A 54,810-nucleotide genomic window follows, 5' to 3' on the forward strand; every position below is an offset into this window, starting at 1 on the left:
GCATATCTCTTCAGATATCTGCGATGTCAAAGAGCGTGAGAGACAAAACCAGACCAGTGCGCCCTAACTTTCGGCGCACCCGCCTGCCCGTCTCTCGAATTTCCTGTCCGCCTCGTCTGCGCCGGCCCCGCGTTTCCGCTCGCCGCCGCCCCGTCTGGCGTCCCGTCGTGCGCCTCAGCGCCGCCGGTGAGGGGCTATTTACGTATTCCGCACGTGACCCGCAACCCCTTTTTTCATTTTTTGTCGCAAAAAGTACATGGAGGCCTAGAACCGCGTAAAATCCAAGCTCGCAACCGCGCCCGTCCGGCAACCCGTAAGGCCTGCCTCTCAGGGAGACACTCCGAGCGGCAGCGTCCCGCCACATCCCTGAAGGGACTCGATCCGGAGCCCGCACGGGCACGCCGGACCGGGTCTCACCCCAGAAGGCGACCGCGGCCTTGAGCCGGCACGACACCGAAAGCGTCGCCGGCCCGTCCGGGGGTGATTTTCATTCATGTATATGCGGGGCGGTGCTGCGCTGCAAAAGGCCAAGCCCGCAACCGGGTCAGGAGCGCCGAGCGGGGGCGCATAAGATCCGCCGCCAGCGCCACCCCAAGCAGACGCGCGGGCTGGACGCCGCACCCCTTGGCGCTGGAGTTTCAGACACGCACCGCGGGCCTTACCGGCGAGCGCCCGCGACAGCCTTCACAGAGGGGAGCCGCGATGCGACGAGGGCCAGAAAACCAAAACCCCCGCGAAATCCGGAGATTTCGCGGGGGTTTAATGGTGCCCAGGAGAGGACTCGAACCTCCACGACCGTTAAGTCACTGGTACCTGAAACCAGCGCGTCTACCAATTCCGCCACCTGGGCACAGGTGGTGAGGGGGCGTTTAAATATCTCCGCAGGGAGTGTCAACGCAGATTTTTCATTTTGTGCAACTTACCCGAAGGAGCCGCCTTGCCGGGTGCCGGACGGGCCGGTATTCAAGGCCTAGAACCTCGGAGCAGGAGTAGCCAGATGAGCAAGCTCGTCACCATTTACGGCGGATCCGGATTTGTCGGACGCTATATCGCCCGCCGCATGGCGAAGCTCGGCTGGCGCGTCCGTGTCGCCGTCCGCCACCCCAACGAAGCGCTGTTCGTGAAACCCTATGGCTCGGTCGGCCAGGTCGAGCCGGTGTTCTGCAACATCCGCGACGACGCTTCGGTGCGCGCCGTGATGCAGGGCGCCGACGCGGTGGTGAACTGTGTCGGCACGTTCGACGCGCGCGGCAAGAACAGTTTCGATGCCGTGCAGGTCGAGGGGGCGGAGCGCATCGCGCGCATCGCCGCCGAACAAGGCGCCGAGGCGCTGGTGCATATCTCGGCGATCGGCGCGGATACGGAGAGCAGGAGCGGCTACGCCCGGAGCAAGGCGCTTGGCGAAGAGGCGGTACTGGCCGCCTTCCCGGGCGCAATGATCCTGCGCCCCTCGGTGATCTTCGGGATGGAGGACCAGTTCTTCAACCGGTTCGCCTCGATGTCCCGGATGGGTCCGGTGCTGGCGCTGGTCGGCGCGGACCGCAACTTCCAGCCGGTCTACGTGGACAACGTGGCCGAGGCCGCGGAGAAGGGAATCACCGGTGCAGCCGCGCCGGGCGTCTACGAGCTGGGCGGCCCCGAGGTGAAGAGCTTCCGGGCCTTCATCGAGGAGATGCTGACGGTCATCCGCCGCCGCAAGATGCTGGTGAACCTGCCCTACGGGCTCGCCTCGGTGATCGGAGGCGTGTCGGAATTCGTGCAGCGGATCACCGGTGGGCTCTTCACCGCACCGATCACCCGCGATCAGGTCGTGATGCTGCGCAAGGACAATGTGGTGTCGGAAGGCGCCAAGGGGCTGAGCGATCTCGGAATCTCCCCGGTCGCCCCCGAGGCGGTCATGCCCGACTACCTGTGGCGCTTCCGCCCCGGCGGGCAATATGACGCCATCAAGGAATCGGCCGCCAGCCTGCGGGCCGAGTGACACCAGAAAGCCGGCCCCGGGGCCGGCTTTTTCTTTGCCCCTCACCGGGCGCGAAAGGAGACCGAGATGACCGAGCTTCCCCAGATCGGCAGCTGCCGCTGCGGCGCACTGCAGCTCGAGGTGAGCAAGCCTCCGATGATGACCGCCGCCTGCCATTGCCGCGGCTGTCAGAAAATGAGCGCCAGCGCCTTTTCCCTCACCATGATGGTGCCCTCGGACGGGATCAGGGTGATCGCCGGGGAGCCGGTGACGGGCGGGATCAAGGGGCCGCAGCTCGACCACTACATGTGCCGCGAGTGCGGGACCTGGATGTTCACCCGGATCACCGGGATCGAGGCCTTCGTGAACGTGCGCCCCGTCATGTTCGACGTGCCGGAGTGGTCGCTCCCCTTCATCGAGACTATGACCACGGAGAAGCTGGACTGGGCGCAGACCCCGGCGCGACACAGCTACGAAGGCTTCCCGCCCGAGCAGGACTTCCCGATGCTGCTGGAAGACTTCGCCCGGCGGTAAGCGGGCGCCCGGGCCCGGAAACGCAAAGCGGCGCGCAGGGGACTGCGCGCCGCTTACGCATAAAGCCTTCCGACAGGGTCAGAAGTCGAGGTTTTCCACGTTCAGCGCGTTCTGCTGGATGAACTCGCGGCGCGGCTCCACCACGTCGCCCATCAACTTGGTGAACAGATCGTCGGCCTCGGACATGTCGTCGACCTTGACCTGCAGCAGGGTGCGGGCATCCGGATCCAGCGTGGTTTCCCAGAGCTGACCGGGGTTCATCTCGCCCAGGCCCTTGTACCGCTGCAGCGACAGACCCTTCTCGCCCTCTTCGAGGATCGCCTTCAGCAGATCGAGCGGCCCGTAGACCGCCTGGCGGCGATCCTTGCGCTCGAGCGTCGCGGGGGTGCTGTAGACCGCCTGCAGCGCCTGGGTGAAGCTGCCGGTGCGGCGCGCCTCGCCCGAGCGGAGCATCGCGCCGTCCAGCGTACGGACTTCCTCGACGCCGCGCAGAATACGCGCGAGACGGATGCCGCGATCCTGGGTGATCCGGCCCTGCCAGCCCTTCTCGTATTCCAGCGCGATCAGGTCGAGCCGCTGCGCCACCTTGTCGGCGACGCCCTGCAGGTCCGATTCCACCGCGCCGGGCACGAAGCCGCCGGCGATCGCCGCCTGCTCGAGAATGTGACGCGGGTAATGCGTCGGGAAGGCGTCGAGCACGCGCTTGAGCTGGCGCGCCTCGTCGATCACCCGCACGAGATCTTGCCCGGCGATCACCTCGCCGTTGCCGAGCTTCAGGCCGGCGCCGTCGATGCCCTGGTTGATCAGGTACTCGTCGAGCGCGTTCTGGTCCTTTACGTAGACCTCGGACTTGCCGCGGCTCACCTTATAGAGGGGCGGCTGCGCGATATAGAGATAGCCGCCTTCGATCAGCTCCGGCATCTGCCGGTAGAAGAAGGTCAGCAGCAGCGTCCGGATGTGCGCGCCGTCGACGTCGGCGTCGGTCATCAGGATGATCTTGTGGTAGCGCAGCTTGGAGATGTTGAACTCGTCGCGGCCGATGCCGGTGCCGAGCGCCATCACCAGGTTGCCGATCTCCTGGCTGCCGAGCATGCGGTCGAAACGCGCGCGCTCGACGTTGAGGATCTTGCCTTTCAGCGGCAGGATCGCCTGGGTGCCGCGGTCGCGCCCGGTCTGCGCCGAACCGCCTGCGGAGTCGCCCTCGACGATGAACAGCTCGGTCTTCGACGGATCCTTTTCCGAGCAGTCCTTGAGCTTTCCGGCAAGGTAGTTCACGTCCATCGCGGTCTTGCGGCGGGTCAGTTCGCGCGCCTTGCGCGCGGCTTCGCGGGCCAGCGCCGCCTCGACGATCTTGCCGACGATCTGCTTGGCCTCGTTGGGGTTCTCTTCGAACCACTCGGCCAGACGCTCGTTCATCAGGCTCTCGACCGCCGGCCGCACCTCGGAGGAAACAAGCTTGTCCTTGGTCTGCGAGCTGAACTTCGGGTCCGGCACCTTCACCGAGAGCACGCAGGTCAGCCCCTCGCGCGCGTCGTCACCGGTGAAGGAGACCTTCTCCTTCTTGGCGATGCCCGAGGCCTGCGCGTAGTTGTTGATGGTGCGGGTCAGCGCGCCACGGAAGCCGGCGACATGGGTGCCGCCGTCGCGCTGCGGAATGTTGTTGGTGAAGGGCAGCACGTTCTCGTGGTAGCTGTCGTTCCACCACATCGCGATCTCGACGCCGATGCCGTCCTTCTCCCCGGTCATGTAGATCGGGTCGGTCATCACCGGTTGCTTGGAGCGGTCGAGGTACTTCACGAACTCCTTCACGCCGCCGTCGTAGTGCAGCTCGGTCTTCAGCGGCTCGGCGGGGCGCTCGTCCTCGAGGATGATGCGCACACCCGAGTTGAGGAAGGCCAGTTCGCGCAGGCGCTTTTCGAGGGTCTCGAAGCTGTAGTCGAGGTTGCTGAAAGTGCCGGTCGAGGCCAGGAAACGCACCTCGGTGCCCTGCTCGCCCTCGGCATCTCCGACGACGCGCAGATGCTCGACCGTCTCGCCGTGCTCGAAGCGCGCGTAATGCTCCTTGCCGTTGCGCCAGATGCGCAGCTCCAGCCAGACCGACAGCGCGTTCACCACCGAGACGCCCACGCCGTGCAGACCGCCCGAGACCTTGTAGGAGTTCTGGTCGAACTTCCCGCCCGCGTGCAGCTGGGTCATGATGACCTCGGCCGCCGAGACGCCCTCTTCCTGGTGAAGGTCGACGGGAATGCCACGGCCGTTGTCGCGCACCGACACCGAATTGTCGGCGTGGATTTTCACCCGGACAAAGTCCGCGTGACCAGCCAGAGCCTCGTCGATGCCATTGTCCACGACCTCGTAGACCATGTGGTGCAGGCCCGATCCGTCGTCCGTGTCCCCAATGTACATGCCGGGGCGTTTGCGGACCGCCTCCAAGCCTTTGAGAACTTTGATGGAATCCGCGCCGTATTCCTGCTGTGCGCTTGCCGGTTCGGCCATGCCGCGATCCTTCATGATTTTTGTTGGTTTTATACGGTGTTCAAGCAGGATTGTCACGCCGCTGACACAAGATTTGGTGTCAAAGGCCGCGGTTTTCAACCAATGATTGCCCATCCCGTTCGGTGACTTCCAGGTGCTGGGCGCGCGCTCCCAGTTCGGCGAAAAGCTCCGGCCCGGTGCCGGTCATCCAGGCCTGCGCGCCGAGCGCGCAGATCTCGTCGTAGAGCGCCGCACGGCGACCCGCATCGAGATGCGCCGCGACTTCGTCGAGCAACAGGATCGGCGCCGCGCCGGTCTCCTGCGCCAGGGCGCGGGCGTTGGCGAGGATGAGCGAGATCAGCAGCGCCTTCTGCTCGCCGGTCGAACACTCCTCGGCGGGCACGCCCTTGGCCGCGAAGGTGCCGCGCAGGTCGGCGCGGTGCGGCCCGACCAGTGTCCGCCCGGCCGCCAAGTCACGTGGGCGGCTCGCCTCGAGCGCGGCGCGCAGCGCGGCGGTCTCTTCGGGCATGGGCGTGCCCGCGTCCAACAACTCGAGCTCGGCGGCGGGGAACGACGTTTCGGCCCCGGCCTGTGCCTCGGCCAGCCGCGCCAGCGCCGCGCGGCGGTTGGCCTGCAGCGCCGCTCCTGCCTCGGCCATCTGCCCTTCGAGAGCGGCGTACCAGAAGCCGTCGCGCACCTGGTCGCGCAGCAGCCGGTTGCGCTCTCGCATGGCCTTCTCGTAACCCAGCGTCAGCTCGGCGTGGTCGGGAAAGAAGCTCAGCGTCATCCTGTCAAGGAAACGCCGCCGCCCTTCCGGCCCCTCGATCCACAGCCGGTCCATCGCGGGGATCAGCCAGAGCACCCGCGCCAGCCGGCCAAGGGCCACCTGAGGCGCGGCCTTGCCGTCGACCTGTACCTGCCGGGCGGCCCCTGCCTCGGAGCGGAAACTGATCTCGTGCAGCGCATCGCCGGTCTGCAGCAGCCCTTCGATCTTCCACCCCAGCGCCTCGGGACGGCGGACCATCTCCTGCGCCGAGGCCCGGCGCATGCCCCGCCCCGGAGAGAACAGCGAGACCGCCTCGATCAGGTTGGTCTTGCCCGCGCCATTGGGTCCGTAGAGCGCCACCGGCCGCGCATCCACCTCGACCGAGGCGTCCCGGTGCGAGCGGAAGTGCGAGAGGGTGAGGCGGGTGAGATGCAGGGACATGGCTCAGGCGGTAGCGCGGGGACGGGCCCCGCGGAAGAGGGTATTTCCGGAATCACGAAAGGCAGAAGCAAAGCCCCTGCCTTTCAGTGAATATCGGATGCTCAGGGCGGGACCGTCAGACCCGCATCGGCATGACGACGTAGACGGCAGACGTGTCGGTGCCTTCGCGCATGAGGGTCGGATCGCCCGAGGAGTTGAACATGAAGACGGCGTTCTCGCGGTCCACCTGGCTGGCGATCTCCAACAGGTATTTCGCGTTGAAGCCGATCTCCAGCGGCTCATCCCCATAGGCCACGGCCAGCTCTTCCTCGGCGGCACCGCTGTCGGGAGCATTGACCGAGAGGATCAACCGGTCCTCGTCGAGCTGCAGCTTCACGGCGCGCGAGCGCTCCGACGAGACAGTTGCCACCCGATCGACGGCCTTGGCGAACTCGCCCGCGTCGACTTCGAGCCGGCGGGTGTTGTTCATCGGGATGACGCGCGAGTAGTCCGGGAAGGTGCCGTCAATGACCTTGGAGGTCAGCGTGATATCGGGCGTGGCGAAGCGCACCTTGGTTTCCGAGACCGACACGGCGATGTCCATGTCGTCCTCTTCGAGCAGTTTGCGCAGCTCTCCCACGGTCTTGCGCGGCACGATCACGCCGGGCATCTCTTCTGCACCAGCAGGCAGCGGCGCGTCGATGCGGGCAAGGCGGTGACCGTCGGTGGCAACGCAGCGCAGCACCCGGCCCTCTTCGCTCTCGGCGACATGCATGTACACGCCGTTGAGGTAGTAACGCGTTTCCTCGGTCGAGATCGCGAACTTCGACTTGTCGAAGAGCCTGCGCAGGACCTCGGCCTTGGCGGTGAAGTTCGACGAGTACTCGGACGACGCCATGACCGGGAAGTCTTCCTTGGGCAGCGTCGCGAGACTGAAGTTCGAGCGGCCTGCGGCCACGGTCAGCCGGCCGGCGGAGGTGTCGGCGGTCAGCTGGACCAGCGCGCCGTCGGGCAGCTTGCGGACGATCTCGTGCAGGGTCACTGCGGAAACTGTGGTGGCCCCAGCCTGCTCGACCACCGCGGGGGCGCGGTCGAGCACTTCAATGTCGAGATCGGTGGCGCGGAAGCTGGCCGAGTTGCCCTCGGCCTCGATCAGCACATTGGCGAGGATCGGAATGGTGTTCCGGCGCTCGACCACAGATTGTGCCTGGCTGACTGCCTTGAGCAGCGTCGCCCGTTCAATGCTGACTTTCATCGCCCTGTCCCTCGGTTGGCCGGTGGGGCAGCTTGGCGCATCTGCGAAGCCGCTCCAAATTCTTTTGCAGATTGATCCGACGGATTGCCTGCAGCGTCAAGGCCGCGGGGCCGCCCTTGGGCAGCCCCGTTCCCAAATGTGGTCGTGCGGTCTCAGGCTTCGAGCGCGCGGCGCAGAAGCTCGATGTCGTCGGCGATCTGGCTGTCCTGCATGCGCAGTTCCTCGATCCGCTTCACCCCGTGCATGACCGTCGTGTGATCGCGCCCGCCGAAGCGGCGGCCGATCTCGGGAAGCGAGCGGGCGGTGAGCTGCTTGCACAGGTACATCGCCACCTGCCGCGGGCGCGCGAAGTTGCGTACGCGCTTGGGGCCAATGAGATCGGAAAGGCGGATGTTGTAGTGATCCGCCACCTTGCGCTGAATCTCCTCGATCGAGATCTTGCGGTCCGAGGCGCGCAGCACGTCGGCGAGGCAATCCTGCGTCAGCTCCATGGTGATGGGCTGGCCGACCAGCGAGGCAAAGGCAAAGAGGCGCGTCAGCGCACCTTCGAGCACACGCACGTTGGTCGAAATGCGATGCGCCAGGAACTCGAGGATGCCATCGTCGAGCTGCAGCGACGGGTATTGCTTGCGGTAGGTGTCGACCTTCGACTGCAGAATGCCGAGACGCAGCTCGTAATCGGTCGGGTGCAGGTCGACCACGAGGCCGGACTGCAGACGCGAACGGATGCGGTTCTCCAGATCCTTGATCTCGTCCGGCGCGCGGTCGGCCGAGATGACGATCTGCTTGTTCTGGTCCACCAGCGCGTTGAACGTGTGGAAGAACTCTTCCTGCGTCGAGTCCTTGCCGGCGATGAACTGCACGTCATCGACCATAAGCACGTCGACCGAGCGGAACAGCTCCTTGAAGTCCATCATGCGGCGCTCGCGCAGGGCCTGCACGAAGCGATACATGAACTGCTCTGCCGACAGGTAGAGCACGTTCAGGTCGGGGCGGCGGTTGCGCAGCTCCCAGGTGATCGCGTGCATCAGGTGCGTCTTGCCGAGGCCCACGCCGCCGTAAAGGAACAGCGGGTTGAAGGTCACGGTCTCGGCCTCGGCAACGCGGCGCGCGGCGGCATGGGCGAGCTCGTTGGGCTTGCCGACGATGAAATTATCGAAAGTGAAGCGCGCATCAAGCGGCGCGCTCGGCAGCAGGTCGCTTCCGCCCTGTGCGGATTGGCCGTTGGCCGCATTGGCCTGGGCCGGCTGCTCGGGCTGCGCCGAAACCGGGCGTGGGCTCGGACGGCCCGCTGCCGGACGCGGCGCGTTGCTGACCCGGAATTGCAGGCGGCGAACCTGCGAATCCAGCGTGGAGATCTGCGACAGCAGCAGGTCCCCGAAATTCTGCGACACGTAGGTGCCAATAAAATTCGTTGGTGCTAGGAAGACCGCCACCCCGTCGGCTTCCAGACCTTTGTATTCGAGGGGCTTGATCCAGGTTCGGTAGTTGTTTTCCCCGATCGTGCTGCTCAGCCTGTCTTGCAGCGCGCCCCATTGTTCCTGCGTCATTTATCCCCGCTCCGTCTTTTCACCGGTTCTTCCTATGTCCCTTTGGGCAACACACACACACGCGCCCAATTGAGCCACCGATGGGGAGCAAATGCAGGCCCCATGCCGAAACGGCATGAGTCAGGAAGAGAAGTCTCTGTCCCAGTGACATAGCACGCATAAAGGCTCCCCGGGACTCCCAGCATCCCGAAGCGACCCAGCAAGGCGCACTACTCACCCATTTTACAATTGGACTGGCAGGATGAAATCATCCCGAAATCGGCATCTGTTGATCAGACGACCGAAGCGACGAAGACCTTTCCACGATTCCCGTGGCGTGATCCGCGATTGCCTGTCCCCCCAGCGACGTGACTCGCTCGATGAAATTACTCCTGTTCCGAGAAGAGCAGCAACCGAACTTCAAACTTGACTCAATGGAATCCGAAAAAAGAATCTCGGCCTTCAAAATATGGTGTGAGTCATGAAAAAAGGCACCACCAATGGCGATGCCTTTTCGATCACACACCTATTAAGTGTGTCATTTCAGCCTGACACTTGACGTGCTCAGGCGAGCGACTTCACCCGCGAGGAGAGACGCGACATTTTGCGCGAAGCAGTGTTCTTGTGGAAGACACCCTTGGTCACGCCGCGCATCAGTTCGGGCTGAGCTGCGGCGAGAGCTGCGGTGGCTGCGTCCTTGTCGCCCGAAGCGATCGCTTCCTCGACTTTGCGCAGGTAGGTACGGATGCGCGAACGGCGTGCCTTGTTGACGGCGTAACGCTTCTCGTTCTGACGTGCGCGCTTCTTGGACTGGGGCGTATTTGCCATGATGATCGGTCCTATGTGTCTGTGGCCGACAAGGCCTGGGTCTGAATTTCGGACGTGCAATATCCACCAGACCCGGATCTGTCGTCGCCGGACCGATTCTTGCCTGAGCGGGCATCACACGCATGTAGGCGGGGCGCATAGCCCATTTTCCGCCGGTTGCAAAGGCCCCAGCGGCACTTCTTGGGGAAATGGGGGAGAATCGGCTAGGATCGCCCTCCCACGGCCCTCGCCGCGGGACACTCCAGACTGAAAGGAGGAGTCAGCCATGAACGCAATGCAGATCAACGAGGCCGCACAGGCGCTCTACCGGGCGCATGGGGCCCGGGCCGAGGCCGAGGCCGCCGCAAAGGTGCGCGAGAACGAACGCCGGGGTGCCGCCGAGGAGGCGCAGACCTGGCGCGCCATCCAGGAAGCGATCCGCCAGACGCGCGGCCCGCTGCAGTCCTGAGTGGCCCGGGCATGAAAAAGGCCTGTCCCCGCGGGGACAGGCCCGGCTTGCGATGCAATCGCTTCAGCGGTCGCGGAACTGCGGCGTCCGCTTCTCGAGGAAGGCAGACATGCCTTCCTTCTGGTCCTCGGTGGCAAAGAGCGAATGGAACAGGCGGCGCTCGAAGAGCAACCCCTCGTCCAGCGTGGTCTCGAAGGCACGGTTCACCGCCTGCTTGGCGGCAATCGAGGCGAGCAACGACTTCTCGGCAATCTTGGCCGCGGCGCTCTGCGCCTCTTCCATCAGTTGCTTGACCGGCACGACGCGGCTTACCAGCCCCGACCGCTCGGCCTCATCAGCATCCATGAAACGCCCGGTCAGGTGCATGTCCATGGCCTTGGCCTTGCCGACGTAGCGCGGCAGGCGCTGCGTCCCGCCGATCCCGGCGATAACGCCAAGGTTGATCTCGGGCTGGCCGAATTTCGCGGTTTCCGACGCGATGATGAAGTCGCACATCATCGCCAGCTCGCAGCCGCCCCCGAGGGCGTAACCGCTCACCGCGGCGATCACCGGTTTGCGCACCTTCGCGACAGCCTCGGTGGCCGGCTCGAAGAAGTCTCCGAGGAACATCTCGACGAAGGTCTTTTCCGACATCTCCTTGATGTCGGCCCCGGCGGCAAAGGCCTTGGCCGAGCCGGTCAGGATGATGCAGCGCACCTTGTCATTGGCATCCGCCTCGGTCAGCGCCTGCGCGAGCTCGCCAAGAAGCTGGCTGTTCAGCGCATTGAGGGCATCCGGGCGGTTCAGGGTGATAGTGGCAACGTCGTCGTCTACTTCGACGATAATCGTCTCATAGGCCATGACTGTCGGGCTCCCGTCCGTTGGCATTGTCGCGCAGCCTTACCAACTTGCCCCCTGCAATCAAGTTATCTTTGGCAGCTCGGACAGTAGAAGGAAGAGCGCCCGGATTGCACGATCCTGTGAATGATGTTGGCGCAACCGTCCCCGCGGCAGGGCTGCCCTTCGCGTCCGTAGACATCGAAGCTGTGCTGAAAATATCCAAGTTCTCCATCGGCTTGCCGGAAATCTTTGAGCGAGGAGCCGCCCGCGGAAATGGCGTCCGTCAGCACGTGCCGGATGATCGGTACGAGCGCCGAGATGCGCTTTTCCGAGATTTGGTTGACGCGGCGTGAAGGACGGATGCCGGCGCGGAACAAGGCTTCGCAAACATAGATATTCCCCAATCCGGCAACAATCTTCTGGTCCAGCAACGCCGTCTTGATCGGCATGCTGCGCCCCTTCAACGCGGCCACCAGATGGGATTCGCTGAATTCATTGCCCAGCGGTTCCGGCCCGATCGCCGCGAGCAGAGGATGCGCCCCGGCGGTCGCCGTCTGCATCAGGTCCATCGCCCCGAAACGCCGCGGGTCGTTGAACGTCACCCGCGCGCCGCTGGCCATTTCAAAGACCACGTGGTCGTGCTTTTCCGGCGCGGGATGGTCATGCACGAAGCGCCCCAGCGGATCGCCCGAGACCAGCATTCGGCCCGACATGCCGAGATGGATCAGAAGGGTCTCGCCGGTGTCCAGATCGGCAAGGATATATTTCGATCGCCGTCGCAGCCGCAGCACCCGCGCGCCGGTCAGACGCTCGGCCATACGCTCGGGGAAGGGCCAGCGCAGATCGGGCCGGTTCACCTTGGCCTCGGCGATCACCTCGTTTTCCATCACCGGGGCAAGCCCGGCACGAACGGTTTCCACCTCGGGAAGTTCGGGCATCACGGATCCTTTCCACTGGGCCGCATTGCAGCGCGGCGCGCGGGCTCTATAAGGAGTGTCGGACACAGGACGGCAAGGCCCATGACCAAAGAGACCGGAAAAACCACCCACTTCGGGTTCACCGACATCCCTGAGGAAGAGAAGGCCGACCGCGTACGCGGCGTCTTCGGCTCGGTCGCGTCGAAATACGACGTGATGAACGACGCCATGTCCTTCGGCATCCACCGCGTCTGGAAAGATGCGATGATGGACTGGCTGGCACCGCGCCCCGGCTCGAGGCTGCTCGACGTGGCGGGGGGCACCGGCGACATCTCCTTCCGCTTTCTCAAGCGCGCGGGCCACGGCCATGCCACGGTCTGCGACCTGACCGAGCCGATGCTGGTCGAGGGACGCAAGCGCGCCGAAGCGGGCGCCATGGCCGAGCAGCTCGACTGGGTGGTCGGCGACGCGATGGCCCTGCCCTTCGCCGACAACACCTTTGACGTCTACACGATCTCCTTCGGCATCCGGAACGTGACCCGCCCGCAAGAGGCCCTGAACGAGGCCTTCCGCGTGCTGAAGCCGGGCGGACGGCTCATGGTGCTGGAATTCAGCCAGATCCCCAACGAGCTGATGCAGAAGGTCTACGACCTCTATTCCTTCAACCTGATCCCGCGCATGGGGCAGGTGATCGCGGGCGACCGCGACAGCTACCAGTATCTGGTGGAATCGATCCGCAAGTTCCCCGATCAGGAAACCTTCCTCGGAATGCTGCGGGCTGCGGGCTTCGCCAACGCCAAGTACCGCAACCTGAGCATGGGGATCGCCTGCCTGCATTCGGGCTGGAAGATCTGACATGAAGGGTCCTCACAACATCTGGCGGCTGGTGCGCACCGGCGCCACCTTCGAGCGCACGGGTGCGATGGGCGTGGTGCTCGACGCAGTAGAGGCCCCGCCGGCCCTGCGCGCTGCCGCCCGCATCCTCGCCTGGCCCTTCAAGTGGTTGGGGTACGAGGGCGACCCGGCGATGCCGCCGGTGACCCGCGCGCTCTCGGCGCTCGGCCCGGCTTACATCAAGTTCGGCCAGGTGCTCTCGACCCGTCCGGACGTCGTCGGCGAAGAGCTCGCCAACCAATTGCGCGTGCTGCAGGACAAGCTGCCCCCCTTCCCGGTCGAGGCTGCCAAGGCGCAGGTCGAGACCGAACTCGGCGTGAAGGTCGACGAGGTCTTCTCCGAGTTCAGCCCCCCCGTCGCCGCCGCGTCGATCGCGCAGGTGCACAAGGCGCGGCTCGCCGAGACCGGCGAGACCGTCGCCGTGAAGGTGCTGCGGCCCGGCATCGAGCGGGCTTTCCGCAAGGATATCGATGCCTTCTGGCTCGCCGCCGATGCGATCAACTTTCTTTCGCCGGCCTCGCGACGGCTGCGCCCGCGCGACGTGATCGCCCATTTCGAGGGCGTGGTGAACGGCGAGCTGGACCTGCGACTGGAAAGCGCCTCGGCCAGCGAATACGCCGCCAACACCGTGGACGATGAGGGGTTCCAGCTTCCCGAGGTGGTCTGGGGGCTCTCGGGCCGCCGGGTGATGACGATGAGCTGGGCCGAGGGCGTGCCGCTCGGCGACAATGCCGCCATCGACGCCGCCGGTCACGACAGGGTGGAGCTCAGCGAACGGGTTCTTCAGCTCTTCCTCAACCACGCGCTGCGCGATGGATTCTTCCACGCCGACATGCACCAGGGCAACCTGAAGGTGGCGCCGAACGGCGACATCATCGCCTATGACTTCGGCATCATGGGCCATATCGACGAATACACCCGCCGGGTCTACGCCGAGATTCTCTACGGCTTCATCCGCCGCGATTACCGCCGCGTCGCCGAGGTACATTTCGAAGCTGGCTACGTTCCCGCCGACCAGGATGTCGACGAATTCGCCCGCGCGCTGCGTGCCGTAGGCGAGCCGATTTTCGGCATGGATTCGACCCGCATTTCCATGGGCCGCTTGCTCAACTACCTCTTCGAAGTGACCGAACGCTTCGGCATGGAGACCCGGACCGAGCTGATCCTGCTGCAGCGCACGATGGTGGTGGTCGAGGGCGTGGCCCGCTCGCTCAACCCCCATATGAACATCTGGAGCGTCGCGCGACCTGTGGTCGAGCAATACATCAAGACCTCCATCGGCCCCCGCGCCGCGCTGCGCGACTTTGCCAAGACCGCGCGGGTCATGGCCCGCTTTGGCCCGCGCCTGCCCGGTCTCGTCGAAGAGGCGCTGATCCGGCAGACGCAGGGGCTCGCCGATGAGCTCGAGTCGAAATGGGCCCGGCGGCTCGGCTGGGGCATCGGTGGGCTGCTCTCCGGCGCCGGGATCACCTTGGTCCTCCTGTCGATCTTCTGATCTGTCGTCCTGCGCCGCCCGTCACTCGGTCGGGCGGCGCAGCGCCACGACCTTGGTCGCCTCGATCTGCCAGCCGCCCTGCAACGTGAGCAAAAAGCCGCCTTCCGCGCGCCGCACCTCGTCGATGCGCATGTAGGATTGCGCCGGACGCGTCTCGGCAAGCACGCCTTCGTGGTAAAGCTCGACCTCGGCATGATAAAGCCCCTCCGGCAGGGGCGCGCCGCCAAGGTCCGTCCCGTCCCAGAGATAGCGGTCGCTCCCCGGCGTGAGCGACAGCCGGTTGCGCTCCGCGCCACTCGAATCGCGCAGCACGAGGATCGCGCTCTGTGCATCTTCCGGGAGATCGACATCGAAGGCGACCGCGGAGCCGTCGAAATAAGTGGTCCCCGCGACCAGCGACTCGAGTCCGATCCAGGAGGCCAACCGCTCGAATCCGCCGTCGCTGGCGAGTCCGGTCAAGCCGGTCAGCAAATCGTTGGTCAGCACCTGCTGCTCCACCGCCGAGAAGCTGGCGAGCTGCGACGCGTATTCGGTGGCGTCGACCGGATTGAAAGGGTCCTGGTTCTGAGCCTGGGTGGTCAGCATTCTCAGGAAAGTGTCGAAGTCGCTGGTCAGCGTTGACCTGCTGCTCCCGATCGCCACGGCGCTCGTCGCGCCCGCCGACGTCTGCGCGGCCGTTGAAATATCCACGTCTGTCTCCTTTGCCTAGAGCCTGAGGTCGAGCCCCGCCGCAGCAACGCGAGCAGGGGCCTTTGCCTGCGGCGCGCCTTGCGCCGCCGCCCCGTCAGGGACGCGGTGGTCCGGCCTGCCCGACCGCCCCTGCGAAGCGCCGCCGCGCCGCTGGCCAGAGAAACTGAGAGTGCTGCCCTGGTATCCCGCCTCCGTGAGCAAGCGCGCCAGCTGGTCCGCGTTCCGGCGCAACAGGTCGAGCGTATCCGGCCGATCCGCGCTCACTTGCAGCGCGACCCCGTGCTCGGATATCTGCATGTGGAACCGCACGCGGCCAAGTTCCTCGGGCTCGAGCTGCACTTCGAGTTTACCGCCGCTGCCGGTGACAATCGCTTCGGCGAGCTGCCGGACCGGCGACGGCAACGGCTGCCCACGGGCCGCCGCCAGCTGCTCCCGCGGCGATATCGCGTCTTTCGCCATGACGGCCTGCGTCGAGTCCCCCGAATGCGAGGCGACAGCTGGCTCGCGTGGATCGCCCTCCCATGCGAGCTGCGTCCGTTTCCCGTCCGAAACCCCGATCTCCCCTGCCGATGCCAGCGTGAAAGTCGGAGACACCGTCGCGGCCGTCACAGGCCGAGAGCCGGACACGGGCGCCTTGTCCAGGCTCACCTGACCCGGCGCGCTGGAGGCCCCCAGCGCACTTTCGGGGCGCTGCGACCTTGCTAAGGTCTCCTCATTCGGGATCGCCGATCTTACCTCTCGTCCTGTGTCTGGCCTTGGCAGGAACCCTGCGAGCACCGCGACATGTGGGCTTGTGGGGCGTCCATCATGCGGAAATGTCTTTCGTTGAAAGCCATCCGGCGCCGGAGCCGCATCCGCAGCGTTGATTCTCAATTTCGACCCGGCGCTGCGTGTTGGGATGGCCCTCGGATCAATTGGAGGGCGGGGCGGCTCGTGCCCATGAGCGACCGGCCCGGCCTGGTGCCGTGGCTGGCGCGAGGACCGGCCGGATTGGTCCGACGTCGCGGGACCCGCGTGTGGCGATAGGCCCGCCGGAGCCCGGGAGTCCGGCAACGTCCCTGTCTCCCGATCTCCGGACACCATGCCTGCGGAGCCAACCGCTGCGCGCTCGGGCGTCCGGGTTCTGACCCGCGGCGCGAGCATTGGCCCTGTCTCCGTCCCGCCTTCACCCTCAGCCAACACGACGTCGCCCGGTCCTTTCGAGCGTCCTTCCGCGCCGCTCTGAGCCCCGATGGGGCGCTCGGCAGGCTCGTCGGAGCGTTGGCACGCCGAGGCGCCCTCTCCGCCGTCTAAGACCGGACCGACCCCGGATCGGGAAACGCCCGAGCTGGCTTGCCCCTCGAGCGGGAGCCTATGGCCTGCACCGACGCCCGCAGAACGAGGTTCAGGGCTCGTCACGTCGTCACGCGTGGCGGGGGCGACCCCCGCAGCGACACCAAGCCACGGTCCGGCTTCCGTTCTGCCAACCTCCGGCGCGGCGCGAGGTGTCCTGATCGCGTGTCTCTCAGAAGACCGGGCGACGCCGGGGCGCGCGTCGAGCAAAATATCCGATGCCTTCTGCCGAGGCGCAGCCAGATGCGCACCTTGGCCACTCCCGGCGGACCGCTCGCGGGTGCGAGGTGCGCCCTCGGGGACCGCCGCCTCCTCTGCCGTCTCCCTCCTCCGGATTGGGGCGATCCCGACCCGGCGCACCTCCTGCGGATTGGCGGTGTCGAAGACCTGCTCCACCTTCTCGACCGGGACACTGACCACCCCGGGCACAGCGTCTGCGTCGGACAGCGTGTCCAGCGCCCGGTCAAGAGGGGACAGTTCTGGCCCCACCCCCCCTTCGTCCCCTGGGCGGGGCGCGGGGTCTTCGCGCTCTGCGGCGCCTTTCTTGACCTCCAGTTCCCCCGCCTCGACCGCCGGCGCATCCGGCCGCCCGGGCATCGCGACGTCGCGAAAGGTCGCCTGAAAATCGGCCTGGGGGTCACCGGAAAGGACGCTCCCCTGCGGCGGCGAGTCACCTTGTTGTCCGGGCATCGCACCAGCGGACCGCAGTTCTTGCAGATTTGGAAGCATCGCCTGCATCGGGAACATGCTGTCGACCCCTGGTCATCCGATCTTCGAAGACGATATCCGGGGACCCGCTAAGAATACCTTTACCGAGACTATTTTAAGCATCGTGGAGAGCGCTTCGACGAATCGACAGGAGCAAGTCCATGATAGACCAGACTGGTCCGGCGACCGCAGCACCCAACCGCCTGCTGAACCGCCTGTTTATCTCGCAGATGCTGCAATTCTCGGGGGCCTTCGAGACGCGCGGCCTCTTCGGCGGCGGCGCGGGAGAGGCGCAGTTCGCCTCCTTCCTGCGCGACGAATACGCCAATCGGCTCGCGGACCGGGTGGCCCTCCTGCCGACCCAGCCCAGCCGGACGCCGCGGGCGCCGTGACCGCCCCTTCCCGCCGCACAACGCCCGGCGACCCGGCAGAGGCGCGGCTTCTGGCCGTGCTCGAAGCCGAGCGGCGCGCGCTGCTCGCCGGCGAGCTCGCGCAGCTTTCCGAACTTGCGCGCAGGAAGGAAGCCTGCCTTGAGCTCTATGCCGCGGACCCATCGCGCTTGCCGCACCGGGCGCCTCGGCTTCTCGCAGCTCTGCGTCGCAATCAGAGGCTGCTGGAGATGGCGCTGCAGGGGCTCGCCGCGGCGCAGGGCAGGCTTGGCACCTGGCAGCGGCTGGGGAGACAGATGGACACCTACGACCCGAACGGACGCAAAACGAGGATCGGCCCGGGGCCGGCGGGCCGCATTCAAAAGAAACTTTAGACACTGAGGCCTCGAGCCGGGGCAAATTCGCAGCTGACTTAGGCTTGGCTTAACATCTTCCTCTCTAGGGTGAGCTGGCATCCAGAGCTGGATGGCGCAGGGGGGCAGGGCTCCTGGCTGCTTCGTCAGAACGACGTCCCGAGAGGTTTCGCCCCTCTCCCCGTGGCGCAGATCAGCGCCAAGGGAAGAGTGTCCTGCAGGACAAGGGGTCGGGACCGGAGACAGGAATGGCGCAAAGCGCCACATTCAAGGACGAAAAAGATGTCTAGCATCCTGACGAACAACGGCGCGATGGTCGCGCTGCAGACCCTCAAGTCGATCAACATGAACCTCGCCAGCACGCAGGGCGAGATCTCGACCGGCAAGAGCGTGGCCACCGCCAAGGACAATGCGGCCGTCTGGGCCATCTCCAAGGTCATGGAAGCCGACGTGAAAGGCTTCAAGGGAATTTCCGACAGCCTCAACCTCGGGCAGTCCACCGTCGCCGTCGCCCGCCAGGCGGCGGAAACGGTCACCGACCTACTGACCGATGTGAAGGGCAAGATCGTCGCCGCCCAAGAAGAGAACGTCGACCGTGCCAAGATCCAGGCCGATATTGAGGCGCTGCGCGGTCAGATCGGCGCGGTCGTCAGCGCCGCGCAATTCAATGGTCTGAACTTGCTCTCGAACACCGATGAGACCGTCGGGTCGGGCAGCATCAACGTGCTCGCCTCGCTTGATCGCTCGGTCACCGGCGTCGCCGCCTCCGACATCAGCGTGACCAAGCAGGACCTCGGCACCGGCGCCGCCGCGATCGCGGGCACCGTCGCCGCGACCGCGCTCACCGCTTCGGTCGACAGCGTGACGCTGAACGGCACACAGACCGACACAATCGACATCGGAACCACCAACAGCGGATTCACCGCCGGCACGGCCTATACGCTGAACATCTTCGGCACCGACGCGGACGACTCGACGTTCACCCAGGCAGACTATCGCGCAACCACCGCCGCCGGTCCCTCGGCCGCAGAGGTATCGACCCTGTCCATCGTCTATGTCGCGCGCGAGGGCGACACCGCGACCGACGTTGCCAAGGGCCTGCAGGCTTCGTTCAAGAGCTTCATGGCTGCCAATGACCTCGACAGCGACGTGGTCGATGTCACCGTCACCGGTGACACGCTGACCTTCACCTCGGCCGTTACCGACGCCACGGACACGATTGCAGTGACGCTGTCTTCGGTCGATGCCTCCGAGGGCAACACCATCGGCGGCAAGCTCGAGCAGCTCAGCAACATCGATGTGACCACGCAGGCGGGTGCGGATTCGGCACTCGACCAGGTCGAGGCGCTGATCCAGACTGCGATCGACTCTGCTTCTGCCTTCGGTTCGACCCAGGGCCGGATCGAGACCCAGACCGCCTTTATCTCGGGCCTGACCGATGCGCTGAAATCCGGGATCGGGACCTTGGTCGATGCCGACATGGAAGAGGCCTCGGCGCGACTGCAGGCTCTGCAAGTGCAACAGCAGCTTGGCGTGCAAGCGCTTTCGATTGCCAACCAGGCACCGCAATCTCTCCTGTCGCTCTTCCGCTGACGTGACCTGTCCGGGGCCGGTCCCATCGGCCCCGGAGCCTCGCCAGAACGGACGGCACTGGATCAAGGATGAAGGGCTTCGTCATGAACGCACATCTCATGGCTCGCCGCGCCTACGCGCAATCGAACAGCAGCACCCGCACCCATCGCGCCATCGAATACGACCTGATCGCGCGGGTTACACACCGCATAAAGAGCGCCGCCGAAGCCGGCCCGCGCCACTATCCGGCACTCGTCGCCGCCTTACATGACAACCGCAAGCTCTGGACTGCCCTAGCGGTGGACGTGGCCGACCACGGCAACAAGCTGCCTCAGGAGCTGCGCGCGCAGATTTTCTACCTGTCGGAATTTGTCCAGTTCCATACGGCCAAGGTTCTGTCCAGAAGAGCAAAACTTTCCCCCCTGATCGAGGTGAACAGCGCCATCCTCGCCGGGTTAAATCCCCGCCCGCCGGCTTCCAGCGCTGCCAAAACTCCTGACGGACAGGCGGCGTGCGACGCCGCCACGATCACGGCCCACCCCTCCTTGGCGCCACTGCGATGAGCGGGCTGGTTCTCAAGCTCGGGCCGCACGAGCGCGTGCTGATCAACGGCGCGGTGATCGAAAATGGCGACCGCCGCAGCAAGTTGGCGATCAAGACCCCGGGCGCGAACATCCTGCGCCTCAAGGATGCGATCCACCCCGACGAGGCGTGTACCCCCGTGCGCCGCCTGTGCTACGCGGCGCAGCTCGTGCTGACCGGCGACGCGCCGCCCGAAGAGACACGGACACAATTGCTACGCAATATCGAAGAGCTCAGCCGCATCCTCACCGATCCGGATAGCCGCGCCCTGCTCACCCGCGCCACCGAGGCGTTGATAGACGAGCAATATTATCAATGCCTTAAATCGCTCCGCGCGCTCATCCCGCGCGAGGACAGACTTCTGGCAGCGGGGCGCGCATGAGCTTCCAACCCATCCTTGTCGGCACCGGTCTCCTGGCGTGGCAATTCCTGCAAAGCACCGGGGCCAGTCAGCGCGCAAATTTCGAAAAGAGCCCGGAGCTGATCCGCGACACGAGCTATTTCGCCGAGAAGATCGACCAGATCACCAGCGCCGAGGATCTGGTTGCCGACCGCCGCCTCTTGCGAGTCGCGCTCGGCGCCTTCGGTCTGCAGGACGATATCGACAGCAAATTCTTTATCCGCAAGCTTCTGGCGGAGGGCACCTCCGCCTCGGATGCGCTTGCCAACAAGCTGGCGGACGAGCGCTACAAGGCGCTGGCGCGTGGCTTCGGGTTCGATCGCGCCGAGGGCCCTCGCACACAAGTCGAGGGCTTTGCCGAAGAGATTATCGCGAAGTTCCACGCCCAGCAGTTCGAGGTCGCCGTGGGCGAACAGGACGACGCGCTGCGGCTCGCCTTATCTCTGCAGCGCAGCCTGCCGGAAATCGGTGCGACCGAGATCGCCAATGACACCAAGTGGTTCCGCGTCATGGGCAACCAACCCCTCCGCAAGGTCTTCGAAGGGGCGCTCGGCTTGCCAAGAGCGCTTGGCCAACTGGACATCGACCAGCAGTTAGAGATCTTCAAGGACAAGGCAGCCGCCCGTTTCGGCTCGGATGATCTCTCCGTCCTTTCCAGCGAAAAGACACTGACGCGAATCGTGCAAAGCTATCTCTTGCAGGAGCAGGTCGCTGCCTCCACCGCCTCGGGAAATGGGCAGATCGCGCTCACCCTGTTGCAAAGCCTCCCTCGATGGGACTCTCTCTGACTCCGACGCCCCAGCGCTAGCTGGCCTGTCGACCTCGTCCGCCGCGCACTCCGCCCGGACCGGATTGGCCCGCCGCCGCCCGCCTCAGGATCACCGCCAGCCGCGAAAAGGCCGCCTCCGGCCCCTGCGGCGAGGACTCGGCGAAGAAGCCATCCAGGTCCGACCAGACCCGGATCGCCTGATCAAGCACCGGATCCTCGCCATCACGGTAGAGCCCGGCCCGGATCATCGCCTCCGACCTCGCATAGGCGCCCAGCAACTGGCGCACCATACGCAGACTCTCGTTTTCCTCCGGACTTGCCGCCTCGGGCAGGCTGCGCGAGACCGAACGGAGGATGTCGATCGCCGGATAACGCCCGCGCTCGGCGATCTCGCGACTCAGCACCGTGTGACCATCGAGCACCCCGCGCAGAATGTCGGCGATCGGCTCCTCCATATCCGAGCCAGCCACCAGCACCGAGAAGACCGCGGTGATGTCGCCGCTGCCCTCAACCCCCGGCCCCGCGCGTTCGGCCAGCCGCATGATCTGATGCGCGGTCGACGGGGGAAAGCCGCGCAGGGCCGGCAGCTCACCCGCGGCAATGGCCACCTCGCGATGCGCCTCGGCGAACCGGGTGATGGAATCCGCCAGGAACAATACCTGGAGCCCCTGATCTCGGAAATGCTCGGCCACGGTCATCGCCGCCATGGCGCAGCGCCGTCGTTCCAGCGGCGAGCGGTCCGAGGTGGCCGCCACGACGACCGCGCGGGCCATGCCCTCGGGTCCCAAAACCTCCTGCACGAAGTCGTGCAGTTCGCGCCCCCGCTCGCCGACCAGCGCCAGCACCACCACATCAGCCGCCATGCCCTGCGCCAGCGCCGCCAGCAGTCGCGACTTGCCGACGCCCGAGCCCGCGAACAAGCCGATTCGCTGGCCTTGCACGATGGGCAGCAACGTGTCGAAGGCCGCCAGTCCGGTCGCCAACCGCCCCCCGAGACCGCGCCGCCGCGCCGCCGGTGGCGGGCTGCCGCGGATCGATCGCAGCTTCGGGCCACGACTGATCGGCGCCCCGTCCAGGGGCTGCCCGTAGGGGTCGATCACCCGACCGATCCAGCCATCCGCCGGCGCCAGCCCCGGCGCCCCCAACACCGCCACGCGATCGCCCTGCGACACGCCCTCGACCCCCTCGTCGGGCAGCATCGCCACCAACTCTTCTCGAATGCGCAGCACCTCGCCCTCGAGCGGGCCGCTGTCGCGCATGAGACGCAGCCGGTCGCCGATCCGCGCCCGATGCGCGAGGCCGCGCACCCAGATCACCGTGCCTTCGACCGAGCGCACCCGCCCGACCGCGCGCACCGGTTGCACGCCCGCGATACGCCGGCGCAGCGAGGCGATCGCGCTCTCTTCCATCGCGGGCTCCCTTCTCCAGGTTCAAACCTTTTCTAAAGGAATCACCGTTAAGCCTTGGTTGAAGCCAATCGAGGGAGAAACCCCGATGTTCCAGAACCTGGACGTGTTTCGCACCGCCATCACCATGGCGCGCCATGCCGGCGCGCAGCAGGCGGCAAGCGCACAGAACATCGCCAATGCCGATACCCCCGGCTATCGCGGCATAGACTTGCCCGAGTTCACCGAAATCCTGCGAGGACGGCCTTCCGCCATGCGCGCGACCCGGGCGGGCCATCTGAACCGGGCCTCCGGTGCCGCGCCCTTCGACCTTGCCGAGCGGCGGACGGCAGAGGACCCAAATGGCAACACTGTCTCGCTCGAGGCTGAGATGCTGACCGCTGTCGATGCTCAGCGGACCCATGACCGCGCGCTCGCGATCTATCGCTCCAATCTCACGCTGCTGCGCAGCAGCCTCGGAACCTGAGGAAGGGATGTGGAAATGAGCAGCTTTTCCGATGCCCTGTCGGTGACCTCCAGCGGGCTGCACGCCCAGTCCATGCGCCTTCGGACCCTCGCGGAGAATATCGCCAATGTCGACACGCCCGGCTACCGGCGCAAGACCGTCCCCTTCGAGCCCGAGCCCGCGCGCAGCTCCGAGTTGAGCCGCGTTGTCGCCGGCCGCGTGTCGCTGGACCGCAAGGACCTTGTGCAGATCTACGACCCCGGTCACCCGCTCGCGAATTCCACCGGGCACTACCTCGGGTCCAACGTCGATCTGCTGATCGAACTCGCGGATGCCCGCGAAGCCCAGCGCAGTTACGAGGCCAACCTCAAGATGTTCGACCAGACGCGCCAGATGCAGGCCGGCCTGATGGACCTGCTGCGCAGGTGACCTGCCATACGCGCTCCTCCCACAGCCGGGAAAGGTATTCAGAATGGATGTCCGATCGCTCTTCGCCGCACAGCAATACGCGGCCTCCCGCCCTGCGACAGAACCGGACTTGGACCGCGATGTCGGCGCCCGCCTCGCCGCGGCAGCCAAGGATTTCAACGCAACCCTCACCGAGGCAGAGAACGCCGCCACCGCCGCGATGACCGGCGACGCGGACCCGCACGCGCTGGTCCAGGCCCTCGCCCAGTCCGAGCTGGCGGTCGAAACCGTGGTCACCCTGCGCAACAAGGTGGTCGAAGCCTATCAGGAAATCCTGCGGATGCCGGTCTGAGCCATGCTGAACGAAACCCTCTTCTTCGACACGCTCCGCCAGGGGCTCTGGGTGGCAAGCGTCACCGCATTGCCGATCCTCACCGCCGCGCTGCTGGCGGGCGTCGGCGTTGGCCTCTTCCAAGCGCTCACCTCGATCCAGGAGATGACCCTCACCTTCGTGCCGAAGCTGCTGGCCATCGTGATCACCTTCTGGATCTCGATGAGCTTCATGACCGAGACGCTGGTCGCCTTCTTCCAGTCCCGCGTCATCCCGATGATCACCGGAGGCTGAGATGGAAACCGCCGGATATGCCGTCTTATCTCGTCAGAGCGGCCTCATGCGTGAGCTGCAGCTCATCGCAAACAACGTGGCCAATGCCAATACCACCGGCTATCGCCAGCAGGGGCTGATCTTTTCCGAGTACATTCGCGCCACGGACCACGGCTCGCTGTCGATGAGCGCGGCGCATGTGCGCGACAGCTCCTTTGCCCAGGGGGCGATCACCCGGACCGGCGCGACGCTCGACCTCGCGATCGAGGGGGAGGGCTTCTTCGCCGTGATCACGCCGGGTGGCGAGCGGCTGACCCGCAACGGCGCCTTCACCACCAGCGCCCAGGGCGACCTGGTCACCCACGACGGGTACCCGGTGCTGAGCGCGGCGGGCGGGCCGGTTTTCGTGCCGCCCGGTGCAGCGGATCTCGCGGTCGCGCGCGACGGCACGCTCAGCAGCCAGGGCCTCCCCATCGGCCAGATCGGACTTCTACGCCCGCCCGACACCAAGGAGCTCGAACGCGACGGCGCCACGCTGTTTCGCGCGCCGAAGGGCACCGAGCCGGTCGAAGACCCCGCGATCATCCAAGGGGCGCTCGAATCCTCCAACGTCGATCCGGTGCTGCAACTCGCCCGGCTGATCGAGGTGCAGCGCGCCTACGAAATGGGTCAGGGCTTTCTCGACCGCGAGGACGAGCGCCAGCGCGCTGCCATCAAGACCCTGTTCACCTGAGCCCTTTCCCCGCCCCGGAGACCGCCCATGCGCGCCCTGAAAATCGCCGCCACCGGCATGAGTGCCCAGCAAATGCGGGTCGAGGTGATCTCGCACAACCTCTCGAACATGAGCACCACCGGTTACAACGCCCGCCGCGCCGAGTTCGCCGACCTGCACTATCAGCAAGTGCACCGCGCCGGGACGATCAGCGCCTCGGATGGCACCATGCTGCCCACCGGGGTGCAGCTCGGGCTCGGGGTGCGCCCGGCCGCCGTCTCGGTCAACCTCGCGCAGGGCAGTTCCTCGGCCACGGGTGCGGATCTCGACGTCGCCATCGAGGGCAAGGGATATCTCGAGGTCACGCTGCCCTCGGGCGTGGCGGCCTATACCCGGGACGGCGCCCTGAAACGCAGCGCCGACGGGCTCATTGTCACCTCCGAGGGTCTTCCCGTCGCCCCCGGCATCACCATCCCTGCCGACGCCAAGAGCCTCTCGGTCAACCAGCAGGGGGAGGTATACGCCTATTTCGACGGCACGGTTCCCGCTCAGCTGCTCGGCCAGTTCACCCTCACCGGCTTCACCAACCCGCGCGGGCTCGAGGCGATCGGCGACAATCTCTTCACCGAAACAGAGGCCTCCGGTCCGCCGTTGCAGGGCACCGCCGGGCTCGACGGCCTGGGCATGCTGCGCCAAGGCTATCTCGAGGAAAGCAGCGTCGATCCGATCTACGAGATCACCGAGTTGATCGAGGCGCAGCGCGGCTACGAACTCAACTCCAAGGTGATCACCGCCGCCGACCAGATGCTCGCGGCCACGGTCCAGGTGCGCTGAGATGCGCGCGGCGCTGCTGGCCCTGCTGCTCGCTGCTGGCCCCGCCGGGGCCGAGATCGTCGTGGCGGCACGCACCATCCGCGCGCAGGAGGTCATCGCGCCCGAGGCCGTTCGCCTCGATCCGCGGCGCTCCGAGGGTGCGGCAGAGACACTGGAGGCGGTGATCGGGCGGGAAAGCCGCGTCGCCATCTACCCCGGGCAGCCGGTGCTGAAGGTGCAGCTCACCGAACCTGCGCTGGTGGAGCGCAACCAGCTCGTCGACCTCGTCTACGACCATGCCGGGCTGCGCATCACCACCGAGGGGCGCGCCATGTCACGGGGCCGCGAAGGCGACAGGATCCGGGTTATGAACCTTTCCTCGCGCAACCTGCTGTTCGGGACCATCGGCGCCGACGGCCGCGTCGACGTCTCGCCGGAGTGAGCCATGTATCGCCTCGCGATCCTTCTGCTGTTCCTGACCCTTCTTGCCACCTGCGGGCGTCTCGACCACCTCGGCCGTCCGCCCGGCTTCACCCCCAAGGAAGACGGCGCCGAGCATGCCGCCATGGCCTATTCCACCGCCTCCGACCCGGCGCTGCCGCTGCGGGTAACCGACCACGCCTCGCTCTGGAGCGGCGCGCGCGGATCGCTGCTCGGCGACCGCCGCGCCATGCGCAGCGGCGACATCCTGACCGTGGTGATCGAGATCGACGAGCGGGCCGAAATCTCCAATTCCACCGACCGGTCGCGCGCCGCCTCCGAAAGCCTCGGGATCCCCGAGTTCTTCGGCTATCCGCAGCGCCACGAAGCGACGATGACCGATGGCACCTCGCTGGCCTCGGCGGTGGACATCAGCAGCACCAGCAGCGCCAGCGGCGACGGATCGGTGAGCCGCAACGAGAAGCTGACCCTGCGGGTCGCCGCCACAATCACCAAGGTGTTGCCGAATGGCGTGCTCGAGATCTCGGGGCTGCAAGAGGTGCGGGTGAACTTCGAGATGCGCGAGCTGCTGGTTTCCGGCTTCGTCCGTCCCGAGGACATCTCGCGGCAAAACGAGATCACCTATGACAAGATTGCCTCGGCCCGCATCTCCTACGGCGGGCGCGGGCAGATCAGCGACATGCAGCAACCGCGCTACGGACTGCAGGCGCTCGACATGATTCTGCCGTTCTGAGGAGCCCCGCGTGAAAAAGCTCCTGCCCCTCCTCCTCGCCCTGATCGGTACCGGCGCCGGCATCGGCGCGGGCCTCTTTTTCGCCCCGGGGCCCAACGGACACGCCACCCCCGACGCCGGCCACGCAGAGCCCCCCCCCGCCGGGGCGGAGGACCACACCGCCGCGGACATGGCGGCCGCGGATCACGGGGAGGAGGAGAGCGGGGACGGTGCCGCCGGGGGCCATGATGGCGAAACCGAATACGTCAAGCTCAACAACCAGTTCGTGGTGCCGGTTGTCGAAGACGCGCGGGTCGGTGCGCTGGTGGTTTTGTCGATCTCGCTCGAGGTCAGCGCCGGCAGCACAGAGAGCATCTTCGACGAGGAGCCGAAGCTGCGCGACGGATTCCTGCGAGCGCTTTTCGATCACGCCAATATCGGCGGCTTCGATGGCAATTTCACCCAGACGCCGCGGATGGAGGCGCTGCGCCGCGTGCTCTTCGAAACCGCGCGCAACATCCTAGGCGCGCGCGTCAAGGACGTGCTGATCACGGATATCGCCCGTCAGGACAATTAGGCCGGCCCGCCCTCCCTTCCGACGACGCGCGCCAGAGCCGCAACCTGGCCAGTTCCTCGAGGCTGCGCTCTTCCGCCGCCAGCCACTGCGCGGCGCGCGCGCGGCGCGCGGTTTCGACCAGGCGCCTCGCCGCCTCATCGCGCGAAAAGGCTGCCCGGGCGGCGCTGCCGCTGTAGCCCTGCCGGGCCCGGGCGTCGGCGAGGCCCATCTGGATCGCGGCGCGGCGGTGCAGCAATTCGCCTTGCCAGATCGCCTGCATGCCCAGCACCTGATGGGCGCTCAAGCCGCCGCTGCCGACAAGGGCAGCCCGTCGCAGCGCGTCGATCCTGTCCCGCTCGGCCCGCAACCCCGCCTCTGCCTCGAGATCGCGGCGGTACGCCGCAAGCGCCCGATCGCGCAGCAGCGCCGAGACGCGCAGCAGCTCGGACTCCGGGCCGCTCATCCGCCGCGCCTCCAGCCCCGGCGGGCACGGGCGCGCATCTCCTCGGAAAAGCGAATGGCGGCGGCGACCGGCCGGTAGAACTCCGGCGCGATCTGCGAGCCGACCTCGGTGGTGGCAAAGAGCGCCCGGGCCGTCGGCGGATCGGCGTGCAGCGGGACCCCATGTTCGGCTGCGATCTCGCGAATCCGCCGGGCGATCTCGCCCTGGCCCTTGGCGACGCAAGCCGGCGCGGAACCCGGCGTGCGCTCCCAGCGCAGCGCCACCGCGACATGGGTGGGGTTGGTGATCACCACGTCGGCACGCGGCACCTCTGCGATCATCCGGCTGAGTGCGATCTCCTGCGCCCGGGCGCGGCGGTGCTGCTTGAACATGGGATCGCCCTCCGCCTCCTTCTGCTCGTCGCGAAGCTCCTTTTGCGACATGCGAAGACGGCGCAGATGCTCGGCGCGCTGCCAGAGCTGGTCGATGACCCCGAGCGCGGCAGCGACGAGCACCGCGAGACCCAGGAGCGCGCGCATGAGTTCGGCGAGTCGCCCGGCCGCCTCTCCGGCGGGGAGGGCGACGCTGGCGGCAATCTGCTCGAGACGCGAGGACAGGAAGAAACCGAGCACCGCGGAATAGAGGCAGAGCTTGCCGAAGCTCTTGAAGAACTCGAACAGTCCCCGCCGACCATACTTGTTGCGCGCATTCTCCAGCGGCGAGAGGCGCTCGAGCTTGGGCATCAGCTTCGACGGGGTGAAAACCAGCGCGCGGGTCGCGAAGAGCGCCAGCAACACCGTCAGCGCCGGGACCGCGAACCAGGGCCAGACCGCCCGCAGCACCTCGCGCATGAGCCCCCCCGCGGCGCCTGTGGCCGGCGCCTCGAAGATCAGCGGCACCAGCCGCTCGGGCTGGTCGATCGGCGCGAGCAGCACCGTGCCGAGCGCTCTCAGCGTCTCCGGCCCCAGCGCCATGGCGACAATCAGCAGCCCGAGGTAGCCCGCCGCGGTGAGCAGATCCGGCGCGCGCGCAAGGTCGCCCTTGCGCCGCGCCTCGGCCAGCTTGCGCGGCGAGGCGTCATGGCTGCGGTCCGCGCCTTCCTCTGCCGCCATCGCGCGCTACCGAAAGGGGGCCGACAGGAAGTGGTCGACCTGCGCCAGCCAGACCGCCAGCAGCGTGGGCGCCACCAGCGCCATCAGCGCCACCGCTCCGAAGGTGATCACAGGCGCACCGACGAAGGCGACCATGAGCTGAGGCATCGCCTTGTTGATGAAGCCGAGCGTCAGGTTGTAGAGCGCCGAGAGGATCACGAATGGCGCGGCAAGCGAGAAGGCCAGCGCGAAGGCGCGGCTGACCTCGGCGCGACTGACCTGCGCCAGAATCGCCGGGTTAGGCAGCGCCAGCGGCGGCAAGATGTCGTAGGAGAGGATCAGGTAGCCGGCGGCCTTGACGTGAAAGCCGGTCGCCATGAGCAGCGCCAGCGCGGCAACGCTGAGCACATGCCCCAGGGCCGGCATCGGATCCGCCGCGGCAGTGCCGAGCAGTTGCGAGAGCGATGTCGCCTGCGCGGCGATGGTGCCGGCGGTCTGCAGGGCAAAGACGAAGAGCCGCAGCATCACCCCGAGAAAGAGACCGGCGACAGTCTCGGTCGCCAGGGCGCGCAGCAGCAGCGCCAAGGTGGGCGAGCCAGTGGGCAGCGTGGCGGTGACCGCCGGCAGGATCGCGGCGCTCAGGAGCAGCGCCAGCACGAGCCGCAGCCGCGCGGGCACCCAGCTCTCGCCCAGGCCCGGCAGCGCAAAGAGCGCGGCGCCGACGCGCAGCAGAACCAGCAGGCCGAGCCAGAGCCCCTGCGTGCCCATCTCTGCCAGCGGGACGAGCCCGGTCATGCGGCAACCAGCCCGACCAGGGCCGGGCGCGCCTCGAGGCCGATTTCCTCAAAGGAGAGAACCGGTGTCGACAGCCCCTTGGCCGCCATGATCGTGCGCAGGAACCTGCGGCGCCGCGAGGAGGTCACCAGCGCCGGGTAGATGCCGCGGCTGCCGGCGTTGCCGACCTCCTCGGCGATGCCGCGGGTGAGCGCCTCGAAGGTGTCGGGCGGCAGCGCCACGTCGAGCACGCCGCGCCCGCCATCGACCTGGTGGCTGGCGAATGTATCCTCCCATTCGGCAGCAAGCTGGATCAGCGGGATGGTACCGTCGTCGCGCCACATAGCCGCGACCAGCTGGAAACCGAGCCGCTGGCGAACGTGCTCGCAGATCGCCTCGGGAGCGCTCTGCTGGCCGCGCATCTCGGCCACCGCCTCGAGGATCAGCGGCAGGTTGCGGATGCTCACCTGCTCCTCGAGCAGCAGCCGCAGCACCACGTGCAGCGTGTCAATCTGCACCTTGTCAGGTATCAGCTCGTCGAGCAGCCGCCGGTTCGCCTCGGCCCGCGCGGGATCGGAGAGCGAGACCATCTCGTCGAGCAGACGGCGCAGCGCCTTGAGGGTCAGGAGCCGGCCGAAATTGCGCTTGATGACCTCGAGAAGATGGGTCGCCAGGACCTCGGCCGGGGTGACGATGGTGACCCCGGTGAGCGCCGCGCGGTCCTGATCCTCGGGGCGGATCCAGCGGGCGGGGGCGCCGTAGACCGGCTCGGTCACATCGCGACCGTCGGGCAGGGCGCGGGGCTCGTCGGGCACCAGCGCCAGAACCAGGTCGGGATTGAGCTCGCCCCGCGCCACCTCAACCCCATGCACGAGGATCACGTAGACGCCGGTTGCCAGCGCCGGCGCGTCGGTGAGCCGGATCTCGGGCAAGATCAGCCCGTAGCTCGCCGCCACGTGCCGACGCATGTTGGCGATGCGGATGTCGAGCCCGGTGCCCGGATCGAGCACCATGTCCACCAGGTCGGGAGCGAATTCGAGATGGATCTCATCGAGGTCGAGCAGATCCCCGATCGGCCGCTCGCGCGGAATGTCGGGCTGCGCCTCGCGCGGCGCCACCGTATCCGCAAGGGACAGGCGCCGCCGCATCCGCAGCGCCAGCGCGCCGAGGATCGCCGCGCCCAACATGAAGGGCACGAAGGGCAACCCGGGCACCAGCGCGAAGAGCGCCATGAGCAGGCCGACCGTCCCCAGCGCTGCCGGGTGCCGCGCCAGTTGCCCGACCACGGCGACATCGGTCGCTCCGGTGGCGCCACCGCGGGCGAGCAGGAGCCCCGAGGCGATGGAGATGATCACCGCCGGTATCTGCGAGACCAGCCCATCACCGACCGTCAGGATCGCGTAGGTCTCGAAGGCGTTTCCCAGCGCCATGCCATGGCCGAAAATCCCCATGATCATGCCCATCACGAGGTTCAGCAGGGTGATGAGCAGCCCCGCCACCGCGTCGCCCTTGACGAATTTCGAGGCGCCGTCGAGCGAGCCGAAGAAGGTCGTCTCCTGCTGCTCGCGCTCGCGGCGGAGCTTGGCCTCGGCATGGTCGATGGCGCCGGCGGACATGTCGCTGTCGATCGCCAGCTGCTTGCCCGGCATGCCGTCAAGCGCGAAGCGCGCGCCCACCTCGGCCATGCGCGCGGCGCCCTTGGTGATCACCGCGAAGTTCACGATCATCAGCACGCCGAAGACCACCAGCCCGAGAAAGACGCTGCCGCCCATGACGAAATTTGCAAATCCCTCGATCACGTCACCGGCGGCGCCGGTGCCCGTGTGCCCCTGCCCTATGATCAACTTGGTCGAGCTGACGTTGAGCGAGAGCCGCAGCATGAGCGCGCCGAGCAAGATCGTCGGGAAAGAGGAAAAATCCAGCGGCCGCTCGATGAAGAGCGTGACGGTGAAGATCAGGATCGCCAGGCCGAAGGAGACCGCGAGGCCAAGGTCGAGCACCAGCGAGGGCATCGGCAGGATCATCATCACGATGATCGCCATCAGCGCCACGGCGAGCAGCACCGTCGGTCGGAAAAGGCCGGGGGTGGCGGCCGCGGTCATCTCGGCCATGACTCAGCCCCCCGCCGGATCGCGCCGACCCTGGCGCAGATCGAGGAAGGGGCGCGCCGCGCCTCCCAGGGGCGTCAGCGAGCCAGGCAAGCGCGCGCCCTGCCCCACCAGCAGCGGAAAGCCGTTGTCGCGGGCGGCCTCCGGAGGCGGCGCGCCGGCGAGCGACTCGCGCACGCTGCGATAACGCGCGATGTAGCGGCGCGCATATTCCGGCGTGCGGCTGTGATAGGCGGCCACCGCCCGGTCCCAATCCCCCTCCTCGCCATGCAGCCGCTTGAGAAACCCTGCGGCATAGAGCGCGTTCGCCTCGGGATCGAACATCTGGTCGGTGGAGTCGAAGGCCTGCCCGTGCCAGCGGACGTTCACCTGGAAGCAGCCTATGTCCATATTGCGACGGCCGCGCGCCAGCTGCCCGGAAGCAAAGGCCCGCGCCTCTGCGGCGCTGTCGAACCAGAAGCCGTCACCGCCGAGGTTCACCGTCCAGGGCCAGGGCTGCAGCGCGCCGTCGCGTCGGCGCCCGGTCTCGACCCGGGTGACAGCGCGCAGGATCGGCACGGGAACCCCGAGCCGCTCTGCCGCCAGAACGGCGGCGCGATCGCAGCGCAGCCTATCTTCTGCCGCCGCGCTTGCCCGCGCGGGCGCCGCCAGACCCAAGAACAAAAGGACCACCGCGAGCAGCGCGCCACCCGCGGCGTCGCAGAGGCCCGCAAGCCCAGCGTCCTGCCGCCGGCAGCCGCAGCGGTTCGGGGTGCGCGATCTAGGAGGTCCGGGTCTCAAGTCTCTCATTCCGCATCCTGCAGATCATCCTGTCGGTCTAGGCAGATTCGCTTTCGATTTCCTTTCCGGCCAAGCTGCCCCGCCCGGGATAATCCGGTCACAGCGCTGGAACCGCGCTTTCGGCGAGCAAGGCGCGGATCGTCTCGATCGTGCTCTTGCCGCTCTCGGCCAGCGCCTGCCCCTGCTCCAGAGTGGGCATGCCTGCCTCCGGCGGTGCCGCGCGTGCCAGCGCCGCGGCTTCAGCCAGCACCGGGTCCTCTCCGCGCGCCGTCGCTTCGAGATCGCCAGCGAGCCAGGCGAGGCGCGCCGCGTTCTGCGCATCGCCGAGCTGCTCGTAGGCGGCTTGGGCAAACTCGAAGTCCCCCATGCCCTCGCGGGCCTCGGCGCGCAGCCGGAGCACGTCATCGCCCTGCAGCCCGACCAGCGCGATTTCCGCGGCCTCGGGCCGTTGGCTCGCAAGCGCCAGACGCGCCTCCAGGAGCCGCCAGTCATGTGCCCGCCCTGGCGGCGCGGGCCCCGCAAGCCAGCGCCCGGCAGCCTCGGGCAAGCCCAGCGCCAGGAGCCGGTCCGCGACCTTCAGCGCGAGACCGGGGTCCACCGGCGCCAGGGCGAGGTTGAGAGGATCGAGCGCGTGCCGCAGGAATTTCGCGTCCGGGCCCGAGGCGGTGAGCGCCTCCAGGGCCTCTGCCCGGGCGCGCAGGCGCGTCTCGGCGGCAACTTCGGCGGGGCCGGAAATCTCGGCGAAGGCCCGGTCGAATTCGGCGTTGGCCCAAGCCGCCCGCACATGCGCCAGCCAGAGCGCATCGCGCGAGTCGGTCGTGCGTCGCTCGGTGCTGTAGGCGCCGGTCAGCTCGACCATTTCCGACGGTACCTGGTGGCCCTCGGCGGTGGCGAGGTCGATACTTTCGACCGCCGCGGCGACCCCCAGCTCGCCCGGCGCGGCAATCAGTTCGGAGAGCAGCGTTTCCGCCTCTGCCGTGGCACCCGTGGCCCGGGCGATCCGCGCCGCGGCGAGCTGCATTTCCTCGGTCACTCGCCCCAACGCCCGCGCAAGCCGCGACAGGACGTTGCGTGCGGCGTCGAACTCGCCCTCCTCGGCGAGGCGCTCGGACAGCCGCGGGCCGAGGATACGGCGCAGCCCGAGAGGCAGCTCCTCGAAGGTCGCCATGATCGCCGGCACTGCGATCTGCGCCGTGTCCGGCAAGCCGCGCGCGCCAAGCACCGCCCAGAGCGCGGCGCGGCCGGGGCACTCGCTCTGCCCGGCAAACACCCCCGCCGGATCGGCGCCGCCCTCGGTCAGCGTCGCCAGAGTCATCAGCACCGGGTCGGGAATGTCATTCTCGAGCCGCAAGAGCGCCCGCGCCTCGGCACCGAACCCGAGAGAGATGTAGAGCCGCGCAAGGTCGCGCTGCACTTGCGTGTCGATGCGGTCGAACTCTCCCAGCAGCCGGCTGCGCAGCGCCCCGAGCCGCGCAACGGCGGCGGCTTCGCCCTCCTCGCCGAACCAGCCGGGAAGGTCGAGGCGCCGATCTTCGACACAGGCCCGCTGCCCGCCGAGGCGCAACACCGAGGTGGCGCCGAACCCGCGCGCCGCCGAACCTGCCAGGATCTCGGCGCTGATCGGGTCCGGGGCCCGCGCCGCGCGATCTGCCTCGGCACCGGAGCCATCCTCCGGCGTGCCGGCCTGTTTCATCGGTTCCTGCAGCGGCCCATCGGCGTCAAGCAGACCCTGCGTGGCGCCGCGGGCGAGTTCCTCGGCGAGGGACTGGCCGAAACTCTGGGCGATCTCGCGATCCGACGCGGGTGTCAGCACCTCGTCGACCAGCCGCGGACCCGGATCGAAGGTCGGCAGCAACCGCCGCGCCCCCGCGGCGTCGGACAGGCCGGGAAGCAGACCGAGGTCCAGCCCTGGCGGCGCCCCCGGTGTCTCGACCACGGTCCTGTCTTCCACCCGCGCCGCCCCGTTCGCCTGCGCGGTTGCAGGGGGCGGCTCGGGTCTGGGCTCATTCGCCCGGCGCGGCCGCACGTCGAGCACGGCCAAGTGCCCGTCGTGGAGCGAGCTCTCCACCACGCAATCGCAGGCCAACGCCAGCTCGACCCCCGTTCCGCCGGGCAGCGCCGCGACCGCAGCAACCCGGTCGCGGCCGATGCGCCGAAAAACGTCGTCGAGACGGATCTCGAAGCCGCCTCTCGCCAGCTCGACCAGGTAGCTCGCGCCGTCCGGACCCGGGACGCCCTGCCACCCAAGGCCTTCGGGAAGGTCGAGAACCAGCCGGGTGAAACCGTCATGCTCCCCACTGCGCAGCACGACCTGCTGCGCCGCGGTGGGGTCCGGCCGCAGCTCTAGCAGAAGGACCAGCAACAGGACCGGAAGCCGGGCGCGGCGCCTGATCTCCTGCCACCCGGTGTTCATGCTGCCTCCTGCTTGACCGATTTCAGCGCCTCCTCGAGATCGACGAAGCTCGGCCGGAAATGCGCCGGCGTGTTCTGCCGACCGACCTCGATGCAGATATTGGTCGCGTGGTTGTGCAGGTTGGCCACCAGCACCTCGCGGATCAGCTTGTAGAAATGCAGGTCCTCTCCGACCACGGCCTTCACCTTGTTGGCGAAGGGGCCCATGAAGCCATAGGCGAGAAAGACCCCGAGAAACGTGCCGACCAGCGCGCCACCGATCAGCTTGCCCAGAACCTCCGGCGGCTGGTCGATCGAGGCCATGGTCTTGATCACCCCGAGCACCGCCGCCACGATTCCCAGCGCTGGCAGGGAATCCGCCATGCTCTGCAGCGCGTGGCTCGAATGCATGCGATGTTCTTCCAGCGCCTCGATCCGCTTGTCGAGCACCTCCTCGACCTGGTGCGGGTCGTCGTAATTCATCGACATCGAGCGCATCGTGTCGCAGATCAGCTCGATGGCAACCTTGTCGCTCTGGATCTTCGGGTACTTGGAAAATATTGCCGATTCGCCCGGCGATTCCACATGTTCCTCGATCGCCACGGGGCTCTGCCGGGCGAGCTTGATCAACTCGAAGAGCAGGCAGAGCAACTCCTTGTAGTCATTGGGCTTCCACTTCACGCCTTTGAACACCTTGCCGATATCCGCGAGGGTGTGTTTCACGACGCTGCCGTCGTTTCCGAGCAGGAAGGCGCCCGCCGCGGCACCGCCGATCATCATCATCTCGAACGGCAGCGACTTGATGATGATCGACATCTTCCCACCCGCTGCCAGGTAGCCGCCAAAGACCATGCCGAAAATGACAACTATGCCGATGATGCCGAGCATCCGGTGACTCCTTCACCCCTGGTTTTCTCGCAGCCCACGGCACGGGGCATCGCCCCTGCCCGGCTCACATGACGACGAATTCAGCATGGAGCGCGCCCGCCGCCTTGATGCTCTTGAGGATGTCGATCATGTCGCGCGGCGAAACGCCCAGCGCATTGAGCCCGGCGATCACCTCCGACAGCGAGGTCCCTCCCGGCACCTCGGCAAGGCCGATGCCCGGTTCCTCGACGATGTTGGCGTTGCTGCGGGGCACCACGATCGTCTGCCCCTCGGCGAACGGGTTGGGCTGCACCACCAGGGGCGCCTCGTCGATGCGCAGGGTGAGATTGCCCTGCGAGACCGCGACACGCGAGATGCGCACATCCTCGCCCATGACGATCGTACCCGAACGCTGGTCGACCACCACCCGGGCGCGGCGCTGCGGCTCCACCGGCAGGTTCTCGATCGCCACCACCGCCCGCGCCGGAGACCCGGCGCCGGTGCGGCGCAGATCGACCGAGACCGTGCCCGCATCCAGCATGCGCGCCGCCGCGGCCCCGACCGCGGTATTGATCACCCGCTCGATGCGACCGGCAGTGGTGAAATCCGGCTCCCGCAAGGCCAGTCTCAAGGTCGCGAGCTGGGTGAAATCGAAATCGACCTCGCGTTCGATCCGGGCGCCGGCAGGGATCTCCCCCGAGGTTGGCACACCCTGAATCACCCGCGCAGCATTGCCCTGCGCCTCGGCACCGCCAGCGATCACCGTGCCCTGCGCCACCGCGTAGATCTGCCCATCTGCCGCGTTGAGCGGCGTCATGATCAGCGTGCCGCCCAGCAGGCTGCTGGCGTCACCGATGGCCGAAACCGTCACGTCGATCTGGCTCCCGGCGCGGCCGAAGGGCGGCAAGCGCCCGGTGACGAAGACCGCAGCGACGTTGCGCGGCCGGAACTGCTCTCCGGTGACGTTGACGCCCAGCCGCTCGAGGATGTTCTGCATGATTTCCTCGGTAAAGGGCGCGTTGCGCAGCCCGTCGCCGGTGGCGTTGAGACCGACCACCAGCCCGTAGCCCACCAGATCGTTGGACCGCACGCCGTCGAGCTCGACCAGGTCCTTGATGCGCACCGCCTGCGCGGCACATGGTCCCGCGCTGCCGACCAAACCCGCGCCGAGAATTCCGGCAAGAAACAGAAGAGCCCACCCGCGGACCATCACAGGAAATCTACCAAGGAGAGCTGCGACGAGCGCGCGGTGATCGCGTAGAGGCTTTCGAGCTGCGCGCGGATGGTCTCGTAGCGGGTTGCCGCCTCGAAATTGTCGGTGCCGACCAGATCCACGCGCATCATGCTCAGGGCCGAACGCTCGGCGGCGTTGCGCGTGGTGATCTCCGCGATGCGGGCCTCCTTGGCGCCGAGCCCGGCGCGCAGCTCCACGATGCCCTGTTGATGACCAAGCAATTCGCGGCCGGCCTGCGACAGCAGCTCGGTCTGCACCTCGGGGGCGAGCGCCAGCGTGTCATCGGTCGCCAGCGCCGCCTTGGCGACGGATTTCAGCAAGGCACGGAAAACGGGATTATCGCCGCGGATGTCCAGAGAAACCGACTCGCCGCTGCCGATGCGGATCGGGCTCGCGTCCTGCGTCGCCCCGAGATAGCTGGTGGTCTCGAAGCCGCCGCCGGCGCTGTCGAACCATGTGTCGAGCGCGGCGCCGATATCCGCCGCAGTGGACTGCCCGGAGAGGGCGAGCCGCAGGTCGTCGAGCATATCCTCCGTCCCTTCGACGGCGGGCGTGTCATTGGCCGTGCCGGAAAAGAGAAAACGACCGCCGATCGTGCGGTTGAGCCCGGCGAGCAGCTGCCCCATGGCATTGCGCGCCTCTTCCGAGAAGGTTTCTCGCATTTCCTGGGTCGGGGTCAGCTCGGCCGAGAGCAGCACCTGCGACAGCAACTCGGTTCGGCCCTGCAGTTCCTCGAGCGTGGTCTGCATCGTGGCCGAACGCGCCGCGGCTTCGGTCGTGCTGACGCGGAAGGCCTCGAGCCGCGAGAGGTCGCGGTCGAGCGCGACCAGCCCGGTGACGTCGCCCTGCAGGTGCCGCGCCGGATCGCTCAGGAAGCCTGTCGCGATCTCGACGCCGAGCTGGTCGAGGGCGCGGTTGAGCCGCGTGTGATGCGTGCCAAGCACGAGGCTGCGCGCCAAATCTCCGACCGTGTCCATGGCTGTTCCTCCTCAAATCGCCAGCAGCCGCTGCATCAACTCATCGACCACGCTGATCACGCGGGCATTGGCGGCGTAGCTCTGCTCGACCCGGATCAGCGCTTGGAGTTCGGCGTCGCTGTCGACCCCCTTGGAGAGCTCGATTTCACGCAGCGCCGTGGTGCGCGCCGTGGTGAAGCTCAGCTCGTCCTCGGCCCGGATGCGGGTCAGCGAAAGCGCCGAGTGGAATTCGGCAACATGCTGGGCGAAGCCCTTGCTGCCGCTGCCGAGGCTCGCCGAGGCGGGCACGGTCAGGGTTTCCAGCGCGGTCATGTAACCGGTCAGCAGCGTCGCATCGCCGACCGGCCCTTGAGTGGCCGCGCCCAGACCGTCGCGCAGGCGCCAGGTACCGCTGCCTTCCGGATCGACGAGCGCGTTGAGCGTGATCCGCCCGGCCAGGCCGACTTCGTCGAGCGGATCAAAGCCCGCCCCCGCATCGGTGAAAAGCCCGGGATCGCCGGGGGCAAGCGTGCCATCCGGCCCGCCGGGGGCGAAGCGGTCGATGAGGTCCCGCGACAGCCCGTCGAGCCCAGCCTGCAGTTCGGGCGCCAGCAGGTCGCGGATCTGAAACTGGGCGCCGAGGCTGCCGCCACCAAGCGGTCCGGCGTTGCTGCTGGAGATGGCGACACCGTTGATGGTCAACCCCGAGAGCGCCCCCCCCGCGAGGGTCATCGCCGCGTCGATCGCCCCGGTGGCGGTGAAGCCGATCTCCGCCGGGGCGCTGTTGATTGTCGGGTCGAGCAGCACGGTGCCCGAGGCGGCGTAGATCGCCTGCGCGCCGGGCGGCCGGTCGACGACGCGCAGCGGCACGATTTCGGCAAGCGCATCAATCACCCGCTGTCGCTCATCCTTCAGCGAGGCGGCGTCACCCTTGCGGAGGACGTCTGCCGCGATCGCCTCGTTCAGCGCACGCACACGGGCGAGACCAGTGTTCAGCTGGTCCACCCGCCGAGCGATCCCGGCATCGGCCGCCACCCGGCTCTGCTGCAGGTCGCTGCCGAGCGCGTTCAGCATGTCGGTGAAATCCAGCCCGGCCCTCGCCAGGGTCTGCAGCCGCTGCGTCGAGGCAGAGTCGGCGGAGGCGGAGACCAGCGCCGTTTCGAAGGCCGCGAGGCGCCCCGTGAGTGAGCCCAGCGCGCCGCTCTCTCCAACCAGCCCGGCGATGCGGCTGGCGAAGGCCTCCATCTCGCCGGCGTACCCGCTGCCCGCGTCGGACAGGCGACGGTCCGAGAGCACCGCCGCATCGACCTGGCGCAGCACCCCGAGCACCTGCACGCCGCCATGGCTGCCGCTTGCGCGCGACGCCGTCTCGAGTTCGCGCCGGCCATAGCTTTCGGTGGACGCATTGGCGATGTTCGAGGCGATCACCGTGGCGGCCCGGCTGTTCGCGGTCAGGCCGCTGGTCGCGTTGGAAAGAGCTCCGGTCAGGGACATTTGGGCGGCTCCTCTGGAGGGCGGTCGGGCTGAAGATCTGCCTGCGGCGGGCGCGTGCGCTTACGTCAGGCGTGCGGGCGAAGCGGCTCAGCGCTTGATATTCGTTGTCTCCTGCAACATCTCGTCGACCGTCTGGATCACCTTGGCGTTCGAGGAATAGGCCCGCTGTGTCTGGATCATGTCGGTCAGCTCATGCGCCACGTCGGTGGTGGATTCCTCGCGCGCGTAGGACTTGATGTCGCCGGTCGGCCCGTCCCCCGCGTCCCAGAGGAAGTAAGAGCCGCTTTCCGGCGAGGGCTTGAAGGTCTGGTTGTCCATCGGGATCATGCCGTTCGGGTTCGGCAGGTCGGCGAGCGGAATCTGGTAGAGCGTCTTGCTGACCCCGCTGTCATAGAGCGCGTTGACGAAACCGTTCTCGTCCACCTCGACCGAGACCATATTGCCCACCGGCGAGCCATCCTTGGCGATGGAGATCGGCGCAAAGCTGTTGGACAGCTGCGACAGGCCGATGCTGTCGCCGACCGCGCCGATGTCGACCTCGATCGGCCCGCCGGCCACGGTCACCGTCATCTTGCCCGTGGTGGCATTATAGGCACCGCCGGAGACGGTGGTGACCGTGCTGATCTTGCCGCCTGCCGCGCGGGTGTCGTCGAAAGTGACCACATATTCGCCGATCACGGCGCCGGCGGAGGCGGAATCGGTCATCACGATGGTCCATTCGTTCGACATGCCGGTCGCCGGGACCGTCGGCGTGAAGGTCATCGCGATGTTCTGCGACACGCCGAGATTGTCGAAATATTCCACCGACAGCGTCTCGGAGGCTCCGTCGGAATCGGACATCGTGGCGGTGGCGGGCAGATTCAGGCTCATCTCCACCGCGGTGGTCGGGTCGCCCTGCAGGTTGAGGCTGAACCGCACCGGCTCGAGTCCGTCGACCGTATCACGCGGGAAGTTCGGGATGGTGCCGTCGATGTCCGCCGGCCAGCCCATGAGGAAATAGCCGAGTTCATTGGCAAGATACCCTTCCTCGTTGATGCGGAAGGAGCCGGTGGACGTGAGCAGAAGCTCGGGCTCGGTCGGATTGGCCTGGTATTGCGGGCCGCCGACGACGGGCAGCATCCCCCTGCCCCGCACTGCAAGATCGGTGGCGTTGCCGGTGGTCACCAGAGATCCCTTCTGGTCGATCACCCGCATGTTCGAGGACATGACCCCCCCCGCCGTGTAGGAGCGCCCGCCATCGGTCATCACCAGCGCGTTGAACTCCGTCTCGGCCCGGCGATAGCCGTAGGTCGAGGAATTGGCGATATTGTCGGAGATCGCCGCGAGCCTGCTGGCATTCGCGGTCAGCCCCGAGACACCGGCGTTCAAAGACGAAGAGATGGTCATGGGCGCACCTTTCTGCTGTCACCTGTTGCCGTCCCCTGAGCCTACGGACGGCGACTTAACGGCGGGCTAACAGGTAAAATCCCGACCATTTCCGCTGCTGAGGCGAGGCGCTCGGGATTACTTGCGCAGGAAGATCACCTCGACCCGGCCGTTCCGCGTGTCCATCGGGTTCCCGCGCGAGGGTTCGCGGTCCGCGTGGGCGGTGCTGCGGGCGATGCGCGCCTTGGGCACGCCCTCGTCCTGCAACAGCCTGCGCATCCAGGACGCCCGCTCGCCCGAGATGTCCCACGAGCGGTCCCGCGCCAGCACGATCGGCGCCGCGGGCACGTGGCCCTCGACGGCCAGAGGGTTGCGCACCGTCCGGCTCGCCCCGGCGATGATCTGTGCCAGCCGCCGCAGCAGGAAGGTCGGGCTGCCGTCCTGAGCAAAGAGCCGCGCGTCGGGGGTTTCGAAGAGTTCCACCACCAGCCCCTCGTCGGTGACCCGGGTCACCACGTGGCGCATCAGCCCGTCATCCACCATGCTCTCGCCATGGCGCCCGGTGAGCCGGTCGCGCAGCTCCTCGAGCTCCGCCGTCTCGGCCGCCTCGGGGTCGGACTCGCCCATGGTCTCGCTGCCCCGCGCCGCGTCCTTCTCGGTCGCCTCGAGCGCGGTCGAGCCGGTGCCCATGCGCGGCAGCACGTTCTCGGAAAAGGTGCTCTCGCCGCCCATCAGCCCATCCCCGCCGCCCGAGATCCGGGCCACGGCAATGGTCGGGTTGAAGTAATCCGCAAGTCCCTTGCGCTGTTTCTCGGTCGTCGCGTTGAGCAGCCACATGAGCATGAAGAAGGCCATCATCGCCGTCACGAAATCCGCGTAGGCGACCTTCCAGGCGCCGCCATGATGAGCATGGCCGCCGCCCTTCTTCTTCCGCTTGATGATGACTGGCGCGACATTGCTGTCGGCGGCCATATCCATCCCCTTCCAAACACCCCGCACCGGGAATAGCCCGCGCGCTGTTACCCCTGCCTTAAAATTTAGAAATCTTCCGAAAATCCGCCCTGGTCCCGACCACCACGGCGCCCGCCAAGCGGAACCGCGCCGCAACCGTGCCGCAGAACCCACAGCAGCAACCCTGCGGCAGGTGATCCATGGACAGGGCCGTGGTTTGGCTCTAGCTCTGGGGAAAACACGAAAGCGAAACGAGGACGTGATGGCACGACGGGCAGGTATCGCGGCACTTCTGGCCGGGGCGACGGCGCTGGCGGGGGCTGCCCATCCGGAGACTGTGCCGAGTTACAATCTCTATGGCTTGCCCGGGCTCGTGGACATGCCCGACGCCAACATGTCGCCCGATGCGACGCTGGGGCTGACCTTCGGTCGCATGGGCACCGCCAACCGCGGCTCCGTCAGCTTTCAGATCGCACCGCGGCTCGTGGGCACCTTCCGCTATACCGGCATCGGCAGCTTCGATCACCGCGCCTCGGTGGACGGGGTCTATTACGACCGCAGCTTCGATCTGCGCTTCCAGCTGCTGACCGAAGGCGACTGGCGCCCCTCGGTGGTCGTGGGTCTGCAGGATTTCATCGGCACCGGCATCTACAGCGGTGAGTACATCGTCGCCACCAAGACGATCACCCCCGGGCTGCAGATCACCGGCGGCCTCGGCTGGGGCCGTCTGGCCAGCTACAACGGGTTCGGCGGCTTCGGCACCCGCTCCGAAGAGGTGCTCGACGAAGGCGGCCAGCCCACCACCGACCGCTGGTTCCGCGGCGATATCGCGCCCTTTGGCGGCGTCGCCTGGTCGCCGGACGACCGGCTGACGTTCAAGCTCGAGTATTCCTCGGACCAATACGATCTCGAGCGCGAAAACTCGACCTTCGATCACAATTCACCGATCAACATTGGCATGGACTACCGCTTCAAGGGCGGCAGCCAGCTCTCGCTCTACTATGCCTACGGCAGCACGATCGGCGCCCAGTACACCTATACGATGAACCCCAAGACGCTTGGCGTTCCCGGCGGTGTCGAGAGCGCGCCGCTTCCGATCAAGCCGCGTACCGGCGCCGAGGCGCGCGATCTTGGCTGGACCAGCGACCTCGCCGCGACCGAGGCCACGACGCAGGCCCGGCTTGCGCGCAGCCTGAAGCGCGAGAAACTGGAGCTCGAGGGCTTCCGTCTGGAGCCGCATCGCGCCACGCTGCGGCTGCGCAACGAGACCTATGGCGCCACCTCGCAGGCCGTGGGCCGCGCCGCACGCTCGATGAGCCGGATCATGCCCGGCTCTGTCGAGGAATTCGTGATCATTCCCTCGGAAAAAGGGGCCCCGGCCTCGGCGATCACCCTGCGCCGCTCGGATCTCGAAGCTCTCGAGAACGAGGCCGCGACCGAGATGCTGGTGCGCGCCCGCTTCGGCGAGGCGCCCGCTGACACCCCGGCGCAGGAACTGGAAAGCTACCCCAAGTACCTGTGGTCGCTGGCGCCCTATTACGGCTATGCCACGTTCGATCCGGACGGGCCGCTGCGGCTCGATCTCGGCGCTTCGCTGCGTGGCACCATCGAGTTCACGCCGAACATCGTCCTGAGCGGCTCGCTCAACAAGAAGATCGTCGGCAATCTCGACGAGGTGACCCGCGAGTCCGAATCCAGGCTGCCGCGCGTGCGGACGGATTACGCCGAATACGCCCGTCAGGCCGACCCGCGCATCCCGCGCCTGACGCTGGGGTTCTATGGCAAGCCCGCGGCGCAGCTCTACAGCCGCCTGACGCTGGGCTATCTCGAGCCGATGTACGCCGGCGCCTCCGCCGAGCTGCTGTGGAAACCGGCCACCAGCCGTTTCACCCTCGGCGCAGAGCTCAACTACGTCGAGCGCCGCGACTTCGACATGCTCTTCGGACTGCAGGGCAACGAGACCACCGACCCGGTCACCGGCATCACCCGCAGCTTCCCGCATGTGAACGGCCACGTTTCGGCCTATTACGACTTCGGCAATGGCTACAACGCGCAGCTCGATGTCGGCCGCTACATCGCCGGCGATGCCGGCGCGACGGTGACACTCACCCGCGAGTTCGCCAACGGCTGGCGGATCGGCGCCTTTGCCACGAAGACCGATGTCTCGGCCAAGGACTTCGGCGAGGGCTCCTTTGACAAGGGGCTGCTCTTCACCATCCCGGTCTCTATCGGCACCGGACAGCCTTCGCGCAACGACAGCACCCTCACCATCCGCTCGGTGCAGCGCGACGGCGGCGCCAAGCTGGCCATCGACGACCGGCTCTACGAGCGCATCCGCGAAAATCACGAGCCCGACGTGGCCGCCTCCTGGGGAAGGTTCTGGCGATGACCCTGAAGACCACCTGCCGCGCCGCGCTTCTGGGCGGGCTGATCGCCGCGCTCGCCGGCTGCGGCAACGACGACCGGCGCGACCCCCTGCTCGAAAGCGCCTACAGCAGTCTGTTCGGGCCGAGCGACGAGGACAACAAGCCGATTTCCGATCAGGAGATCGCAGCAACGCTCGCCGCCACCGACCTGCCGGTGCTCCGCCTGCGCATCGAAGACCGCAAGTCCGAAGCCGTGGCGCTTGAAATCGAGCGCAACGGAGAGCACCGGACCTATGGCACCGCCAGCCGCCAGGCCATCGTCCTGCGCCACGGCATGATCACCGCGACGCGCGGTCTCGGCGGCGACCTGATGTCGGTCGAGGAAGATGCGCTGCTGCGCCTCGTGCGCGCCCGCAGCGCCGGACAGGCGCGCTACGTCCAGCGCTTCCTGACGCCGGAGGATGTCACCGAGGTGCTGACCTACAGCTGCAGCGTGACCCCGCAGCAGCAGGTCGAGGTCATTCCGGGTGTCTCGGGCATGGCCGTCCGTGCCGCCTGCAGCAGCGAGACGGAGCCGGACTTCGCCGATGTCTACATCGTCGATGCCGGGGGCGAGATCGTCGGCGCGCGGCAATGGCTGGGCGAAACCACCGGCTACGTCACCCTGCAACAGTTGCGGCGCTGATCAATGCAGACCGACGCGCCTGACCACGGTCGCCGCCATCAGGCGCAGATCGTAGCACAGGCTCCGTCGGCGCGCGTAGATCAGGTCGAGCCGGGCCTTGCGCGGCACGCAGCGGCGGCAATAGACCCCCTCGGTCTCGTCGGCATCGCGGCAAGGCGCCAGCAGGCGCTCCTCGGTGCGGTGAAAGGCCAGCGTGGCCAGACCCGTCACCCCCGGCCGTGCGCGCAGCACCTCGGCATAGAGCTCGGGGAACATCTCGGTGTAGCGGCGCAGCGGCGGGCGCGGGCCGACAAAGCTGATGTCACCACGCAGGATGTTCCAAAGTTGCGGCAGCTCGTCGAGCCGGTGACTTCTGAGAAATTTTCCCGTTTCCGAGATCCTGTCGGTTTTGTCCCCGCCCGAGACGCCGCGGTCGCCCGCGTCCGGGCGCATGGTGCGGAATTTCCAAAGGCGGAAGCCCCGGTCCGGGCTGCGCATGCGCTCGGAAAGATAGAACACCGGCCGACCGTCGCGCAGCAGGAGCACGAGGCAGATACCAAGGATCAGCGGCGACAGCAGGACGAGCAGCAGCGCGGCAAGGCAAATGTCGAGCACGCGCTTCGAAACCGTCATTCCCATCTGTCTCCTGCAAGCAATCGCGCACCGCGGCGCGAAGAAATCGCCAAGCCCGGCTGCCGCTGCGGCGCAAGCGACTTTTCCCAAGCCTCAAAACTGTCTATCACTTCGAGCAAAGCTTTAGAAACCCTCGGAACGTCCCGGAGACCCCCGTGTTGAAACTCTCGCGTAGTCTTTTTGCCGTCGCTGCGAGCCTTGCTCTTCTGGGGGGCTGCGCGCTGCCGCGTGGCGCCGCGATGCAATCCGAGATCCTCGCCCAGGCCGACAAGCAGAACCCGACCTTCCAGGTGGTCGAGGTGACCCGCGCGAACATGCCGCTGATCGCTTCTTGGCCGCAGACCGGCCCGACGCTCGACGGCCGCTGGCCGCGCACCTCGACCGGAACCAACCAGAGCGTCATCCAGACCGGCGACCACATCGACATCCGCATCTGGGACAGCCAGGAAAACTCGCTGCTGACCAACCCCGCCGAGAAGTTCACCGTGCTGCCCGCGGTCGAGGTCGGCGCCAATGGCGCGGTCTTCCTGCCCTACGTCGACGAGGTCTTCGTGCGCGGCCTCAGCCCGGCGTCGGCGCGCGGCCGCATCCAGGAAAAGCTCGAGGCCATCGTGCCGACGGCGCAGGTGCAGGTGAGCCTCACCGAGGGCCGTGGCAACGCCATCGAGATGGTCAGCGGCGTCGCCCGTCCGGGCAGCTTCCCGATGCCCTCGCGCAACTACAAGATCCTCGGCGCCATCGCCGATGCGGGCGGCATCAACCCCGGCCTGAAGAACCCGCTGGTGCGGCTCATCCGGCAGGGCACCACCTACGAAATCTCGGCCCGCACCCTGATGGAGAGCGGCGCCTACAACTCGCTGCTGCTGCCCGGCGACACGGTTGTCATCGAAGAGGACTACCGCACCTTCACCGGCATGGGCGCCTCGTCGCGGCAGACGCTTGTCAACTTCCCCAAGGACGAGATCAACGCGCTCGAGGCGCTGTCGCTGATCGGCGGGCTCTACGACGTGCGCGCCGATCCCACCGGGGTGATGGTGCTGCGGGAGTACACGCCCAAGCAGCTGGGGTCGGGCGCTGCCAGGCCGAACATGCAGCAGGTCGTCTTCACCTTCGACATGACCACCGCCGACGGGCTCTTCGCGGCGCGCAAGTTCCCGATCTACCCCGACGACGTGGTGCTGGCGACCGAGAGCCCGCTGGCCGGCCTGCAGACCCTGCTGAGCATCATCAACAGCGGCGTGACCACCACGCAGCGCACCACCGCGCTCGTCAACTGACACCGGGCGGTGCCCTATCAGAAAACGAGAAGGGCGCTCCCGCAGGAGCGCCCTTTGCCGTTTCAGAGCCGTTTGCAGTCGGTGAGCCCGGCTCACTCCGTGACCGAGGCGAGATAGGCGTAGACGTCTTGCATGCCTTTCTTCAGCTTGAAGGTCATGCCCGAGCGCGCGGAGCTGTCACCGAGATATTCCTGCAGGAAACCCGAGGGATCCTGCACGTAGGTCTCGAGGCTCGCCTCGTCCCAGACCAGGCCCTTCTGACCGGCCTCGACGATGGAGGCCTTGTAGCGGTAGCCGTCCTCGCTGCCCGCGACGCGGCCGACCACCCCGTAAAGGTTCGGCCCGGTCCGGCCACCTTTCTGGATCGGCGTGCCATCGTCTGCCTGGATCACGTGACAGGCGCGGCAGCGCTGCTCGAAGAGCTTCTTGCCCGCCTCGGCGTCCCCGGCCTGGGCGGAGCCCGCCACGAACGCGGCCGCGATGCCCAGCATCATCTTGCTATACATACCATTCTCCAGTTTCGCGTCTCCGGTTACGGTTCTAGGGCAGTCTGCCCCGCGATGCGCTGCGACGGAATGCCCGGCGCGGGAAAAATGCCGCGACTTGACCTTGTCGCGGGCAGCAGTGAAACAGACGCTTCAGAAGGAGGCGCCGCATGGCCCAAGACATTCCCGCGTGGGTGGAGGACACCCTCGTTCCGGTGGACAAGCTCGAAGTGCACCTCAAGGGGCTGCGCCACAAGGCGGTCTCGGTCTTTGTCATGCGCGAGGGACGGACGCTGCTGCAGCGCCGGGCGCTGGAAAAATACCATACGCCGGGTCTCTGGGCGAACACCTGCTGCACCCATCCGCATTGGGACGAAAGCCCGCGCGACTGCGCGCTTCGGCGTCTCGACGAGGAACTGGCGCTGCGCGGGCTCGATCCGCAGTACCGCGGACAAGTGGAATACCGGGCCGAGGTCGGCGGTGGCATGACCGAGCACGAGCTTGTCGATATCTTTGTGGCAGAGGCCAGGCCAGGGGTCGAGCCCGCGCCGAACCCCGCCGAGGTCATGGACACCGAATGGCTCACACTGTCCGAGGTGCGCAAGCGCATCGCTGCGCAGCCCGAGGCCTTCACCCCCTGGCTGCGCATCTATCTCGCCGAGCATGGCGAGATGATCCTCGGCTGACGCGTCAGCGCCGTTTCTTGAGATAGACGTAATAGGCTCCGCCGCCGCCGTGCTTGATATGCGCCTCCGAGACCTGCAGCACGCAGGCCGAGAGCGGCGGCATCCGCAGCCATTGCGGCACCTGGGTCTTAAGAACGCCGCGGCGGCGCGGCATGGGGTCGTGCGGATCCTCGCGCATCCCCTTGCCGGTGATCACCAGAACCAGCCGGAAGCCGCGCATCTGCGTGCCGAGGATGAAGCCCGCCAGCTCGCGGTGCGCCTGGTCCAGCGTCATGCCGTGCAGGTCGATCCGCGCCTCGGGCTGCAGCTTGCCGCGCTTGAGCCGGCCAAAGGCCTTGGCATCCATGCGCACCGGGTCCTGCGCCAGCCGGTCCGAGGTCGAGGCGAAGAAGTCGTGCCGCTCCTGCGGGGTCGGCGCGCGGGTCCCGAGCGCGAAATTATGCACCGGGTCGCGGGGCACTATCGGCTTGCGCAGCTTCGCGGGCTTGGGGGCAGGGGTTTCGGGGGCCATCTTTCGGCCCGGCAGCTTCTCGGCGCTGCGCGCGACAAGCTGCCAGAGCTCAAGCTCGTCCGGACGCAGCTTGCGGCGGCTCACAGCACCGACTCCGGCAACAGCGCATAGGCGCGCTGGATCGGCAGGAGCACCACCAGACGGCCCGGATCCTTCATCGTGCCGGCCTTGCGCCCGGCCGCGTCGCCGGTGCCCATGAAGACATCGGCACGCTGCGGACCCTTGATGGCGGAACCGGTGTCCTGCGCGATCATCAGCCGGTGCAGGGGCTCGGCGCCCGCTTTCTCGATCCACACCGGCGCGCCAAGAGGCACGTAGGCAGGATCCACGGCAATCGAGCGCAGCGGCGTGATCGAACGGTTCATCGCCCCAAGCGGGCCGAGCTCGGCGGGCACCTCGTTCACCTCGCGGAAGAAGACGTAGGAGGGGTTGTGCATCAGCAGCTCGGCCCCGTCCTCGGGATTGTCGCGCACCCAGGACTTGATGACCTGTGCCGAGACCTCGTGCAGGCTGAAAATGCCGCGCGCCACCAGCTCCTTGCCGATCGAGCGGTAGGGATGACCGTTGGCGCCGCCGTAGCCGACCCTGAGGTGCTGCCCGTCGGGCAGGCGGATGCGGCCCGAGCCCTGCACCTGCAGGAAGAAAAGCTCGACGGGGTCGGCGACCCAGGCGATCTCGAGCCCGCGGCCCTGCAGGACGTCGCCGGTGAGAATATCGCGCCGGGTCAGCCACGGACCTTCGGTCTCGGCGATCTCGGGCGGCAGGCGGTAGACCGGGTGGGTGTGGAGCGGATCACGCTGCAGGGAACCGTCTATCTCCGGCTCGAAATAACCGGTGAAGAGCCCGCCGGTGCCTTCCTCGGCATCTTCCGGCGCGCCGGTGATCATCACCGGGCGGAAGAACAGCTCGAAGAACTCGCGGGCATCCCCGGCATCCCGCGCGAGTGCGCAGAGCGACCGCCAGTCGGGGTCGGTCATATCGCCGCAGGTGTTCAGAAAAACCGAAAGGGCGGCGGAATGATCATCCGTCGCCCATCCGTCGAGATCGCCGAAGCTCAGGATCTCGTAGTTGGTGTCGCTTTCCGCAGCGGCCATGGTCCCTGCCAGTATTGCTCCTGTCAGCACGGCCGCCCGGATCGCGCGCCTCATTCGTCGGTCGCGACCAGCTGCCAGTTGGGATCGTCGCTACCCATGTTGCGGGCGTAGGTCCAGACATCCTTCTGACGTTTTACCGATGTCGGGCTGCCCTCGATCACGGTGCCCGAGGCATCCTTCACAACCGAGGTCAATTCGCCGGTGTAGCGCACGGTGATCTCGGCCAGCTTGGAGACTTCGTCAAAGGCCGCCTCGACAAGGGACATCTCGCGCACGCCGACGAATTCGGCCTCGATGGTCAGGCCTTGCTGGCGGCGGTGCTCGACCACTTCGGCAAAGCTCTCATACACATCCTCGGCGAGGAAGGGCTTGAGCTCTTCCACATCTCCGCGCTCGAATCCCATGAGGATCATCTCGTAGGCACCGCGCGCGCCACCGAGGAACTCGCCCACGTTGAAGCTTGGGTCGACCGCCTTCATTTTGGCCAGCGCCTTGGCCGAGGGGCTGCCCTCGGGGGCATGGTCGATGATGTCGTGGTCAGGCCCGCCCTCGATCACCTCGAAGTCGCGACGGCTGTCGTCACGGCGGGACGGTGCCTGCACGGGCGGCTTCTCGAACCCGTCGCGTGTGCCCAGCACGCTCCGCAGACGCAGGATCAGAAAGATCGCGATCGCGGCAAGTACCAGCAGCTGGACGATCGGCATATTCATCGGCACCTCTTGGGCAAAACATGGAAAATCTGGTGTTGCATTCCTATGTAGGCACTGGGCAGCGCCAAGTCTACCAGTGCGCACCCACGGAAAAGGAGTGAGGCCATGTGGCTATTTCTGGCATTCGTCGCGGTGCCGCTCATCGAGATCACGCTGTTCATCCAGGTCGGAGGGCTGATCGGCCTGTGGCCGACGCTGCTGATCGTGGTGGTGACCGCCATCCTCGGCACGGCTCTGGTGCGGCGCGAGGGTCTTCGGGCGCTGTCGGATCTGCAGAGCTCTTTCTCTCGGCTTCAGGATCCGACCCGACCGCTGGCGCATGGCGCGATGATCCTGTTTTCCGGCGCGCTTCTGCTCACGCCCGGCTTCTTCACCGACGCCTGCGGTTTCGCGCTGCTGATCCCAGCGGTGCGGGACGCGGTGATGCGTTTCATCTCGAGCCGCATCAAGGTGCAGCGTTTCGAGATGGGCGGGCATCCCCAGAGCGGCCCGCGCCCGCAGACCGAGCCCTATCGCCCCGGCCCGCAGACACAAGATGACGTGATCGAGGGGGAATTTACCGAGATTCCCGGCTCAAAGCGCCCCAATCACCCAGGGTCAGGTTGGACTAAGCATTGAGCCGTTTCCCCGGGGCTGCTATTCGGAAACAAAATCCAACAGGAGCTTTCCATGGCTGAAATCAGCGAAAACGGCGCGGCAGACGCGCAGCAGTCCCCGGCAGCGGTCAAGATGAACGTACTCGCGCAGTTCGTGCGCGACATGAGCTTCGAGAACATCCTTGCGCAGAAGGGCGTGACCGGTGAGGTCCAGCCCGACGTTCAGGTGCAGGTGAACCTCGATGCCAAGAAGCGCTCGGCCGACAACCAGTACGAAGTCGTCCTGAAGCTGAAGGTCGAGTCCAAGTCGAAGGCGACCGGCGACATGCTGTTCATCCTCGAGCTGGACTACGCCGGCGTGTTCAACATCGAAGGCGTCCCGCAAGAGCAGCTGCACCCGTTCCTGCTGATCGAATGCCCGCGCATGCTCTTCCCCTTCGTGCGCCGCATCGTGTCGGATGTGACCCGCGACGGTGGCTTCCCGCCGCTGAACCTCGAGACGATCGACTTCGTCGCGCTGTACCGCAACGAGATCGCGCGCCGTCAGCAGGCAACTGCCGCGGCCGGCGAAGAGCGCAAGCTCGACGCCTGAGCGCTTGCGAGGTGGCGGGGCTTCAGCCCCGCGACCAGAGCGCCTTTTCTCCGAGTTTTTCGACAAAGGCGGCGTGAGCCGCCTTTTCTTCCTCGGTGATGCGCGAAGGCAGGGCCACGGGCCGCCGGGACGGTCGCCATTCCTCTTCGCCTCCCGCGCTGTTGCGGCCAGAGGACACCGGCGCCAGCACCAGGTCCGGTTGCTTGCCGCCGATCAGTTCCAGATAGACTTCCGCAAGGATCTCGCTGTCGAGCAGTGCCCCGTGCAGCGTCCGGCTGGAGTTGTCGATGCCGAAACGGCGGCAGAGCGCGTCCAGTGACGCGGGCGAGCCGGGGAACTTCTTGCGCGCGATCATCAGCGTGTCGATGGCGCAATCCTTTGGAAGTTGCGGACGGTTCGCCCACTTCAATTCTGCATTGAGAAATTTCACGTCGAAGCTGGCGTTGTGGATCACCAGCTTGGCGTCCGTACCGATAAAGGCGATGAACTCGTCGACGATCTTGGCGAAGACCGGCTTGTCGCGCAGGAAGTCGTCGCCCAGCCCGTGCACCTCGAAAGCCTCCTGCGGCATCGCGCGCTCGGGGTTGATGTACTGGTGATAGACCTTGCCCGTCGGCACGTGGTTGTAGAGCTCGACCGCGCCGATCTCGACGATGCGGTCGCCCTGTTCCGGCTCGAAGCCGGTGGTTTCGGTGTCGAGAACGATCTCACGCATCGATCCGCCTTTCGATTTCTTTCAGAACAGCCTGAACCTGCGCGCGGGCATGGTCCAGCGTGTCCGTTGTGATGACAAAATCCGCGCGGGCGCATTTCTCGGCATTGGGCATCTGGCGGGCGAGGATGCGATCGAGATCCTCCGCGCTCATCGTGCCCCGCGCCAGAACCCGGTCGCGCTGGATGTCTTCGGGAATGGTGACACAGGCCACCGCGTCGAACTCGGTCTCGGATCCGGTCTCGTAGAGCAGGGGGATGTCGAAGACGCCGATGGCCTCGGGGTGTGTTCTGTCGAACTCTGCACGATCGGCTCGCACCAGCGGGTGCACGATGGACTCGAGGCGCTTCAGCGCCGTGCGATCCGCCGCAATGACCTCGCGCAGGGTCTCACGTGAAACCGCGCCATCGACGATGGCCTGCGGGAAGGCCGCACCGATGGCAGCGACCGCCGCGCCGCCCGCAGCATAGAGCCTATGGACCGCCGCATCGGCGTCCCAGACCGGACAGCCCGCCTCGGCAAAGAAGCCTGCGGTCTGCGACTTCCCCATGCCGATGGATCCGGTGAGACCGAGCCTGAACCGCATCAGAGCACCGCGTCGCGAGTCGCCTGATCCACCACCGGGCGTTTGCCGAACCAGCGCTCGAAGCCCGGCACCGCCTGGTGCAGCAGCATGCCCAGGCCGTCGACGCAGGTGCAGCCCAGCTCGCGGCCGATACGCAGCAGGCGGGTCTCCAGCGGCGTGTAGACGATGTCGGTCACCAGCGTGCCGGGCCGCAGCCCGTCCAGAGGCACCCGCAGCTCGGGCTTGCCGACCATGCCGAGCGAGCTGGTGTTGACCACCGTGTTCGCCTCTTCCAGCACGTTTCCCGCATGCACCCAGTCGATGACATGGATACGCTGACCGAAGTCCTCGCGCAGCTTCTCGGCGCGCAGCCGCGTACGGTTGCTGAGATAGATTTCCGGCACCCCGGCCTCGAGCAGCGCGGTGATCACCGCGCGCGAGGCACCGCCCGCGCCCAGCACCACCGCCGGGCCGGCAGTGGCGCGCCAGTCGGGAGCGCCCTGCTTGAGGTTCTCGAGAAAGCCGTAGCCATCGGTGTTGTCGGCGTAGATCTTGCCGCCCTCGCGAAAGGTCAGCGTGTTCGCCGCACCGATAAGCGTCGCCCGGTCCGAGACCATGTCGGCGATCTCCATCACCCGCTCCTTGTGCGGAATGGTGATGTTCACCCCGACAAAGCCGATCTCGGGCAGCAGGCGCAGCGTTTCTTCCAGCTTCGCTGCGGGCACGTCCATCGGGATGTAGTGCCCGGAAAGCCCGTAGCTCTTCAGCCAGTGTCCATGCAGCCGAGGAGAGCGGGAATGCGCGATGGGTGAGCCGATGACACCCGCAAGAGGGATCCGCTCGCCGCTCATCCGGCAATCACCCCGCGCACTTCCAGAAAGCCCAGAAGCTCCAGCAGCGGCAGCCCCAGAATGGTGAAATGGCTTCCCTCGATACTCGCAAACAGTCGCACGCCTTCCTCCTCCAGCTTGAAACCACCCACGGACGTGCGCAGGCTCTCCCAGTTTCTCTCTATATAGTCATCAAGATAGGCTTCCGAGAAAGCCCGCATCTTGAGACGTGCAACGCCGACGTGACGCCAGACCGGCTCGCCAGCCTCGTAGATGACCGCCGCCGACAGAAGCTGCAGCCGCTGGTCGCGCAGCTCCAGGAGCTGGGCACGGGCCTCTTCGGGGCTTTCTGGCTTGGAATAGAGCTTGCCGTTGCAGCTCAGCACCTGGTCGCAGCCAAGCACCAGCGCGCCGGGGACGCGGGCCGACACCTTGCGCGCCTTATACTCGGCCAGCGCGTCCGCCACGTCGCGCGGCGCGGCGCCCTCCGCCAGAAGCGAATCGCGAATCGAGGATTCATCGACGCGCGCCACTTCGATTCCGAACGGAACGCCGGCGGCGCGCAGCATTTCGGCGCGGATCTGGGAGCCGGAGGCGAGGACGAGCGGAAGACTCATGGGGATAAACCTGTTCGCAGACTTGGGCCTTTGTCAGGGGAAGCTTCTGGGGAAAATCGCCCCCGGTTTCAAGGCTGGGGAGATCTCTTCAGGCTCACGTCGAGTCGCGGTGATTCCTGAGTCTGTGGGTTTGGATAACTCCCCGCTGTGGAGAACCGGATCCGGACGGATCTCTCCAAGATCTGTCCACAATGGGGTATCACGCGCTATAAGGGCTTATTTATATGATCCAAACATAGTTTCACCCAAAGCAGATCCGACAGATCTCCGCAGATCTATCCACAGAAGGATCCGCCGTGGACAGAGCTCCGTGAAACATTTGATCCACCGGACTCGGGTTACCTATAATCAAAATCATCTCTTCTTTTCTTTATTTAATTTTTTGAAATCCAGGCGGGCTGGCACCGAACCGCTCCGGGAATTGACTTCGACCGGGGGAGGGGATAGGCATCTTCTCAACACCTGTTCTGGTGGGACCTTCCCAAAAGACACACGCAGATAGCTGCGAAACGACGGCCGATCGCGGCCCGGAGGAATTCATGACTGATGCCGATATCGTCGAGCGTCTGAACCTGTCCGATCTCAAGGCGCAGAGCCCGAAGGATCTCCTGGCGATGGCCGAGGAGCTCGAGATCGAGAACGCATCGACGATGCGCAAGGGCGAGATGATGTTCCAGATCCTGCGCGAGCGCGCGGACGAAGGCTGGACCATCTTCGGAGATGGCGTTCTCGAAGTGCTGCAGGATGGCTTCGGCTTCCTGCGTTCGCCCGAGGCGAACTACCTGCC

General features: G+C 66.7%; 58 protein-coding genes and 1 tRNA gene (1 of these 59 only partly in view). 27 read left to right on the forward strand and 32 right to left on the reverse strand.

The window, feature by feature from the left end; all coding sequences use genetic code 11:
- Positions 1-763 precede the first annotated feature (763 nt).
- Positions 764-850, reverse strand: a tRNA-Leu gene (locus tag G0Q01_RS06935).
- A gap of 147 nt (positions 851-997) precedes the next feature.
- Between G0Q01_RS06935 and G0Q01_RS06940 the strand changes: the two genes are divergently transcribed.
- Entirely contained in the window at positions 998-1,981 is a 984-nt protein-coding gene (locus G0Q01_RS06940) for a complex I NDUFA9 subunit family protein (protein WP_164192956.1), read from the forward strand.
- Between the two features lie 66 nt (positions 1,982-2,047).
- Complete coding sequence (locus G0Q01_RS06945; RefSeq protein ID WP_164192953.1) at positions 2,048-2,494, forward strand: GFA family protein; 447 nt, start codon at positions 2,048-2,050, stop codon at positions 2,492-2,494.
- A gap of 78 nt (positions 2,495-2,572) precedes the next feature.
- Here the strand turns inward: G0Q01_RS06945 and gyrB are convergent, their stop codons facing one another.
- From gyrB to rpsT, 5 genes are all read right to left on the reverse strand, one after another.
- Entirely contained in the window at positions 2,573-4,990 is a 2,418-nt protein-coding gene (gene gyrB / locus G0Q01_RS06950) for a DNA topoisomerase (ATP-hydrolyzing) subunit B (protein WP_108964271.1), read from the reverse strand.
- A gap of 79 nt (positions 4,991-5,069) precedes the next feature.
- Positions 5,070-6,176 (reverse strand): DNA replication/repair protein RecF, encoded by a 1,107-nt coding sequence (gene recF / locus G0Q01_RS06955; protein WP_164192949.1) that lies wholly within the window; start codon positions 6,174-6,176, stop codon positions 5,070-5,072.
- Positions 6,177-6,291: 115 nt separating this feature from the next.
- Positions 6,292-7,410: a DNA polymerase III subunit beta gene (gene dnaN, locus G0Q01_RS06960; RefSeq protein WP_108964269.1), complete on the reverse strand. Its 1,119-nt coding sequence runs from the start codon at positions 7,408-7,410 to the stop codon at positions 6,292-6,294.
- Positions 7,411-7,562: 152 nt separating this feature from the next.
- On the reverse strand, positions 7,563-8,960 hold the full coding sequence (dnaA, locus tag G0Q01_RS06965; protein WP_108964268.1) for a chromosomal replication initiator protein DnaA: 1,398 nt from the start codon (positions 8,958-8,960) through the stop codon (positions 7,563-7,565).
- 543 nt (positions 8,961-9,503) lie between these two features.
- Positions 9,504-9,767 (reverse strand): 30S ribosomal protein S20, encoded by a 264-nt coding sequence (gene rpsT, locus G0Q01_RS06970; RefSeq protein ID WP_108964267.1) that lies wholly within the window; start codon positions 9,765-9,767, stop codon positions 9,504-9,506.
- 265 nt (positions 9,768-10,032) lie between these two features.
- Here rpsT and G0Q01_RS06975 point away from each other — a divergent pair, with 265 nt between their 5' ends.
- On the forward strand, positions 10,033-10,215 hold the full coding sequence (locus G0Q01_RS06975) for a hypothetical protein (protein ID WP_095882428.1): 183 nt from the start codon (positions 10,033-10,035) through the stop codon (positions 10,213-10,215).
- A 63-nt stretch (positions 10,216-10,278) separates the two neighbouring features.
- Here the strand turns inward: G0Q01_RS06975 and G0Q01_RS06980 are convergent, their stop codons facing one another.
- Together G0Q01_RS06980 and mutM are read right to left on the reverse strand one after the other, a co-directional pair.
- Complete coding sequence (locus G0Q01_RS06980; protein ID WP_164192946.1) at positions 10,279-11,055, reverse strand: enoyl-CoA hydratase; 777 nt, start codon at positions 11,053-11,055, stop codon at positions 10,279-10,281.
- A gap of 65 nt (positions 11,056-11,120) precedes the next feature.
- A complete protein-coding gene (gene mutM / locus G0Q01_RS06985; RefSeq protein WP_108964265.1) occupies positions 11,121-11,972 on the reverse strand; it encodes a bifunctional DNA-formamidopyrimidine glycosylase/DNA-(apurinic or apyrimidinic site) lyase in 852 nt (283 codons plus the stop codon).
- 81 nt (positions 11,973-12,053) lie between these two features.
- On the opposite strand from mutM, the gene ubiE reads away from it, so the two are divergent.
- Together ubiE and ubiB are read left to right on the forward strand one after the other, a co-directional pair.
- Entirely contained in the window at positions 12,054-12,806 is a 753-nt protein-coding gene (ubiE, locus tag G0Q01_RS06990; RefSeq protein ID WP_108964264.1) for a bifunctional demethylmenaquinone methyltransferase/2-methoxy-6-polyprenyl-1,4-benzoquinol methylase UbiE, read from the forward strand.
- A gap of 1 nt (position 12,807) precedes the next feature.
- Entirely contained in the window at positions 12,808-14,340 is a 1,533-nt protein-coding gene (gene ubiB / locus G0Q01_RS06995) for a 2-polyprenylphenol 6-hydroxylase (RefSeq protein ID WP_164192943.1), read from the forward strand.
- 21 nt (positions 14,341-14,361) lie between these two features.
- Here the strand turns inward: ubiB and G0Q01_RS07000 are convergent, their stop codons facing one another.
- Both G0Q01_RS07000 and G0Q01_RS07005 read right to left on the reverse strand, forming a co-directional pair.
- Positions 14,362-15,030, reverse strand: a complete 669-nt coding sequence (locus G0Q01_RS07000) for a flagellar hook capping FlgD N-terminal domain-containing protein (protein ID WP_164192939.1) — start codon at positions 15,028-15,030, stop codon at positions 14,362-14,364.
- 15 nt (positions 15,031-15,045) lie between these two features.
- Entirely contained in the window at positions 15,046-15,489 is a 444-nt protein-coding gene (locus G0Q01_RS07005) for a flagellar hook-length control protein FliK (RefSeq protein ID WP_164192936.1), read from the reverse strand.
- Between the two features lie 1,742 nt (positions 15,490-17,231).
- Between G0Q01_RS07005 and G0Q01_RS07010 the strand changes: the two genes are divergently transcribed.
- The 6 genes from G0Q01_RS07010 to G0Q01_RS07035 all read left to right on the forward strand — a co-directional run bounded on the left by G0Q01_RS07010 (position 17,232) and on the right by G0Q01_RS07035 (position 21,154).
- The gene (locus G0Q01_RS07010) at positions 17,232-17,462 is read left to right on the forward strand and encodes a hypothetical protein (RefSeq protein WP_108964260.1); all 231 of its coding nucleotides are present in this window, start codon (positions 17,232-17,234) and stop codon (positions 17,460-17,462) included.
- Positions 17,459-17,833 carry a flagellar protein FlgN gene (locus G0Q01_RS07015; protein WP_164192933.1) on the forward strand — a complete coding sequence of 125 codons (375 nt, stop codon included), beginning with the start codon at positions 17,459-17,461 and terminating at the stop codon, positions 17,831-17,833. The genes G0Q01_RS07010 and G0Q01_RS07015 overlap by 4 nt, the downstream gene beginning before the upstream one ends.
- A 261-nt stretch (positions 17,834-18,094) precedes the next feature.
- On the forward strand, positions 18,095-19,405 hold the full coding sequence (locus G0Q01_RS07020; protein ID WP_164213134.1) for a flagellin: 1,311 nt from the start codon (positions 18,095-18,097) through the stop codon (positions 19,403-19,405).
- 68 nt (positions 19,406-19,473) lie between these two features.
- Positions 19,474-19,947 (forward strand): flagellar biosynthesis regulator FlaF, encoded by a 474-nt coding sequence (gene flaF / locus G0Q01_RS07025; RefSeq protein WP_368074596.1) that lies wholly within the window; start codon positions 19,474-19,476, stop codon positions 19,945-19,947.
- Positions 19,944-20,348 carry a flagellar biosynthesis repressor FlbT gene (gene flbT / locus G0Q01_RS07030; protein WP_164213135.1) on the forward strand — a complete coding sequence of 135 codons (405 nt, stop codon included), beginning with the start codon at positions 19,944-19,946 and terminating at the stop codon, positions 20,346-20,348. Before flaF ends, flbT begins: the two co-directional genes overlap by 4 nt.
- Positions 20,345-21,154, forward strand: coding sequence for a DUF1217 domain-containing protein (locus tag G0Q01_RS07035; protein ID WP_164213136.1), 810 nt, complete (start codon positions 20,345-20,347; stop codon positions 21,152-21,154). The genes flbT and G0Q01_RS07035 overlap by 4 nt, the downstream gene beginning before the upstream one ends.
- A gap of 16 nt (positions 21,155-21,170) precedes the next feature.
- Here G0Q01_RS07035 and G0Q01_RS07040 read toward each other — a convergent pair whose 3' ends face one another.
- Positions 21,171-22,544 (reverse strand): FliI/YscN family ATPase, encoded by a 1,374-nt coding sequence (locus G0Q01_RS07040; RefSeq protein WP_164213137.1) that lies wholly within the window; start codon positions 22,542-22,544, stop codon positions 21,171-21,173.
- Positions 22,545-22,629: 85 nt separating this feature from the next.
- Between G0Q01_RS07040 and G0Q01_RS07045 the strand changes: the two genes are divergently transcribed.
- From G0Q01_RS07045 to G0Q01_RS07085, 9 genes are read left to right on the forward strand one after another with little or no spacing between them, the layout of a single operon-like run.
- A complete protein-coding gene (locus G0Q01_RS07045; RefSeq protein ID WP_164213138.1) occupies positions 22,630-23,007 on the forward strand; it encodes a FlgB family protein in 378 nt (125 codons plus the stop codon).
- 15 nt (positions 23,008-23,022) lie between these two features.
- A complete protein-coding gene (gene flgC, locus G0Q01_RS07050) occupies positions 23,023-23,415 on the forward strand; it encodes a flagellar basal body rod protein FlgC (protein WP_164213139.1) in 393 nt (130 codons plus the stop codon).
- 43 nt (positions 23,416-23,458) lie between these two features.
- A complete protein-coding gene (gene fliE / locus G0Q01_RS07055; protein ID WP_108964252.1) occupies positions 23,459-23,746 on the forward strand; it encodes a flagellar hook-basal body complex protein FliE in 288 nt (95 codons plus the stop codon).
- 3 nt (positions 23,747-23,749) lie between these two features.
- Entirely contained in the window at positions 23,750-24,019 is a 270-nt protein-coding gene (locus G0Q01_RS07060) for a flagellar biosynthetic protein FliQ (protein ID WP_108964251.1), read from the forward strand.
- Between the two features lies 1 nt (position 24,020).
- Positions 24,021-24,731 carry a flagellar hook-basal body complex protein gene (locus tag G0Q01_RS07065; RefSeq protein ID WP_164213140.1) on the forward strand — a complete coding sequence of 237 codons (711 nt, stop codon included), beginning with the start codon at positions 24,021-24,023 and terminating at the stop codon, positions 24,729-24,731.
- 27 nt (positions 24,732-24,758) lie between these two features.
- Positions 24,759-25,544, forward strand: a complete 786-nt coding sequence (flgG, locus tag G0Q01_RS07070) for a flagellar basal-body rod protein FlgG (protein WP_164213141.1) — start codon at positions 24,759-24,761, stop codon at positions 25,542-25,544.
- Position 25,545: 1 nt separating this feature from the next.
- Complete coding sequence (gene flgA / locus G0Q01_RS07075) at positions 25,546-25,965, forward strand: flagellar basal body P-ring formation chaperone FlgA (protein WP_164213142.1); 420 nt, start codon at positions 25,546-25,548, stop codon at positions 25,963-25,965.
- A gap of 3 nt (positions 25,966-25,968) precedes the next feature.
- Positions 25,969-26,697: a flagellar basal body L-ring protein FlgH gene (gene flgH, locus G0Q01_RS07080; RefSeq protein ID WP_164213143.1), complete on the forward strand. Its 729-nt coding sequence runs from the start codon at positions 25,969-25,971 to the stop codon at positions 26,695-26,697.
- 10 nt (positions 26,698-26,707) lie between these two features.
- Positions 26,708-27,253, forward strand: coding sequence for a flagellar basal body-associated FliL family protein (locus G0Q01_RS07085; protein ID WP_164213144.1), 546 nt, complete (start codon positions 26,708-26,710; stop codon positions 27,251-27,253).
- Here the strand turns inward: G0Q01_RS07085 and G0Q01_RS07090 are convergent.
- The 12 genes from G0Q01_RS07090 to G0Q01_RS07145 form a co-directional block, all read right to left on the reverse strand.
- Positions 27,225-27,695 carry a hypothetical protein gene (locus G0Q01_RS07090; protein ID WP_203594929.1) on the reverse strand — a complete coding sequence of 157 codons (471 nt, stop codon included), beginning with the start codon at positions 27,693-27,695 and terminating at the stop codon, positions 27,225-27,227. The two genes, G0Q01_RS07085 and G0Q01_RS07090, sit on opposite strands and share 29 nt — an antisense overlap.
- Complete coding sequence (locus G0Q01_RS07095; RefSeq protein ID WP_164213145.1) at positions 27,692-28,786, reverse strand: flagellar biosynthesis protein FlhB; 1,095 nt, start codon at positions 28,784-28,786, stop codon at positions 27,692-27,694. The genes G0Q01_RS07090 and G0Q01_RS07095 overlap by 4 nt, the downstream gene beginning before the upstream one ends.
- Before the next feature lie 6 nt (positions 28,787-28,792).
- Entirely contained in the window at positions 28,793-29,560 is a 768-nt protein-coding gene (locus G0Q01_RS07100; protein ID WP_164213146.1) for a flagellar biosynthetic protein FliR, read from the reverse strand.
- Positions 29,557-31,641: a flagellar biosynthesis protein FlhA gene (gene flhA / locus G0Q01_RS07105; protein ID WP_164213278.1), complete on the reverse strand. Its 2,085-nt coding sequence runs from the start codon at positions 31,639-31,641 to the stop codon at positions 29,557-29,559. The genes G0Q01_RS07100 and flhA overlap by 4 nt, the downstream gene beginning before the upstream one ends.
- A 12-nt stretch (positions 31,642-31,653) precedes the next feature.
- Positions 31,654-32,436: a transglycosylase SLT domain-containing protein gene (locus tag G0Q01_RS07110; protein ID WP_164213147.1), complete on the reverse strand. Its 783-nt coding sequence runs from the start codon at positions 32,434-32,436 to the stop codon at positions 31,654-31,656.
- Positions 32,437-32,524: 88 nt separating this feature from the next.
- Positions 32,525-34,840 carry a hypothetical protein gene (locus G0Q01_RS07115; protein WP_164213148.1) on the reverse strand — a complete coding sequence of 772 codons (2,316 nt, stop codon included), beginning with the start codon at positions 34,838-34,840 and terminating at the stop codon, positions 32,525-32,527.
- The gene (gene motA / locus G0Q01_RS07120) at positions 34,837-35,706 is read right to left on the reverse strand and encodes a flagellar motor stator protein MotA (protein WP_164213149.1); all 870 of its coding nucleotides are present in this window, start codon (positions 35,704-35,706) and stop codon (positions 34,837-34,839) included. The genes G0Q01_RS07115 and motA overlap by 4 nt, the downstream gene beginning before the upstream one ends.
- A gap of 64 nt (positions 35,707-35,770) precedes the next feature.
- Entirely contained in the window at positions 35,771-36,895 is a 1,125-nt protein-coding gene (locus G0Q01_RS07125; protein WP_164213150.1) for a flagellar basal body P-ring protein FlgI, read from the reverse strand.
- On the reverse strand, positions 36,895-37,896 hold the full coding sequence (locus G0Q01_RS07130) for a flagellin (protein ID WP_164213151.1): 1,002 nt from the start codon (positions 37,894-37,896) through the stop codon (positions 36,895-36,897). The genes G0Q01_RS07125 and G0Q01_RS07130 overlap by 1 nt, the downstream gene beginning before the upstream one ends.
- 12 nt (positions 37,897-37,908) lie before the next feature.
- Positions 37,909-39,369, reverse strand: a complete 1,461-nt coding sequence (gene flgK / locus G0Q01_RS07135) for a flagellar hook-associated protein FlgK (RefSeq protein WP_164213152.1) — start codon at positions 39,367-39,369, stop codon at positions 37,909-37,911.
- A gap of 87 nt (positions 39,370-39,456) precedes the next feature.
- Positions 39,457-40,755, reverse strand: a complete 1,299-nt coding sequence (locus G0Q01_RS07140) for a flagellar hook protein FlgE (RefSeq protein WP_164213153.1) — start codon at positions 40,753-40,755, stop codon at positions 39,457-39,459.
- A gap of 117 nt (positions 40,756-40,872) precedes the next feature.
- Positions 40,873-41,706: a flagellar motor protein MotB gene (locus G0Q01_RS07145; RefSeq protein ID WP_164192927.1), complete on the reverse strand. Its 834-nt coding sequence runs from the start codon at positions 41,704-41,706 to the stop codon at positions 40,873-40,875.
- A 241-nt stretch (positions 41,707-41,947) separates the two neighbouring features.
- On the opposite strand from G0Q01_RS07145, the gene G0Q01_RS07150 reads away from it, so the two are divergent.
- Both G0Q01_RS07150 and G0Q01_RS07155 read left to right on the forward strand, forming a co-directional pair.
- A complete protein-coding gene (locus G0Q01_RS07150; protein WP_164192923.1) occupies positions 41,948-44,074 on the forward strand; it encodes a YjbH domain-containing protein in 2,127 nt (708 codons plus the stop codon).
- Positions 44,071-44,736, forward strand: a complete 666-nt coding sequence (locus G0Q01_RS07155) for a YjbF family lipoprotein (RefSeq protein ID WP_164192919.1) — start codon at positions 44,071-44,073, stop codon at positions 44,734-44,736. The genes G0Q01_RS07150 and G0Q01_RS07155 overlap by 4 nt, the downstream gene beginning before the upstream one ends.
- On the opposite strand, the gene G0Q01_RS07160 is transcribed toward G0Q01_RS07155, so the two are convergent.
- Complete coding sequence (locus tag G0Q01_RS07160) at positions 44,737-45,348, reverse strand: sugar transferase (protein WP_164192915.1); 612 nt, start codon at positions 45,346-45,348, stop codon at positions 44,737-44,739.
- Positions 45,349-45,503: 155 nt separating this feature from the next.
- On the opposite strand from G0Q01_RS07160, the gene G0Q01_RS07165 reads away from it, so the two are divergent.
- Positions 45,504-46,625, forward strand: coding sequence for a polysaccharide biosynthesis/export family protein (locus G0Q01_RS07165; protein WP_254694417.1), 1,122 nt, complete (start codon positions 45,504-45,506; stop codon positions 46,623-46,625).
- A 92-nt stretch (positions 46,626-46,717) separates the two neighbouring features.
- Here the strand turns inward: G0Q01_RS07165 and G0Q01_RS07170 are convergent, their stop codons facing one another.
- Positions 46,718-47,131: a cytochrome c family protein gene (locus tag G0Q01_RS07170; RefSeq protein ID WP_164192912.1), complete on the reverse strand. Its 414-nt coding sequence runs from the start codon at positions 47,129-47,131 to the stop codon at positions 46,718-46,720.
- 149 nt (positions 47,132-47,280) lie between these two features.
- On the opposite strand from G0Q01_RS07170, the gene idi reads away from it, so the two are divergent.
- Positions 47,281-47,796, forward strand: coding sequence for an isopentenyl-diphosphate Delta-isomerase (idi, locus tag G0Q01_RS07175; RefSeq protein ID WP_164192908.1), 516 nt, complete (start codon positions 47,281-47,283; stop codon positions 47,794-47,796).
- Positions 47,797-47,800: 4 nt separating this feature from the next.
- Here idi and G0Q01_RS07180 read toward each other — a convergent pair whose 3' ends face one another.
- From G0Q01_RS07180 to G0Q01_RS07190, 3 genes are read right to left on the reverse strand one after another with little or no spacing between them, the layout of a single operon-like run.
- Positions 47,801-48,391, reverse strand: coding sequence for a Smr/MutS family protein (locus tag G0Q01_RS07180; protein WP_164192903.1), 591 nt, complete (start codon positions 48,389-48,391; stop codon positions 47,801-47,803).
- On the reverse strand, positions 48,388-49,455 hold the full coding sequence (locus tag G0Q01_RS07185) for a murein transglycosylase A (protein WP_164192900.1): 1,068 nt from the start codon (positions 49,453-49,455) through the stop codon (positions 48,388-48,390). Before G0Q01_RS07185 ends, G0Q01_RS07180 begins: the two co-directional genes overlap by 4 nt.
- A complete protein-coding gene (locus G0Q01_RS07190; protein WP_164192896.1) occupies positions 49,452-50,111 on the reverse strand; it encodes a Tim44/TimA family putative adaptor protein in 660 nt (219 codons plus the stop codon). Before G0Q01_RS07190 ends, G0Q01_RS07185 begins: the two co-directional genes overlap by 4 nt.
- A gap of 105 nt (positions 50,112-50,216) precedes the next feature.
- On the opposite strand from G0Q01_RS07190, the gene G0Q01_RS07195 reads away from it, so the two are divergent.
- Positions 50,217-50,729, forward strand: a complete 513-nt coding sequence (locus G0Q01_RS07195) for an FxsA family protein (RefSeq protein ID WP_164192893.1) — start codon at positions 50,217-50,219, stop codon at positions 50,727-50,729.
- 60 nt (positions 50,730-50,789) lie between these two features.
- Complete coding sequence (gene secB / locus G0Q01_RS07200; RefSeq protein ID WP_108967451.1) at positions 50,790-51,299, forward strand: protein-export chaperone SecB; 510 nt, start codon at positions 50,790-50,792, stop codon at positions 51,297-51,299.
- Between the two features lie 22 nt (positions 51,300-51,321).
- Here secB and dnaQ read toward each other — a convergent pair whose 3' ends face one another.
- The 4 genes from dnaQ to G0Q01_RS07220 are packed head-to-tail and all read right to left on the reverse strand — an operon-like array spanning position 51,322 to position 54,023.
- Entirely contained in the window at positions 51,322-52,014 is a 693-nt protein-coding gene (dnaQ, locus tag G0Q01_RS07205; protein WP_164192890.1) for a DNA polymerase III subunit epsilon, read from the reverse strand.
- Complete coding sequence (gene coaE, locus G0Q01_RS07210) at positions 52,007-52,597, reverse strand: dephospho-CoA kinase (RefSeq protein WP_164192885.1); 591 nt, start codon at positions 52,595-52,597, stop codon at positions 52,007-52,009. The genes dnaQ and coaE overlap by 8 nt, the downstream gene beginning before the upstream one ends.
- On the reverse strand, positions 52,597-53,427 hold the full coding sequence (locus G0Q01_RS07215) for a shikimate dehydrogenase (RefSeq protein WP_164192882.1): 831 nt from the start codon (positions 53,425-53,427) through the stop codon (positions 52,597-52,599). Before G0Q01_RS07215 ends, coaE begins: the two co-directional genes overlap by 1 nt.
- The gene (locus tag G0Q01_RS07220; protein ID WP_164192878.1) at positions 53,424-54,023 is read right to left on the reverse strand and encodes a nucleoside triphosphate pyrophosphatase; all 600 of its coding nucleotides are present in this window, start codon (positions 54,021-54,023) and stop codon (positions 53,424-53,426) included. The genes G0Q01_RS07215 and G0Q01_RS07220 overlap by 4 nt, the downstream gene beginning before the upstream one ends.
- A 539-nt stretch (positions 54,024-54,562) precedes the next feature.
- On the opposite strand from G0Q01_RS07220, the gene rho reads away from it, so the two are divergent.
- Positions 54,563-54,810: the 5' portion of a transcription termination factor Rho gene (rho, locus tag G0Q01_RS07225; protein ID WP_108964223.1), read on the forward strand. The gene runs 1,036 nt beyond the window's last position; only the first 248 of its 1,284 coding nucleotides appear in the window; its start codon is at positions 54,563-54,565; the stop codon falls past the right edge of the window.

Source organism: Salipiger sp. PrR007, from assembly GCF_010499845.1.
Taxonomy (GTDB): Bacteria; Pseudomonadota; Alphaproteobacteria; order Rhodobacterales; family Rhodobacteraceae; genus Salipiger; species Salipiger pacificus_A.

Bases quoted from the DNA above. Each gene is read 5' to 3' on its own strand.
- G0Q01_RS06940 (WP_164192956.1), top strand. From the start codon at position 998: ATGAGCAAGCTCGTCACCATTTACGGCGGATCCGGATTTGTCGGACGC.
- G0Q01_RS06945 (WP_164192953.1), top strand. From the start codon at position 2,048: ATGACCGAGCTTCCCCAGATCGGCAGCTGCCGCTGCGGCGCACTGCAG.
- gyrB (WP_108964271.1), bottom strand. From the start codon at position 4,990: ATGGCCGAACCGGCAAGCGCACAGCAGGAATACGGCGCGGATTCCATC.
- recF (WP_164192949.1), bottom strand. From the start codon at position 6,176: ATGTCCCTGCATCTCACCCGCCTCACCCTCTCGCACTTCCGCTCGCAC.
- dnaN (WP_108964269.1), bottom strand. From the start codon at position 7,410: ATGAAAGTCAGCATTGAACGGGCGACGCTGCTCAAGGCAGTCAGCCAG.
- dnaA (WP_108964268.1), bottom strand. From the start codon at position 8,960: ATGACGCAGGAACAATGGGGCGCGCTGCAAGACAGGCTGAGCAGCACG.
- rpsT (WP_108964267.1), bottom strand. From the start codon at position 9,767: ATGGCAAATACGCCCCAGTCCAAGAAGCGCGCACGTCAGAACGAGAAG.
- G0Q01_RS06975 (WP_095882428.1), top strand. From the start codon at position 10,033: ATGAACGCAATGCAGATCAACGAGGCCGCACAGGCGCTCTACCGGGCG.
- G0Q01_RS06980 (WP_164192946.1), bottom strand. From the start codon at position 11,055: ATGGCCTATGAGACGATTATCGTCGAAGTAGACGACGACGTTGCCACT.
- mutM (WP_108964265.1), bottom strand. From the start codon at position 11,972: ATGCCCGAACTTCCCGAGGTGGAAACCGTTCGTGCCGGGCTTGCCCCG.
- ubiE (WP_108964264.1), top strand. From the start codon at position 12,054: ATGACCAAAGAGACCGGAAAAACCACCCACTTCGGGTTCACCGACATC.
- ubiB (WP_164192943.1), top strand. From the start codon at position 12,808: ATGAAGGGTCCTCACAACATCTGGCGGCTGGTGCGCACCGGCGCCACC.
- G0Q01_RS07005 (WP_164192936.1), bottom strand. From the start codon at position 15,489: ATGGCGAAAGACGCGATATCGCCGCGGGAGCAGCTGGCGGCGGCCCGT.
- G0Q01_RS07010 (WP_108964260.1), top strand. From the start codon at position 17,232: ATGATAGACCAGACTGGTCCGGCGACCGCAGCACCCAACCGCCTGCTG.
- G0Q01_RS07020 (WP_164213134.1), top strand. From the start codon at position 18,095: ATGTCTAGCATCCTGACGAACAACGGCGCGATGGTCGCGCTGCAGACC.
- flaF (WP_368074596.1), top strand. From the start codon at position 19,474: ATGAAGGGCTTCGTCATGAACGCACATCTCATGGCTCGCCGCGCCTAC.
- flbT (WP_164213135.1), top strand. From the start codon at position 19,944: ATGAGCGGGCTGGTTCTCAAGCTCGGGCCGCACGAGCGCGTGCTGATC.
- G0Q01_RS07035 (WP_164213136.1), top strand. From the start codon at position 20,345: ATGAGCTTCCAACCCATCCTTGTCGGCACCGGTCTCCTGGCGTGGCAA.
- G0Q01_RS07040 (WP_164213137.1), bottom strand. From the start codon at position 22,544: ATGGAAGAGAGCGCGATCGCCTCGCTGCGCCGGCGTATCGCGGGCGTG.
- G0Q01_RS07045 (WP_164213138.1), top strand. From the start codon at position 22,630: ATGTTCCAGAACCTGGACGTGTTTCGCACCGCCATCACCATGGCGCGC.
- flgC (WP_164213139.1), top strand. From the start codon at position 23,023: ATGAGCAGCTTTTCCGATGCCCTGTCGGTGACCTCCAGCGGGCTGCAC.
- fliE (WP_108964252.1), top strand. From the start codon at position 23,459: ATGGATGTCCGATCGCTCTTCGCCGCACAGCAATACGCGGCCTCCCGC.
- G0Q01_RS07060 (WP_108964251.1), top strand. From the start codon at position 23,750: ATGCTGAACGAAACCCTCTTCTTCGACACGCTCCGCCAGGGGCTCTGG.
- G0Q01_RS07065 (WP_164213140.1), top strand. From the start codon at position 24,021: ATGGAAACCGCCGGATATGCCGTCTTATCTCGTCAGAGCGGCCTCATG.
- flgG (WP_164213141.1), top strand. From the start codon at position 24,759: ATGCGCGCCCTGAAAATCGCCGCCACCGGCATGAGTGCCCAGCAAATG.
- flgA (WP_164213142.1), top strand. From the start codon at position 25,546: ATGCGCGCGGCGCTGCTGGCCCTGCTGCTCGCTGCTGGCCCCGCCGGG.
- flgH (WP_164213143.1), top strand. From the start codon at position 25,969: ATGTATCGCCTCGCGATCCTTCTGCTGTTCCTGACCCTTCTTGCCACC.
- G0Q01_RS07090 (WP_203594929.1), bottom strand. From the start codon at position 27,695: ATGAGCGGCCCGGAGTCCGAGCTGCTGCGCGTCTCGGCGCTGCTGCGC.
- G0Q01_RS07095 (WP_164213145.1), bottom strand. From the start codon at position 28,786: ATGGCGGCAGAGGAAGGCGCGGACCGCAGCCATGACGCCTCGCCGCGC.
- G0Q01_RS07100 (WP_164213146.1), bottom strand. From the start codon at position 29,560: ATGACCGGGCTCGTCCCGCTGGCAGAGATGGGCACGCAGGGGCTCTGG.
- flhA (WP_164213278.1), bottom strand. From the start codon at position 31,641: ATGACCGCGGCCGCCACCCCCGGCCTTTTCCGACCGACGGTGCTGCTC.
- G0Q01_RS07110 (WP_164213147.1), bottom strand. From the start codon at position 32,436: ATGAGAGACTTGAGACCCGGACCTCCTAGATCGCGCACCCCGAACCGC.
- G0Q01_RS07115 (WP_164213148.1), bottom strand. From the start codon at position 34,840: ATGAACACCGGGTGGCAGGAGATCAGGCGCCGCGCCCGGCTTCCGGTC.
- motA (WP_164213149.1), bottom strand. From the start codon at position 35,706: ATGCTCGGCATCATCGGCATAGTTGTCATTTTCGGCATGGTCTTTGGC.
- G0Q01_RS07125 (WP_164213150.1), bottom strand. From the start codon at position 36,895: ATGGTCCGCGGGTGGGCTCTTCTGTTTCTTGCCGGAATTCTCGGCGCG.
- G0Q01_RS07130 (WP_164213151.1), bottom strand. From the start codon at position 37,896: ATGGACACGGTCGGAGATTTGGCGCGCAGCCTCGTGCTTGGCACGCAT.
- flgK (WP_164213152.1), bottom strand. From the start codon at position 39,369: ATGTCCCTGACCGGAGCTCTTTCCAACGCGACCAGCGGCCTGACCGCG.
- G0Q01_RS07140 (WP_164213153.1), bottom strand. From the start codon at position 40,755: ATGACCATCTCTTCGTCTTTGAACGCCGGTGTCTCGGGGCTGACCGCG.
- G0Q01_RS07145 (WP_164192927.1), bottom strand. From the start codon at position 41,706: ATGGCCGCCGACAGCAATGTCGCGCCAGTCATCATCAAGCGGAAGAAG.
- G0Q01_RS07150 (WP_164192923.1), top strand. From the start codon at position 41,948: ATGGCACGACGGGCAGGTATCGCGGCACTTCTGGCCGGGGCGACGGCG.
- G0Q01_RS07155 (WP_164192919.1), top strand. From the start codon at position 44,071: ATGACCCTGAAGACCACCTGCCGCGCCGCGCTTCTGGGCGGGCTGATC.
- G0Q01_RS07160 (WP_164192915.1), bottom strand. From the start codon at position 45,348: ATGACGGTTTCGAAGCGCGTGCTCGACATTTGCCTTGCCGCGCTGCTG.
- G0Q01_RS07170 (WP_164192912.1), bottom strand. From the start codon at position 47,131: ATGTATAGCAAGATGATGCTGGGCATCGCGGCCGCGTTCGTGGCGGGC.
- idi (WP_164192908.1), top strand. From the start codon at position 47,281: ATGGCCCAAGACATTCCCGCGTGGGTGGAGGACACCCTCGTTCCGGTG.
- G0Q01_RS07185 (WP_164192900.1), bottom strand. From the start codon at position 49,455: ATGAGGCGCGCGATCCGGGCGGCCGTGCTGACAGGAGCAATACTGGCA.
- G0Q01_RS07190 (WP_164192896.1), bottom strand. From the start codon at position 50,111: ATGAATATGCCGATCGTCCAGCTGCTGGTACTTGCCGCGATCGCGATC.
- G0Q01_RS07195 (WP_164192893.1), top strand. From the start codon at position 50,217: ATGTGGCTATTTCTGGCATTCGTCGCGGTGCCGCTCATCGAGATCACG.
- dnaQ (WP_164192890.1), bottom strand. From the start codon at position 52,014: ATGCGTGAGATCGTTCTCGACACCGAAACCACCGGCTTCGAGCCGGAA.
- coaE (WP_164192885.1), bottom strand. From the start codon at position 52,597: ATGCGGTTCAGGCTCGGTCTCACCGGATCCATCGGCATGGGGAAGTCG.
- G0Q01_RS07215 (WP_164192882.1), bottom strand. From the start codon at position 53,427: ATGAGCGGCGAGCGGATCCCTCTTGCGGGTGTCATCGGCTCACCCATC.
- G0Q01_RS07220 (WP_164192878.1), bottom strand. From the start codon at position 54,023: ATGAGTCTTCCGCTCGTCCTCGCCTCCGGCTCCCAGATCCGCGCCGAA.